Annotated in this window: 52 protein-coding genes; 33 read left to right on the top strand and 19 right to left on the bottom strand. The window is 71.5% G+C overall.

Annotated elements, in window-relative coordinates; all coding sequences use genetic code 11:
• Positions 1–83 precede the first annotated feature (83 nt).
• Entirely contained in the window at positions 84–2,546 is a 2,463-nt protein-coding gene (locus ACFV5H_RS26555; RefSeq protein ID WP_385056600.1) for an MMPL family transporter, read from the top strand.
• Here ACFV5H_RS26555 and ACFV5H_RS26550 read toward each other — a convergent pair.
• Genes ACFV5H_RS26550 through ACFV5H_RS26540 form a run of 3 tightly spaced genes read right to left on the bottom strand, consistent with a single transcriptional unit; the run spans position 2,539 to position 4,252 of the window.
• Positions 2,539–3,312 carry a TetR/AcrR family transcriptional regulator gene (locus ACFV5H_RS26550; RefSeq protein ID WP_073932624.1) on the bottom strand — a complete coding sequence of 258 codons (774 nt, stop codon included), beginning with the start codon at positions 3,310–3,312 and terminating at the stop codon, positions 2,539–2,541. The genes ACFV5H_RS26555 and ACFV5H_RS26550 overlap by 8 nt on opposite strands.
• Positions 3,313–3,344: 32 nt before the next feature.
• The gene (locus tag ACFV5H_RS26545) at positions 3,345–3,848 is read right to left on the bottom strand and encodes a thiol-disulfide oxidoreductase DCC family protein (protein WP_385197554.1); all 504 of its coding nucleotides are present in this window, start codon (positions 3,846–3,848) and stop codon (positions 3,345–3,347) included.
• Positions 3,845–4,252, bottom strand: a complete 408-nt coding sequence (locus ACFV5H_RS26540) for a hypothetical protein (RefSeq protein WP_385056567.1) — start codon at positions 4,250–4,252, stop codon at positions 3,845–3,847. Before ACFV5H_RS26540 ends, ACFV5H_RS26545 begins: the two co-directional genes overlap by 4 nt.
• 157 nt (positions 4,253–4,409) lie before the next feature.
• Here ACFV5H_RS26540 and ACFV5H_RS26535 point away from each other — a divergent pair, with 157 nt between their 5' ends.
• Both ACFV5H_RS26535 and ACFV5H_RS26530 read left to right on the top strand, forming a co-directional pair.
• Positions 4,410–4,658, top strand: coding sequence for a hypothetical protein (locus ACFV5H_RS26535; protein ID WP_385197587.1), 249 nt, complete (start codon positions 4,410–4,412; stop codon positions 4,656–4,658).
• Complete coding sequence (locus tag ACFV5H_RS26530; RefSeq protein ID WP_385197585.1) at positions 4,640–5,410, top strand: DUF4132 domain-containing protein; 771 nt, start codon at positions 4,640–4,642, stop codon at positions 5,408–5,410. The genes ACFV5H_RS26535 and ACFV5H_RS26530 overlap by 19 nt, the downstream gene beginning before the upstream one ends.
• On the opposite strand, the gene ACFV5H_RS26525 is transcribed toward ACFV5H_RS26530, so the two are convergent.
• The 6 genes from ACFV5H_RS26525 to ACFV5H_RS26500 all read right to left on the bottom strand — a co-directional run bounded on the left by ACFV5H_RS26525 (position 5,407) and on the right by ACFV5H_RS26500 (position 10,479).
• Positions 5,407–6,027 carry a Uma2 family endonuclease gene (locus tag ACFV5H_RS26525; RefSeq protein WP_385197553.1) on the bottom strand — a complete coding sequence of 207 codons (621 nt, stop codon included), beginning with the start codon at positions 6,025–6,027 and terminating at the stop codon, positions 5,407–5,409. The genes ACFV5H_RS26530 and ACFV5H_RS26525 overlap by 4 nt on opposite strands.
• 158 nt (positions 6,028–6,185) lie before the next feature.
• On the bottom strand, positions 6,186–6,965 hold the full coding sequence (locus tag ACFV5H_RS26520) for a succinate dehydrogenase iron-sulfur subunit (RefSeq protein WP_385056578.1): 780 nt from the start codon (positions 6,963–6,965) through the stop codon (positions 6,186–6,188).
• Positions 6,965–8,719 (bottom strand): succinate dehydrogenase flavoprotein subunit, encoded by a 1,755-nt coding sequence (sdhA, locus tag ACFV5H_RS26515; RefSeq protein WP_385056581.1) that lies wholly within the window; start codon positions 8,717–8,719, stop codon positions 6,965–6,967. Before sdhA ends, ACFV5H_RS26520 begins: the two co-directional genes overlap by 1 nt.
• 19 nt (positions 8,720–8,738) lie before the next feature.
• Positions 8,739–9,221, bottom strand: a complete 483-nt coding sequence (locus ACFV5H_RS26510) for a succinate dehydrogenase hydrophobic membrane anchor subunit (protein ID WP_385056583.1) — start codon at positions 9,219–9,221, stop codon at positions 8,739–8,741.
• A 5-nt stretch (positions 9,222–9,226) separates the two neighbouring features.
• Complete coding sequence (sdhC, locus tag ACFV5H_RS26505; protein ID WP_385056586.1) at positions 9,227–9,607, bottom strand: succinate dehydrogenase, cytochrome b556 subunit; 381 nt, start codon at positions 9,605–9,607, stop codon at positions 9,227–9,229.
• Positions 9,608–9,885: 278 nt separating this feature from the next.
• On the bottom strand, positions 9,886–10,479 hold the full coding sequence (locus tag ACFV5H_RS26500; protein WP_385197551.1) for a 2-oxo-4-hydroxy-4-carboxy-5-ureidoimidazoline decarboxylase: 594 nt from the start codon (positions 10,477–10,479) through the stop codon (positions 9,886–9,888).
• Between the two features lie 203 nt (positions 10,480–10,682).
• On the opposite strand from ACFV5H_RS26500, the gene ACFV5H_RS26495 reads away from it, so the two are divergent.
• The 4 genes from ACFV5H_RS26495 to ACFV5H_RS26480 all read left to right on the top strand — a co-directional run bounded on the left by ACFV5H_RS26495 (position 10,683) and on the right by ACFV5H_RS26480 (position 13,998).
• Positions 10,683–12,254, top strand: coding sequence for a glycoside hydrolase family 20 protein (locus ACFV5H_RS26495; RefSeq protein WP_385197583.1), 1,572 nt, complete (start codon positions 10,683–10,685; stop codon positions 12,252–12,254).
• Positions 12,255–12,359: 105 nt separating this feature from the next.
• Positions 12,360–12,866: a hypothetical protein gene (locus ACFV5H_RS26490; protein WP_385056591.1), complete on the top strand. Its 507-nt coding sequence runs from the start codon at positions 12,360–12,362 to the stop codon at positions 12,864–12,866.
• 105 nt (positions 12,867–12,971) lie between these two features.
• Complete coding sequence (locus ACFV5H_RS26485; RefSeq protein ID WP_385197549.1) at positions 12,972–13,529, top strand: hypothetical protein; 558 nt, start codon at positions 12,972–12,974, stop codon at positions 13,527–13,529.
• A gap of 73 nt (positions 13,530–13,602) precedes the next feature.
• Positions 13,603–13,998, top strand: a complete 396-nt coding sequence (locus tag ACFV5H_RS26480) for a hypothetical protein (protein WP_385056597.1) — start codon at positions 13,603–13,605, stop codon at positions 13,996–13,998.
• 75 nt (positions 13,999–14,073) lie between these two features.
• Here the strand turns inward: ACFV5H_RS26480 and ACFV5H_RS26475 are convergent, their stop codons facing one another.
• A complete protein-coding gene (locus tag ACFV5H_RS26475; protein WP_385197582.1) occupies positions 14,074–16,707 on the bottom strand; it encodes an FG-GAP-like repeat-containing protein in 2,634 nt (877 codons plus the stop codon).
• A gap of 359 nt (positions 16,708–17,066) precedes the next feature.
• Here ACFV5H_RS26475 and ACFV5H_RS26470 point away from each other — a divergent pair, with 359 nt between their 5' ends.
• The 5 genes from ACFV5H_RS26470 (at position 17,067) to ACFV5H_RS26450 (ending at position 21,752) form a co-directional block, all read left to right on the top strand.
• Positions 17,067–17,498 (top strand): hypothetical protein, encoded by a 432-nt coding sequence (locus tag ACFV5H_RS26470; protein WP_385058536.1) that lies wholly within the window; start codon positions 17,067–17,069, stop codon positions 17,496–17,498.
• A gap of 363 nt (positions 17,499–17,861) precedes the next feature.
• The gene (locus tag ACFV5H_RS26465) at positions 17,862–18,479 is read left to right on the top strand and encodes an RNA polymerase sigma factor (RefSeq protein ID WP_385197548.1); all 618 of its coding nucleotides are present in this window, start codon (positions 17,862–17,864) and stop codon (positions 18,477–18,479) included.
• A gap of 222 nt (positions 18,480–18,701) precedes the next feature.
• Positions 18,702–19,601 carry a hypothetical protein gene (locus tag ACFV5H_RS26460; protein WP_385197546.1) on the top strand — a complete coding sequence of 300 codons (900 nt, stop codon included), beginning with the start codon at positions 18,702–18,704 and terminating at the stop codon, positions 19,599–19,601.
• Between the two features lie 394 nt (positions 19,602–19,995).
• Positions 19,996–20,670 carry an RNA polymerase sigma factor gene (locus ACFV5H_RS26455; protein ID WP_385058532.1) on the top strand — a complete coding sequence of 225 codons (675 nt, stop codon included), beginning with the start codon at positions 19,996–19,998 and terminating at the stop codon, positions 20,668–20,670.
• Positions 20,670–21,752, top strand: coding sequence for a hypothetical protein (locus tag ACFV5H_RS26450; RefSeq protein ID WP_385197545.1), 1,083 nt, complete (start codon positions 20,670–20,672; stop codon positions 21,750–21,752). Before ACFV5H_RS26455 ends, ACFV5H_RS26450 begins: the two co-directional genes overlap by 1 nt.
• A gap of 198 nt (positions 21,753–21,950) precedes the next feature.
• Here ACFV5H_RS26450 and ACFV5H_RS26445 read toward each other — a convergent pair whose 3' ends face one another.
• Entirely contained in the window at positions 21,951–22,802 is an 852-nt protein-coding gene (locus ACFV5H_RS26445) for a L,D-transpeptidase family protein (RefSeq protein WP_385197543.1), read from the bottom strand.
• Between the two features lie 310 nt (positions 22,803–23,112).
• Here ACFV5H_RS26445 and ACFV5H_RS26440 point away from each other — a divergent pair, with 310 nt between their 5' ends.
• Both ACFV5H_RS26440 and leuE read left to right on the top strand, forming a co-directional pair.
• Complete coding sequence (locus tag ACFV5H_RS26440) at positions 23,113–24,711, top strand: methylmalonyl-CoA mutase (protein ID WP_385058527.1); 1,599 nt, start codon at positions 23,113–23,115, stop codon at positions 24,709–24,711.
• 64 nt (positions 24,712–24,775) lie between these two features.
• Positions 24,776–25,426: a leucine efflux protein LeuE gene (leuE, locus tag ACFV5H_RS26435; protein WP_385058525.1), complete on the top strand. Its 651-nt coding sequence runs from the start codon at positions 24,776–24,778 to the stop codon at positions 25,424–25,426.
• A 3-nt stretch (positions 25,427–25,429) separates the two neighbouring features.
• Here leuE and ACFV5H_RS26430 read toward each other — a convergent pair whose 3' ends face one another.
• Positions 25,430–26,833, bottom strand: coding sequence for an FAD-dependent oxidoreductase (locus ACFV5H_RS26430; protein WP_385197541.1), 1,404 nt, complete (start codon positions 26,831–26,833; stop codon positions 25,430–25,432).
• A gap of 72 nt (positions 26,834–26,905) precedes the next feature.
• On the opposite strand from ACFV5H_RS26430, the gene ACFV5H_RS26425 reads away from it, so the two are divergent.
• Complete coding sequence (locus ACFV5H_RS26425) at positions 26,906–27,556, top strand: TetR/AcrR family transcriptional regulator C-terminal domain-containing protein (protein WP_385058521.1); 651 nt, start codon at positions 26,906–26,908, stop codon at positions 27,554–27,556.
• Positions 27,557–27,850: 294 nt separating this feature from the next.
• Here the strand turns inward: ACFV5H_RS26425 and ACFV5H_RS26420 are convergent, their stop codons facing one another.
• Together ACFV5H_RS26420 and ACFV5H_RS26415 are read right to left on the bottom strand one after the other, a co-directional pair.
• Complete coding sequence (locus ACFV5H_RS26420; protein WP_385057283.1) at positions 27,851–28,798, bottom strand: class I SAM-dependent methyltransferase; 948 nt, start codon at positions 28,796–28,798, stop codon at positions 27,851–27,853.
• Positions 28,799–28,928: 130 nt separating this feature from the next.
• Entirely contained in the window at positions 28,929–31,601 is a 2,673-nt protein-coding gene (locus tag ACFV5H_RS26415) for a glycosyltransferase family 4 protein (protein ID WP_385197540.1), read from the bottom strand.
• A gap of 235 nt (positions 31,602–31,836) precedes the next feature.
• Between ACFV5H_RS26415 and ACFV5H_RS26410 the strand changes: the two genes are divergently transcribed.
• Positions 31,837–32,823 (top strand): glycosyltransferase family 2 protein, encoded by a 987-nt coding sequence (locus ACFV5H_RS26410; RefSeq protein WP_385057287.1) that lies wholly within the window; start codon positions 31,837–31,839, stop codon positions 32,821–32,823.
• Positions 32,820–34,163 (top strand): polysialyltransferase family glycosyltransferase, encoded by a 1,344-nt coding sequence (locus tag ACFV5H_RS26405; RefSeq protein WP_385197538.1) that lies wholly within the window; start codon positions 32,820–32,822, stop codon positions 34,161–34,163. Before ACFV5H_RS26410 ends, ACFV5H_RS26405 begins: the two co-directional genes overlap by 4 nt.
• 22 nt (positions 34,164–34,185) lie before the next feature.
• Here the strand turns inward: ACFV5H_RS26405 and ACFV5H_RS26400 are convergent, their stop codons facing one another.
• From ACFV5H_RS26400 to ACFV5H_RS26390, 3 genes are all read right to left on the bottom strand, one after another.
• A complete protein-coding gene (locus ACFV5H_RS26400; RefSeq protein ID WP_385197536.1) occupies positions 34,186–35,364 on the bottom strand; it encodes an acyltransferase family protein in 1,179 nt (392 codons plus the stop codon).
• Between the two features lie 203 nt (positions 35,365–35,567).
• A complete protein-coding gene (locus tag ACFV5H_RS26395) occupies positions 35,568–36,917 on the bottom strand; it encodes a polysialyltransferase family glycosyltransferase (protein WP_385197535.1) in 1,350 nt (449 codons plus the stop codon).
• Positions 36,917–37,897: a glycosyltransferase family 2 protein gene (locus tag ACFV5H_RS26390; protein ID WP_385197534.1), complete on the bottom strand. Its 981-nt coding sequence runs from the start codon at positions 37,895–37,897 to the stop codon at positions 36,917–36,919. Before ACFV5H_RS26390 ends, ACFV5H_RS26395 begins: the two co-directional genes overlap by 1 nt.
• A 198-nt stretch (positions 37,898–38,095) precedes the next feature.
• On the opposite strand from ACFV5H_RS26390, the gene ACFV5H_RS26385 reads away from it, so the two are divergent.
• The 15 genes from ACFV5H_RS26385 (at position 38,096) to ACFV5H_RS26315 (ending at position 54,369) form a co-directional block, all read left to right on the top strand.
• Positions 38,096–39,427 (top strand): DUF6716 putative glycosyltransferase, encoded by a 1,332-nt coding sequence (locus ACFV5H_RS26385; RefSeq protein WP_385197532.1) that lies wholly within the window; start codon positions 38,096–38,098, stop codon positions 39,425–39,427.
• Between the two features lie 32 nt (positions 39,428–39,459).
• Complete coding sequence (locus ACFV5H_RS26380; protein WP_385197531.1) at positions 39,460–40,683, top strand: cytidylyltransferase domain-containing protein; 1,224 nt, start codon at positions 39,460–39,462, stop codon at positions 40,681–40,683.
• 14 nt (positions 40,684–40,697) lie between these two features.
• Entirely contained in the window at positions 40,698–41,636 is a 939-nt protein-coding gene (locus ACFV5H_RS26375; protein WP_385057297.1) for an N-acetylneuraminate synthase family protein, read from the top strand.
• Between the two features lie 49 nt (positions 41,637–41,685).
• A complete protein-coding gene (locus tag ACFV5H_RS26370) occupies positions 41,686–42,750 on the top strand; it encodes a hypothetical protein (protein WP_385197529.1) in 1,065 nt (354 codons plus the stop codon).
• 82 nt (positions 42,751–42,832) lie between these two features.
• A complete protein-coding gene (locus ACFV5H_RS26365) occupies positions 42,833–43,072 on the top strand; it encodes a hypothetical protein (RefSeq protein WP_385197527.1) in 240 nt (79 codons plus the stop codon).
• Between the two features lie 9 nt (positions 43,073–43,081).
• Complete coding sequence (locus ACFV5H_RS26360; RefSeq protein ID WP_344557582.1) at positions 43,082–43,486, top strand: type II toxin-antitoxin system VapC family toxin; 405 nt, start codon at positions 43,082–43,084, stop codon at positions 43,484–43,486.
• Positions 43,487–43,787: 301 nt separating this feature from the next.
• Positions 43,788–45,017: a M20 family metallopeptidase gene (locus ACFV5H_RS26355; protein WP_385057302.1), complete on the top strand. Its 1,230-nt coding sequence runs from the start codon at positions 43,788–43,790 to the stop codon at positions 45,015–45,017.
• Positions 45,018–45,400: 383 nt separating this feature from the next.
• Positions 45,401–46,450: a BMP family protein gene (locus tag ACFV5H_RS26350; protein ID WP_385057304.1), complete on the top strand. Its 1,050-nt coding sequence runs from the start codon at positions 45,401–45,403 to the stop codon at positions 46,448–46,450.
• A gap of 260 nt (positions 46,451–46,710) precedes the next feature.
• Positions 46,711–47,760, top strand: coding sequence for a BMP family protein (locus tag ACFV5H_RS26345; protein WP_385197526.1), 1,050 nt, complete (start codon positions 46,711–46,713; stop codon positions 47,758–47,760).
• A 201-nt stretch (positions 47,761–47,961) separates the two neighbouring features.
• Positions 47,962–49,521: an ABC transporter ATP-binding protein gene (locus tag ACFV5H_RS26340; RefSeq protein ID WP_385057308.1), complete on the top strand. Its 1,560-nt coding sequence runs from the start codon at positions 47,962–47,964 to the stop codon at positions 49,519–49,521.
• Positions 49,521–50,645, top strand: a complete 1,125-nt coding sequence (locus tag ACFV5H_RS26335) for an ABC transporter permease (protein ID WP_385057310.1) — start codon at positions 49,521–49,523, stop codon at positions 50,643–50,645. Before ACFV5H_RS26340 ends, ACFV5H_RS26335 begins: the two co-directional genes overlap by 1 nt.
• Positions 50,642–51,916, top strand: a complete 1,275-nt coding sequence (locus ACFV5H_RS26330; protein ID WP_385057312.1) for an ABC transporter permease — start codon at positions 50,642–50,644, stop codon at positions 51,914–51,916. The genes ACFV5H_RS26335 and ACFV5H_RS26330 overlap by 4 nt, the downstream gene beginning before the upstream one ends.
• The gene (locus ACFV5H_RS26325) at positions 51,913–52,326 is read left to right on the top strand and encodes a cytidine deaminase (RefSeq protein WP_385057314.1); all 414 of its coding nucleotides are present in this window, start codon (positions 51,913–51,915) and stop codon (positions 52,324–52,326) included. Before ACFV5H_RS26330 ends, ACFV5H_RS26325 begins: the two co-directional genes overlap by 4 nt.
• Before the next feature lie 100 nt (positions 52,327–52,426).
• Positions 52,427–53,704 (top strand): thymidine phosphorylase, encoded by a 1,278-nt coding sequence (locus tag ACFV5H_RS26320; RefSeq protein WP_385197581.1) that lies wholly within the window; start codon positions 52,427–52,429, stop codon positions 53,702–53,704.
• 74 nt (positions 53,705–53,778) lie between these two features.
• The gene (locus ACFV5H_RS26315) at positions 53,779–54,369 is read left to right on the top strand and encodes a Uma2 family endonuclease (RefSeq protein ID WP_385197525.1); all 591 of its coding nucleotides are present in this window, start codon (positions 53,779–53,781) and stop codon (positions 54,367–54,369) included.
• Between the two features lies 1 nt (position 54,370).
• Here ACFV5H_RS26315 and ACFV5H_RS26310 read toward each other — a convergent pair whose 3' ends face one another.
• Entirely contained in the window at positions 54,371–55,291 is a 921-nt protein-coding gene (locus ACFV5H_RS26310; protein ID WP_385057318.1) for an AEC family transporter, read from the bottom strand.
• Positions 55,292–55,419: 128 nt separating this feature from the next.
• Between ACFV5H_RS26310 and ACFV5H_RS26305 the strand changes: the two genes are divergently transcribed.
• Positions 55,420–55,815: an STAS domain-containing protein gene (locus tag ACFV5H_RS26305; protein WP_385197523.1), complete on the top strand. Its 396-nt coding sequence runs from the start codon at positions 55,420–55,422 to the stop codon at positions 55,813–55,815.
• On the opposite strand, the gene ACFV5H_RS26300 is transcribed toward ACFV5H_RS26305, so the two are convergent.
• Positions 55,699–56,715: a sigma-70 family RNA polymerase sigma factor gene (locus ACFV5H_RS26300; RefSeq protein WP_385197579.1), complete on the bottom strand. Its 1,017-nt coding sequence runs from the start codon at positions 56,713–56,715 to the stop codon at positions 55,699–55,701. The genes ACFV5H_RS26305 and ACFV5H_RS26300 overlap by 117 nt on opposite strands.
• Between the last annotated feature and the right edge of the window lie 219 nt (positions 56,716–56,934).

The raw sequence follows: 56,934 nt of genomic DNA, 5'->3' as shown, positions 1-56,934 counted from the left end.
CCCCGCGCGGGTGCCGCCGTCGATTCTGCTGCCCAGGACCTGGGGGACCGACCGAGCGACGAAGGAGCGGAAACGTGGCGGTATTGGCACGCTGGTGCTATCGGCATCGGCTGGTGGTCCTGTTGGTGTGGGTGGGGGCGCTGCTCGGACTGGGGGTCTCGGCGAGCAGCGCGGGCACGAACTACGCGGAGGTCTTCTCGCTGCCGGACACCGACTCCAAGCGGGCGTACGACCTGATGGAGCGGGCGTTCCCGGAACGCGCCGGCGACACCGACACCGTGGTGTGGAAGGTCGACGAGGGATCCGTGCGGGACGACTCCGTACGGTCCCGGATCGAGCCGGCGCTGACGGAGATCGGGCGCATGGAGGGCGTCGGCGCCGTCACGAACCCCTACGGCGCCCAGGGCGCGGCGCAGATCAGCGAGGACGGGCGGATCGCCTACGCGCAGGTCACGTTCGCCGAGCAGGCGGACGCCGTGCCGAAGGAGCTGGTCCAGGACGTCGTCGACACCGCGCAGGACGCCGCGCGCGACGGGCTCCAGGTGGAGCTGGGCGGCCAGGCCATCACGCGCGTCCAGGAACCGCCGACGGGCACCGCCGAGCTGGTCGGCATCCTGGCCGCCGCGATCGTGCTGTTCGTGGCCTTCGGGTCGCTCTTCGCGATGCTGCTGCCGATCGTGGTCGCCGTCTTCGGCGTCGGCACCGGCATGTTCGGCACCCAGCTGCTCAGCCACGTCACCAACGTCCCCGAACTCGCCACGCTGCTGTCCACGCTGATCGGTCTCGGCGTCGGCATCGACTACGCCCTGTTCATCGTCACCCGGCACCGGCGCGGCATCCTGCGCGGCGCCGACCCGGAGGAGGCGGCGGTCACCGCCCTCAACACCTCCGGCCGCGCGGTGCTGTTCGCGGGCGGCACGGTGTGCATCGCGCTCGCCGGGATGCTGGTGACGAACCTGCGGTTCCTGGACGGCGTGGTCATCGGCACCACGCTCACCGTCGTGCTGAGCGTGCTCGCCGCCGTCACCCTGCTGCCCGCGCTGCTCGGCCTGCTCGGCCACCGGGTGCTCAGCCGCCGCCAGCGCCGCAGGCTCGCGGCGAAGGGTCCGGAGACCGAGACGGTGAGCGGTCTCGCCGCGCGCTGGTCCGCGGGCGTCCAGCGTCGCCCGCGGTCCGTGGCCGCCCTGGCCGTGGTCCTGATGGCGGCGCTCGCGATCCCGCTGCTGTCGCTGCGCCTGGGCACCGTGGACCAGGGCAACGACGACGCCTCCATGACCACCAGGAAGGCCTACGACCTGCTCGCCGAGGGCTTCGGACCCGGCTTCAACGGCCCGCTGCAGGTGGTCGTGGACGGCGAGGCGCCCGACGGCCTGGTGACGGTCCTGGAGCGCACCGAGGGCGTCGCCCAGGTCGCCGCCGTACCGCCCGCGAACGGCGTCACCGTCATCCAGGTCGTCCCCACCACCTCCCCGCAGGCCGAGGAGACGGACCGGCTCATCGACACCCTGCGCGACGACGTCATCCCGGACGCGGGCGTGGAGGCCCATGTCGGCGGGGTGACCGCGGTGTCCAAGGACTTCGCGACGGTGACCGGCGAGCGGCTGCCGCTGTTCATCGGCACGATCATCGGCCTCGGCTTCCTGCTCCTGCTGCTCGCGTTCCGTTCCCTGGTGGTGCCGCTGACGGCCGCCGTGATGAACCTGCTCGCGGCGGCGGCCTCCTTCGGTGTCCTGGTGGCGATCTTCCAGTGGGGCTACGGCCTGGACCTGCTCGGCCTCGGCCAGGAGGGCCCCATCGCGTCCTTCCTGCCGATCATCATGCTGTCGCTGCTGTTCGGGCTCTCCATGGACTACCAGGTGTTCCTGGTGAGCCGGATGCACGAGGAGTGGGTGCACACCCGGGACAACGCCCGCGCGGTGCGCGTCGGCCTCGCGGAGACCAGCCGCGTCATCAACTCCGCGGCCCTGATCATGGTCTGCGTCTTCCTCGCCTTCGTGCTCAGCGGCGACTACGGCGCCGCCATGGCGGGCGTGGGGCTGGCCGCCGCGGTCGCCCTGGACGCGTTCATCCTGCGCACGGCACTGGTGCCGGCCGTGATGCACCTGCTCGGGAAGTCCAACTGGTGGCTGCCGGCCGGGCTGGAGAAGCGGCTGCCGCACCTGGCGGTGGAGCCGAGGGAGGAGGCGACCGCGGCGCCCTCCGGCGTTCCGGACGGTTCCTCCTCGGTCGTCCACGGCTTCGTCCGCGCCGCCGACGGCGAACCCGTCGAGGGCGCGGCAGTGACCCTGCTGACCTCCGGGGGACGCCGGCTGGACCGTGTGGTCTCCCTCGCCGACGGCGCGTACATCGTCTCCGTACCGGCTCCGGGCACCTATCTGCTCACGGTCACGGCGGCCCCGTACACCCACCCGTCGCCCGACCACCACCCCTCGACGAGGCGCTACGCACCGCCCCTGCAGAGTTACGCGGGAGCCGTGACCGTGACCGACGGCCCGCTCGTGCACGACGTGGAACTCACGCCCGGTGAGGTGGACGCCGTCAACTGACGGTGCCGGGGCGCCCGTCGTCGGCGGGCGCCCCCTTCTCCCTCTTCGCCGGGTTCGGAAGCGCCTTCGTCATACCGGGCAGGAACTCCGTGAACAGCTCGTGCACCTCGCGCACCAGGGGCCGCAGCACCCGGAAGCGGGCCAGGGCGATGCCCCGCGCGGTGATCCGTGCACCGCGCTCGGCCAGCCGGTAGCTGCGTTCCCGGCCCTCGGTGCGGTCGAAGATCCAGTACAGGACGAGCCCCATCTGGGACAGCCACATCAACTCGGGCAGGATGTCCCGCAGCTCCTCCGGCACCTTGCTCTTCGTCCCGGCGAGCACCGCGCGGTGGACGCTGATCGCCTCCACGCGCGCGTGCTCCGACTCGGGGGAGAAGGGGCTGAGCGGGCTGTCCGGGTCGGCGGCGTTCTTGAAGAACTGCACCGCGAACTCGTGGTACGGCGTGGCGATGTCCAGCCACGCCTTCAGCACGCCCGCGAGCCGGGCCTCCAGGTCGGTCTCCCGGCGCAGGACCTCCCGGACGGCCACCTGGTGCTCGGCGGCGATCCGGTCGTAGAAGCCCTGGATCAGGTGTTCCTTGCCCTCGAAGTAGTAGTACGCGTTGCCGACGGAGACCCCCGCCTCCTTGGCGATGGCCCGCATGGTCGTCTTGTCGTACCCGCGCTCCTGGAACAGCCGCATGGCGGTCTCGAGGATCAGGGCGCGGGTCTGCTCGGACTTGCTGAGGGTGGCGCCGTCGTCGGGGCCGTCGTTCTTCGCGGGCACGGAAAGAGAGCCTAACGCCACGGACGGGCGTCCTACGGGGCGGTGCAGGTGCCCGCCCCGCAGCTCGGCGCGGTGTAGCTCCAGCCGTCGCGCGGATCGTACGTCCACCCGTCACCCCGGCGGTACACACCGCCGCCCCACCCGGCCGCCGTTCCGCGCCACTTGGCGGCGGCCAGCACCGCACCCTTGGCGAGCCGGGCGCCGGCCGGGGTGCTCAGCCGGTGGGCCAGCCGCCGGTGCCCCCGCAGCGCCCACAGGGTGACGACCCAGGCGGCGGCACCCCGGTACACCTGCCCGGCGTCACCGACCACGGTGATCTCCTCCAGGGTGGACCCGTGGTCGAGGCCGGGGAACCGGGCCCGCGCCGCCTCCGAGGCCGCCGGGACCAGCTCCAGGGGCACCAGTTGGGGCTGGCGCGCCAGCCAGTCCCGTACGAAGGCGCACAGGGAGCACTCGGCGTCGTACAGCACGGTGAGCCGGCGGACCGGGACGCGCGCGGCGCCCCGGTCCTCGCGGGTGGCCGTCACGCCGCTCACGCCCCGGCCCGAGGGGCCGCCCAGCCCTGCGGCGGCACCGGCGGGATCTGCTCCCGCTCCATCACCCCGCGCCGCCGGATCTTGTTGAGCACGTACACGTTGCCCAGGTGCATCACGCCCAGCACCAGCAGCACCACGCCGAGCTTGGTCGACAGGGCCTCGAAGATGCCGCGCGTGTCGGTGATCGTCTCGTCGTCGCTCAGGTACAGCGCGACGAACCCGAGGTTGACGAGGTAGAAGCCGACCACCAGGAGGTGGTTGACGGCGTCGGCGAGCTTCTCGTTGCCGTGCAGCACGTCGGAGAGGAAGATCCGCCCGTTGCTGCTGAGCGTACGAGCGACCCAGACGGTCAGCCCGATGCTGACCACCAGGTAGATGACGTAGGCGATGACCGTACGGTCCATGTCCCCCAGCCCTTCTTGAACGCGTTCAAAACGCTGACGGGAGAGACTGTAGACCCTTCTTTTGAACATGTTCAACTCGATTGCGGGTGGGCCTCGTCACGGCCGTCGCCCCGGCCCCGGACGGTGGTTGTCAGTGACGGCCCGTACTGTCGGCGCCATGGGAATGGTGACGTTCGTCGACGAGACGACGACGGGGGAGCGGCACACGGCGTGGGGCCTGGAGATCGCCGAGGAGCGGTTGACCGTGCGCGAGCCGATCAGGCGCCGGGTGTTCCAGGAGGTCACCGAGTACAACGCCCGTACGCCGGAGGTGTTCCAGGGGCTCGTACGGCCGACGGACGCGGAGCGCGTCGTCAACGGCTACGCGCTCAAGGAGCCCCGCCGCGCCTGGCCCTGCGCCGCCTGACGCGAGCGCTACCTCGACCACCCCTGGTCGGCACCCTGGCCCGCCGCCTGCTGTGGACGGTCGACGGCACACCGGCCGGCTACGCGGACGGCGCCCTGCGCACCCTCACGGACACCCCCGTGACCGGGGGCGCCGAGGCCGCCCTGTGGCACCCGGTCGGCCGGGAACCCGCCGGGATCGTCGCCTGGCGGGGCCGGCTGGAGCGGCACGGCGTCACCCAGCCGTTCAAGCAGACCCACCGCGAGGGACAGGAACCCGTCGACCCGGTCTCTTTGGAGGACGTCCCGCCCTTGGCCCTCTCCGAAGTGCTGCGCGACGTCGACCTGTTCGTCGGCGTGTCCAGCGTCGGCAACGACCCCACCTGGCAGGACGGCGGTCCCGGCGGCCGCTTCGGGGCGTACTGGGCGTCGTACGGCTTCGGCGGGCTGAACCAGGGTGCGGAGACCCGGCGCGCCCTGCTGGAGCGGCTGGTCCCCAGGCCGGCGACAGCCGACCGGTGCACCGTCGAGGGCCGCTTCCTGCACGTGAGGGGCGAACGCCACACCTGCAAGATCCACCTGGGCTCGGGCAACATCCTCATGACCCCGAACGACCAGTACCTGTGCATCGTCCACAAGTCCGACCCGGCCGCCCCGCAGACGGGTTACCTCCCCTACGAGGGGGACCGGATGCCGGCGGTGATCCTCAGCAAGGCGATGCTGCCGGCCGACGACACGGCCATCACGGACCCGACGATCCTGAGCCGGCTCTAGCTCTGATCAGGGGTCCGCTTCGCGCGGCCGGCCTCGAGGATCTCGGCCACGTCCAGGGTGACCTTGGCGCCGATGGAGTCGGGGAGGGTGACCAGTTGGCCGGGGGAGTGGAAGCGGTGGGTGGCGTACTCGCTCTCGACCGGATCGGTCAGGACGTGGATGCGCTGGTGCTTGCGGTCGACGACCACGTAGACGGGGACCTTCGCCTCGGCGTAGGCGGCGACCTTGGTCTTCAGGTCGGTCTTCCAGTTGCTGGAGGTGACTTCGAGGACGAGTCGGAAGCAGGCCGGGTCGTGCGAATTGTTCTCGATGAGATGGTCGTCCACGTCGGCATCCACGACCACCAGGTCCGGAATCGCGTAGTCCTCGGTGTCAGTGGGCAGCCAGAGGCCGATGCCCTGATGCACTTCGGTCTCTCCGTCGTCAAGACCTGCCGCGATGAACGGGCGCATGATCTTGTTCAGGACACGAGAGTGCGGGACGTCCGGTGGCGGGGTCACCTGGATCTGGCCTCCGATGATCTCGACGCGGTAGCCCGGGTTGCGGTCCATGAGACGGTTCGCCTCTGCGATCAGCGGACGCTCGTCGTGGGGCCGCTCGACGGATGCTGCGGACATCACGTGCCTCCTAGGGGCTGGTGTCGAGACCATCATCGTAGGGCGGAGGACGCCCTCACGTCCGTCTCGGCCGCGTCCACCCAAACGTGTGGCATATGCCAGAGGGCCCCGTCTCCAGCGGAGACGGGGCCCTCACGGACCTGAACGAACGACGTGCCTCAGTAGCGACGCGTGATCAGCGCACGCTTCACCTCGGCGATCGCCTTCGTGACCTCGATGCCGCGCGGGCAGGCGTCCGTGCAGTTGAAGGTCGTGCGGCAGCGCCAGACGCCGTCCTTGTCGTTGAGGATCTCCAGGCGCTGCTCGCCGGCCTCGTCACGCGAGTCGAAGATGAAGCGGTGCGCGTTGACGATGGCCGCCGGGCCGAAGTACTGCCCGTCGTTCCAGAACACCGGGCACGAGGACGTGCAGGCGGCGCACAGGATGCACTTCGTCGTGTCGTCGAAGCGCTCGCGGTCCTCGGCGGTCTGCAGCCGCTCGCGCGTCGGCTCGTTGGTGTCCTTCGTGATCAGGAAGGGCATCACGTCCCGGTACGCCTGGAAGAACGGCTCCATGTCCACGACCAGGTCCTTGAGGACCGTCAGGCCCTTGATGGCCTCGACCGTGATCGGCTTCTCGGGGTTGATGTCCTTGATCAGCGTCTTGCACGCCAGGCGGTTCTTGCCGTTGATCCGCATGGCGTCGGAGCCGCAGATGCCGTGGGCGCAGGAACGGCGGAAGGTCAGCGTGCCGTCCAGATCCCACTTGATCTTGTGCAGCGCGTCGAGGACACGCTCCTTGGGGTCGATCTCCAGCTGGAAGTCTTCCCAGACCGCCTCGGCCGAGACCTCCGGGTTGAACCGGCGGATCCGCATCGTGACGGTGATGTACGGGGAGTCGGCGAAACCGGGCTCGGGGGAACCGGCCGCGTCCGCCTTGTCCAGAACAGGGGTAGCCATCAGTACTTACGCTCCATCGGCTGGTAGCGGGTCTGGACGACCGGCTTGTAGTCCAGACGGACGGTCTCGGTGCCGTCGGCGCCGACCTCGCGGTACGCCATCGTGTGACGCATGAAGTTGACGTCGTCGCGGTTCGGGAAGTCCTCGCGGTAGTGACCGCCGCGGGACTCCTTGCGGGCCAGCGCGGAGACGGCCATGACCTCGGCCAGGTCGAGCAGGTTGCCCAGCTCGATGGCCTCCAGCAGGTCGGTGTTGAACCGCTTGCCCTTGTCCTGGATGGCGACGTTCTTGTAGCGCTCGCGCAGCTCGGCGATCTTCTCGACCGCCGTCTTGATCGTCTGCTCGGTGCGGAACACCATGACGTTGGCGTCCATGGTCTCCTGCAGCTCACGGCGGATGGTGGCCACCCGCTCGTTGCCGGTGGAGGTCCGCAGCCGCTCGATCTGCTCGACGACCAGGGACTCCGGGTTCTCCGGCAGCTCGACGAAGTCGGCCTTCTGGGAGTACTCCGCCGCCGCGATACCGGCCCGCTTGCCGAACACGTTGATGTCCAGCAGCGAGTTGGTGCCCAGACGGTTGGCGCCGTGCACCGACACGCAGGCGACCTCGCCGGCCGCGTACAGGCCCGGCACGACGGTGGTGTTGTCCGACAGCACCTCGCCCTGGACGTTGGTCGGGATGCCGCCCATGGCGTAGTGCGCGGTCGGCTGGATCGGGATCGGGTCCGTGTACGGCTCGATGCCGAGGTACGTCCGCGCGAACTCCGTGATGTCGGGCAGCTTGGCGTCGAGCTGCTCCGGCGGGAGGTGCGTGAGGTCCAGGTAGACGTGGTCGCCCTCGGGACCGCAGCCGCGGCCCTCGCGGATCTCCGTGTAGATGGAGCGCGAGACGACGTCACGGGACGCGAGGTCCTTCATGACCGGCGCGTACTTCTCCATGAAGCGCTCGCCGTCCTTGTTGCGGAGGATGCCGCCCTCACCGCGGGCGCCCTCCGTCAGCAGGATGCCCATGCGCCAGATGCCGGTCGGGTGGAACTGGAAGAACTCCATGTCCTCCAGCGGCAGCCCGCGCCGGTACACGGCCGCCTGACCGTCACCGGTCAGCGTGTGCGCGTTCGACGTCACCTTGAAGAACTTGCCGGTGCCGCCGGAGGCGTAGATCACGGACTTCGCCTGGAAGACGTGGATCTCACCGGTCGCCAGCTCGTACGCGACCACACCGGCCGACTTCTTGACGCCGTCGACCTCGGTGATGAGCTGGTCCAGGACGTAGAACTCGTTGAAGAACTCCACGCCCTCCTTGACGCAGTTCTGGTACAGCGTCTGGAGGATCATGTGGCCGGTGCGGTCGGCCGCGTAGCAGGACCGGCGGACCGGGGCCTCGCCGTGGTTGCGGCTGTGACCGCCGAAGCGGCGCTGGTCGATGGTGCCGTTCGGGGTCCGGTTGAACGGCAGGCCCATCTTCTCCAGGTCGAGGACCGAGTCGATGGCCTCCTTCGCCAGGATCTCGGCGGCGTCCTGGTCGACCAGGTAGTCACCGCCCTTGACCGTGTCGAAGGTGTGCCACTCCCAGTTGTCCTCCTCCACGTTGGCCAGCGCGGCGGCCATGCCGCCCTGCGCGGCGCCCGTGTGGGAGCGGGTGGGGTAGAGCTTCGTCAGGACGGCCGTGCGGCTGCGCTTCGTCGACTCGATGGCCGCGCGCATGCCCGCGCCGCCGGCGCCGACGATGACGGTGTCGTACTTGTGTACCTTCATGAGTTTCGCAGCCCCGTGCCTAGCGGATGTTCGGGTCGAAGGTGAAGATCACCAGCGTGCCCAGCAGGATGGTGAACACCGTGGCGGTGTAGAGCAGGCCCTTGAGCCACAGCCGGGTGTTCGGCCGCTCCGCGTAGTCGTTGATGACCGTACGCAGGCCGTTGGCGCCGTGCAGCATCGCCAGCCACAGCATCAGCAGGTCCCAGACCTGCCAGAACGGCGAGGCCCAGCGGCCGGCCACGAAGGCGAAGCCGATCTTGGAGACGCCGCCGTCGAGGACCAGCTGGATCAGCAGGTGGCCGATGACGAGGACGACCAGGACGACGCCGGACAGGCGCATGAACAGCCAGGCGGCCAGCTCGAAGTTGCCCCGGGTGGACTTCGGGGTCTTCTTCGTCCGCTTGCGCGGGGGCTCGATGACCGGCGCCGGGTTGTCGACGGAGTAGAGCGAGGCGCCCTCGACGGGGCCGATGCCCGAGGCGGTGGTGTCAGTCGTGGACATGGGCGTCAGCTCCCGAACAGTTCACGAGCGGCGTGGCCGAGGACGGGGTAGATCGCCCCGAGCATCAGCACGACCCAGATGGCGACGACGGTCCAGAGCATCTGCTTCTGGTAGCGGGCGCCCTTGGCCCAGAAGTCGACGGCGATGACACGCAGGCCGTTGAGCGCGTGGAACAGGATGGCGGCGACGAGGCCGTACTCCAGCAGCGCGACGATCGGCGTCTTGTACGTGGCCACGACCTCGTCGTAGGCCTCGGGGGACACCCGTACGAGAGAGGTGTCCAGCACGTGAACGAACAGGAAGAAGAAGATGAGGACGCCGGTGACTCGGTGAGCCACCCAGGACCACATTCCTTCCCGGCCGCGGTACAGCGTTCCAGCCGGCACGGAAGTTTCCTCCGGGAGCGGGGTTCGGGGCCGCGCCGGCTTTCCTTGTCGGTCGGGCCCGGCCGGGTACGGTCCACCGGCCCCCAGCATGTTAGCGACGCGAGCCCGTGGTGTTTGCAGGGGGCCTGCCGGTGTGATCAAACTGGCACGCTTACGGGCTATCGGGGTGGCATCCGGGGTGGACTGTCCGGTTGTGTGCCGGGTGCGGCGCCGGCGTGGCTGGTCGCGCCCACGCGGCGGAGCCGCAGGTCATTGCAGCCCCGCGCCCCTGAGGGTGCTCATCTGAGCGTGTTCACCAGTCTGCCCCGTGCCAGGCGGCGGAGTTCGTCCGCCGCCACGGAGCGTTCCTCGTCCGGATCGTTCGCCAATCGTGACCGGATGTCCTCCAGGACCCGGTCCAGGGTCTCCTCCTCGGGGACGTCGTCCAGGCAGATGACGAAGACGTGGCCGAACTTGGTCTCGTACGCCGTGTGGGCCGCGGTCAGGGCCGTGTGGGCGGCGGAGTACGTGTCGTCGGGGAGGGTGGGGCGGGGTTCCGCGGCCAGGGCCTCCGCCAGTTCTTCGGAGGAGAGGTCGTACGTCGCCTCGTCGGAGGCCGCCAGGAGGGACGGCAGGTCGGGGTAGGGGCGGTGGCCGGAGAGGCGCAGGGCCCAGCGCAGGCTGCGCAGACAGGCCAGGAGGGCGCGCTCGGCGTCCTCGGCCGGAGCGGTGTTGAACCGCTCCAGCGCGGGCGGGATGCCGGGCGCGCCGCGGGACTGTCCGGGTATGGCGACTCGGCCGGGGAGGTCTGGGAGACGGTGCGCAGGCAGCGTGGGTCCTCGTGGGCGTCGCGTGTGTGTCGGTGGAAGATGCTGTGAGAGTTGTGACGTCACGTTATCGAGTGAGTCCGAGACGTGTCCGATCGGTACCCCGAATTCACCCGGACGGCAGAGTTTGAGGGCGGCTCGTCGACGCCCTTCACCCGTTCGGGTCGTACGTTGGTTGAGTGAGTCAGTACGGGCAGCACGGGCAGCACCGGCACCCCGGGCGGCACCGGCGACGGGTGCCGATCACGGCCGTCGCCGCGGGCGCGCTGGTGGCCGCGTCCGGCGTGGGCCTCGGTCTCTGGGCGGCCTCGGACGGCGACGGCTCGCCCGCGGGCTCGACGGCGGCGTCCTCCGCCGGTTCCGACGAGGCCGCCGGGACGACGCCGGACGGGAGCCCGAGCCCGAGTCGCACCTACCCCTTGTCCGAGGCGCCGCGCACCATACCCGCCGTACGCGACCACACCGCGGAGCGCGGTCCCGGCTGGCGTCCCGCGAAGGACCACCGGGTGGTCGTGGACGACCCCGCGCTGGCCGACGAGGGGCGCCTGATAGCCGGCGAGCTGGGACTGGCGTACGCGGGGGAGCAGGACGACCGGCGGGCCGGGGACCTGCGGCTGGAGCTGAACCGGGACGGGGGCGCGAACCCGGAGTCGTACACGATGACCGTGCGGGGCGGGAGCGTGACGGTGAGCGCCCCCGGCGAGCCGGGCGTGTTCTACGGCACCCGCACGCTCAAGCAGGAGATCAAGGGGGCCGGGACCGCCCCCGAGGGCGTGGTGCGCGACGAGCCCGCCAAGCAGCGGCGCGGGCTGATGCTGGACATCGCGCGCAAGCATTACGACGCCGGCTGGATCGAGGACCGGATCCGCGAGCTGGGCGATCTGAAGTTCAACGAGATCGGCCTGCACTTCTCCGACGACCAGGGCTTCCGCATCGAGTCCGACTCGCACCCGGAGATCGTCTCGGCGGACCACCTCACCAAGGCGCAGGCCAAGAGGATCGTCGACCTCGCGGAGAGCCGTCACATCACCGTCGTCCCCGAGATCGACTCGCCCGGACACCTCGGCGCGGTCATCGCCGCCCATCCGGACCTGCAACTGCGTGACGCGAACGGCAGCGCGGTGCGCGGCGCGATCGACATCTCCGAGGCCGGGTCCGCAGAGATCGTCGACGACCTGCTGAACGAGTACGCCGGGCTCTTCCCGGGCGGGCAGTGGCACCTGGGCGGCGACGAGTACCAGGCACTGGTGGTCTCCGACCCGGAGGCGTCGTTCCCGGGCCTCGCCGCCGCCGCGCGGGAGAAGTACGGCTCCGGCGCGACCGTGGAGGACCTGACCACCGGCTGGCTCAACGACCGGGCCGCCACCGTCCGCGCCCACGACCGCACGCCCCGCGCGTGGAACGACGGCTTCTTCCGGGGCGGCTCGGTGCGGGCGGCCGAGGACATCCAGGTCGCCTACTGGACCGGCAAGGAGATCGGCGCCCGGCAGCCGGCGGAGTACCTGAGCGAGGGCCGCAAGGTCATCAACTACAACGACGAGTTCCTCTACTACGTGCTCGGGGAGCCCCTGACCTTCGTCTATCCGACGGGGGAGCGGATCTACGAGCAGTGGACGCCGCTGGTGCTGCGCGGCACCACCGCCGTCCCGGAGCGGTACGACGACCAGATCCTCGGCGGGTCCTTCGCCGTCTGGGGCGACATCCCCGGGGCCCAGACCCAGGACCAGGTCGCGGACGGGATCCGGCTGCCGCTGGTGGCGACCGTCCAGAAGCTCTGGGACCCGGACGAGCCGGAGCTGTCGTGGGCGGAGTTCCGGGACCTGGCGGGCGAGCTGGACTGACGGCTCCCCGTCCCGGGGCGGATTGCCGCATACGGCTGCGAATCCCCGTACGACTGTGGTGGTGTTCTGACGAACCGACCGCGACACCGGGGGGAACACCAGCACATGGGCTACTGGGGGTATTTCGTCGTGGGCCGCGGGGAGCGGCCGCTCGCCGAGCTGGACACGCTGGCCGGTACGGCCGGGGGCATGACCCTGCACACCTCGGCGTCCGACGGCTGGCAGGTGTGGGAGTACCCGGGCGGCCAGGGCGACATCGGGAACATGAACGACCTGGCCCGGGAGACCGGCGCGCCCGCGCTGTTCGGATACGTCATGGACAGCGACTGCGTGGTGGTGGAGGCGGCGGCACCGGAGAGCGGGGCGTGGACGACCTGTCTGGCGCGGGCCAACATGGCCGGCCACCTGGAGGGGCAGCAGGAGGGACTCACGCTGGAGGACTACTTCCTGGAGCCCTCCGACGCCGCCGAACGGGCCGTCTTCTGGGCCGAGGAGGCGGGGCGCACCGCCTCCGCCGAGGACCTGGCCGAGGTACTGACCGCCGACCCCGGCCCGATGGCCGAAAACCTCTTCTTCCGTCTGCTCGACCGGCTCGGCGTGGTGCCCCTGTGACATTCCGGGACCGTCGCACGCAGTAAGGGGAAATGCGGGCTCCGTGAGGGATGGGGCACGTGAGGGCCTCTCCGGGGCCCGCGAACATTCCTTGAGGAGGCGTGGATGAGCCTGGTGGAACTGATCGCACAGGCCGACGAGCGCGGGCTGGCCGTGAGCGGATTGGCTTGTTTGGATCGGTGCGTGCCGCTGCTGGGCGGCGGCGACGAGGTGCTGCGGCCGCTGTGGGCGAGCCTTGCGGAGGCCGCGCCGGCCGGTGACTGGGCACAGCGGCTGGAGCAGGCCCGCGGCACGCTGGACGCGGCGGCCGGCGGCGCGGACGAGGCAGTGACGCTCGCGCACCGGATGCTCGCCGGCGCCCCCGCCGAGCGGTCCGCCGCCGGGCTGCGGGAGTGGGCCGACGACTGCTCCGTCGCCGCGCTGCGGATCCACCGGCTGCTGGACGGCGCCGACGACGACTCCGGCCTCGCCGACGCCCGCCGTGACGGCCGCCCCGACGGCCTGTCACCGCTGCTCGCCGCCGAACTGCGCCGCCAGCTCACGGTCCTGGAACTCCTCGCCGCCCACGGTCCGGGGGGCCTGCGCGGAGCCCTGGAGGTCTCGACTGAGGGGCGCCGGGTACTGCGTGCCGTGGTGTCCCGCCGCAGCCGCAGGGACGGCTGAACCCCCGCCCGCACATCAGGGTGACGAAACGCTTCTCCCGGGCGCTTACCAGGATGTGACGACTGCGACGACTGTGACCACACAGCAGGAGACCAGGCCCTCGGCCGCGACCAAGCCGGTCCGCTGGGCGGCGGACGCGGTGGCGGCGATGCGCGAAGGCGCACGGCTGCGCCTCGACTACTCGGCGCGCAGTCTGTGGAGCGTCGACCGGATGATCGAGGACATACGTCAGGAGGCGGCCCCGTTCGCCGCCGTGGAACTGGTGCTGCGCGGATTCGGCGCCTACGCGGGCGAGGTGATCGCCCGCCAGACCGGCGGCGAGTGGTGGTCCTCCGGCGGCGACCACTGGGTCCGCACCCCCGACGGCCACCTCTGGGACCCCATCGACGAGGCCCGCCGCTGCTACACGGGCGACGGCTCCCTCCGCCTGCTGTGCCGCGACGCGTCGGGCGGTACGGCACGTACCTGACGGCCGTGCCGCCCGGTACGACGACGGCCGGGGCCCCGCATGGCGCGCGGGACCCCGGCCGTCGTCGTACCCGTGTCACGGTGCCAGCGTCTGCCCGATCCGCACGTCCGCCGCCAGGCCGAGGGTGCCCTTGCCGAAGACGTACGAGTCGCCGTAGCCGAGGCCGGAGCTGTTGCTCGGCACGTACAGCAGCGCGCCGTCCGACGTGTCCTCACCCTCGGCGCCGACCGTCAGGTCCGCGCGGCCGTAGCCGGACAGGTCCGCCAGGGACACCGCGGAACCGAACCGGTCACCGGACTCCGTGGCGCCGGGGACCTCGGAGGTGTCCTGGGAGAAGCCGATCGCGCCGGTGCCGGTGAGGCCGGAGGAGCCGCCGCGGAACAGGATCGCCTGGCCGGTGTCCTTGCGGTTGGCGCCGCTGCGGGTGAAGTCCTCGCCGGGTGCGCCGGCCAGGACGTCCGCGTAGCCGTCGCGGTTGAAGTCGCCGGCCGAGACGGAGGTGCCCAGCGCGTCACCGGACTCGTTGCCGCCGGGGACGCCGGAGGTGTCCTGGTGGAGGGTCCTCATGCCGGTGGTGGTGAACCCGGACGACGTGCCGAGGACCATGGTGATCCGTCCGCCCGGCGTCGTACCGCCGGACTCGGCGGCCACCGGCTGGCCGATGACGATGTCGTCGTGGCCGTCGCCGTTGAAGTCGCCCACGGCGATGGAGCGCCCGCCCTTGACGGAGATGACGCCCGCCTTGGTCAGGCCGGACGCGGAGCCCGCGAAGCGGACGACACGGCTGACGCCGCCGGTGTCGCGGTAGTTGAGGGCGATGTCCGCGTAGCCGTCCCGGTTGAAGTCGCCGCTCGCGGCGTCCAGGTAGGAGACGGCGCCCGTGGCGCCGGTGAGCGTGCCGTACGTGGTGGCGCCGTCGGTGTGCCGGGCGTTCCAGTTGCCGCCCCGGCCGGTGCCGGCCGCGAACACGTCCGCCTTTCCGTCACCGTCGAAGTCGCCGACGGCGACCGTGGTGCCGAGCTTCGCTCCGGTCTGCGTGACGCCCGAGGTGTAGTACGAGAAACCGGTGTCCAGGTCCGGGCCGTACATCACCGCGACGCCGCCGCGGTCGGTGTGGCCGCTGGTGTCGTCCTCCCCGGGGACGCCGATCGCGAGGTCGGCGTACCCGTCGCCGTTGACGTCGCCCCAGGCGGTGGAGGTGCCGAAGCCGTCACCGGACTCGTTGGAGCCGGGGACGCCGGCGCTGTTCTGGGTGATCGTCTTCTTGGCGGCGGTGACCGGGCCGTTCAGCCCGCCGGGGATCACGGTCACGCTGCCGCCGCCCGAGGCCTTCGGGGTGCCGGCGACCAGGTCGGCGAGGCCGTCCCGGTTGTGGTCCGAGGTGGCCAGGGCGTGCGAGATGCCCGGGGTCTTGGCGAGCGCGGCGATGAGGGACAGCTTCGGGTACAGGTTCGCGCCGGGGCAGGCCGTGTTGTTGGTGTCCCGGTGGCCGAAGACCCGCGGCAGGGTGACCGACTCACCCTTGTCGATCTTGTTGCCGGTGACTCCGGCCTCCGTGCCGGAGGTCAGCGTGACCTTGCCGGTCGGGTCGATGCCGTACATGCCGAACTTCCAGGCGACGACCCGCGCGATCGAGTCCAGCGCGGCCCGGCTCGGGCGGGCGCTCTCGAAGTTGCCCATGTACGAGATGCCGAGCGTGTCGGTGTTGAAGCCGACGTCGTGCGCGCCGACCACCGGCAGGTCCATGCCGCCGCTGCGGCCCTCGAAGATCTGCCCGCAGCGGTCGACGACGAAGTTGTAGCCGATGTCGTAGTAGCCGCGGGCGAAGTGCTCCTGCTGGATGGAGCGCATCCGGGCCCGCGAGTCGGCGCAGGAGACGCTGTTGTCGCTGTCGACGCCGGTGTGGTGGATGACGGCGGCCTTGATCTCGGTGCCGTAGCTCGGCGTGCCGTCGTAGTCCGTGGACGCGCCCCACTCGGCCTGCGTGATGACCGGCGGCTTCACGACCGTCGACGGGCGGGGCTGGGGGACGGTGGGCGTCGGCTCGGGGGACGCGGTGTCCGTGGCCGCCGTCTCCGACGGGGTGCCGGTCGGCTCCGCGGACGTCGTGTCCGTGGGGGTGACCGTCTCCGTGGCGGCCGGCTCCGACGGCGTCCCGGTGGTCTGCGTCGGCGTCGGCTCCGTGGTCACCGGCGCCGTGGTCTCCGCCGTGAACGCGGCCGGCTCCATGCTCGCGACCGTCGGCGCGCCCTCGGGGTCCGTGCCCGGGTCGAGGAGCTTGACGTCCATACCGGCCGGCTGGCCGCCCACCTGGGTGCCGTCGCCGTTCACCACGCGCACCTCGACGCCGTCGGCGTCGTCGGTCCACAGCGACGCCGTGCCGCCGCGGGTCGCCGCCCGCTCGCCCTCCGCGCCGTCGGCCTGGCTCGGCTCGTCCTCCAGCTCCTGCCAGCCGGACCACTTGCCGGTCTCCAGGTCCCGGGTGCGCACCTCGGGCGTGCCCTTGGCGTCCGCCTCCGGGTTGTCCCAGGTCACCAGCACCGCGCTGAAGCGCTCCGTGCCCTGCCGGTCGAGACCCCGGCGGCCCGCTCCCCGGTTCTCCAGCTCCAGCGTGTGGATGCTCGGCTCGCGGGCCTCCTCACGCGGGTCGGCCGGCGCGGACGACGGATCGGCCACCGCGTACGTGACGACACCCGCGCCACTGAGCACGACGGCTCCGACGGTCAGCCAGGCCCGCCGTTTCAGGCTGAGCGGCTTGTACGCATGGGTCCTGCGTGGACTCAACTACCCCACCCCTAGAGAAAGCACATGGACACCACCTGTCCCACAGGTGGCACTCATCCAGCGCCGAACGCGGGCCAAACGTCACACGTGGCGTCACCGGACGCGTATACCCCCCAGAGGCCTCGCGGACGTACGGGAAGCCGAAAGGTTGTATGCGCCCTGTGAGTTCACTGTGTGGCGATCGCCACGTCCATGACACGTGATGATCACGGCCCGACGGCCGCTTGGTTCTCAGGGGAATTCGAACGAGTGCCCCGGTGAAGCGAGTTGAGGGGCGGTGTCGTATGGAGGCGGCGGACGAGTGGATACCGGGTGCGGGACGGATGCGGCCGTACGCGGCGGCCTTCGTCGCCCGCGCGACCGCCCGCGGCCGGCTTCCGCTGGACTACTCCGTGGCCAGCCTGCGCCTGGTCGACGCCCTGGTCGACGGGCTCCGCAAGGGCGGGGCGGACCGCGAGCGGGCGCACGACACGCTGTTCGGCCTCGGCGCCTACGTCGGAGAGGTGCTCGTGCGCCGCGCGGGCGGGGTGTGGGTGGACCTCGACGAGCGGCAGCGCGCGTACTTCGGGCAGCCGGTCGGGGTCCGGATGCCCGACGGCCGGATCTGGAATCCGGTCGGCAAGGTGCACAACCGGTTCGAGGCGGGCGGCCCGCAGGAATCGCTGGGGACCTTCTACCTGGTGCTGCACGGGCGGGCCCGGAGGACCGCCGCCTGACCGTCGGCACAGGAAAAATCGTCAGTCACGAGGCCGGCCACCGCGGCGGACACGGCCACGGGACCTGCCCGGGCCCGGACGCCCGGCCCCGCGACGATGCGGCAGATCAAGGGGCTGAAGGGCTGTGTCGCCAACGCCCGGCCGTACGGCCGGGAGGGCACCTGTCCGGGCGGCCCCGCCGTTCCTCGACGGCGGGACCGGGGGCGGACCGGCGCGCTCGCGTGTGCCGCACGAGGCGTGTGACGAGCTGTGACACTTTCGTGGCGCCGGACGCTGATGACCGTGGGGGTGTGGGCGCTGCCGGACGTGCTCACGCCAAGCGATAGTGGTGCGCTACGCGCTCGGTACGGACGAGGACGGTTCTTGGGCCACGGAGGGGAACCCCGCCGCGCACAGGCGTACGACGGGGAACTGGGCGCGGCCGTCGCGCGGGCCCAGAAGGGCGACGAGGCCGCCTTCGCCGTGGCCTACCGGCTCGTACAGCCCGGTCTGCTCGCCTATGTGCGCGGGCTCGTCGGGGACGACGCCGAGGACGTGATGTCGGACGCCTGGCTGGAGATAGCCCGCGACCTGGGGAGGTTCAAGGGCGACGGGGCCGGGTTCCGGGGCTGGACCGCGACCATAGCCCGGCACCGGGCGCTGGACCACCTGCGCCGGCAGCGGGTACGGCCCCGGCCCGCCACGCTGGAACAGGACGTCCTGGACCTGCCCGGACCGCACAGCACCTACGACCAGGCCATGGAGGCCATGTCCACCGAGTACGCCCTCGAACTGGTCGGCGGGCTGCCGCGCGACCAGGCCGAGGCCGTGCTGCTGCGGGTGGTCGTCGGCCTCGACGGCCCCGCCGCCGCCCGCGTCCTCGGCAAGCGGCCGGGCGCGGTACGGACGGCCGCGTACCGGGGGCTGAAACGGCTGGCGAAGCAGCTCGGCGTCGAGAGTGTGACGGATGAGGCCTCGCGGACGCTGGGTGAGTCGACATGAACGTCGGCCGGGACGGCGGACACGGCGGGCGGCGCGACGGCGTCCGGCCCGGGCCGGCCGCACCCGGCGGCCCACGACGGCCCCCGAGGGCCACCGGCTGAACAGGCCGGACATGCGGAACGTATCCGTCGGTCCGGGCGGTACCGCTTGTGCGGCCGGTCCGCACGGGCGTGGCGGGCCGGGCACGGTTATCAAGCGGAACGAGCAGGAACGGGAACGGGCATGGGTGAACGGCAGAACGACGGCGGGCCGGCCGGCCGTCGGCGTGTGCACCCTGAGAGGGGCGCGCCGCCCGGGTCCGGCGGTCCGGATTCCGTCACGGGCGGGCGCCGGGTCGTCGACGCCGCCGACCTGGAGGCGCTGCTCGCCGCCGCGCTGATCCGCCGCGGCGTGGACGCCGGGGCCGAGCAGCGGGCCGTCGCCGCGTTCCTGGCCGCCCGGGAGTCGGGGGCGCACGGTACGCGCACCCGGCGCCGGGACGACTGGCGGACCCGCCGGACCCGGTTCGGCCGCCACTCGCTGAAGGCCACGCTCTCCGTGCTGGTCGCCGGTCTCACCCTGAGCGGGGTCGCGGTCGCCGGCATCGGCGCGGCGGGCTCGTCCACGGACGGCCCGGCGGAGGACGGCAAGGGCACCCACGCCCCGTCGCCCGGCACCACCGGCCCGTCCACCGGCGGCGCGGCCGACCCGGGCGCCGACCCGGGCGCCGGCCGTGACCGGACGGTCCCGGACCCGGACCGTCCGGGGACCGCCCGGGACACCGAGGCCCACTGCCGCGCCTACGAGCAGGTGCGGGGGAGTGGCAAGGCGCTGGACTCGGCGGCCTGGAAACGGCTGACACAGGCGGCCGGCGGCGCGGCGAACGTCGACGCCTACTGCGCCGGGCAGTTGTCGGGGACCGGGGCCGGGACGCCGTCCGTCAACACCGGGGCGCCGGAGAAGAATGACAACAATTCGGCCGACCGGTCCGGAAACAGCTCCTCGGGCAACGCGAGCGACAACGCCACGCGCGGCGCGGACAACGGCTCGGGCAACGGCTCCGGAACTGCGGGCAACGGCTCGGGCGGCAGTGCGGGCACCAGCACGGGGAAGCCCGGGAACTCGGACGCCAAGCGCCCGTGACGCACCCCAGGTGACCCCTGGGACCAGGGAAAACACAGAATCCGCGCACCTCGGCGCGCTCGCGCCGCTGCCGCCGGGGCAACGGCCGGAGCCGCCACCCCCCACAGGAGAGGCCCCGGCCGTCGCGCGGCACGGGCCGCGCGGCGACCCGTACTTCCTACAGCGCCATGAGTGCGTTTTCTGTCACACCCCCGTGTCACGGGTTAGTTGCATCTTGGACGGACATGGACGGGCAGAGGATTCAGGCCGTAACGTGCCTTTCGCGCCAGGCCGCGCCGGACACATGACCACGAACCGCCGCGGCCGGAAATCGCAACCATCAATTGAGTAACCACGACGGCGAGAACCCGGTCCGCGAAAGCGGCGCCGGTTTAGGCGCAAAGAGGGTGCGCGTGTGCTGGGGGACGACGCGGAGCTGACCGCCGCGGTGCGTGCGGCACAGGACGGGGACGAGACCGCGTTCCGGACTGTGTACCGCGTCGTGCACCCGCGGCTGCTGGGATACGTACGGACATTGGTCGGCGAGTCCGACGCCGAGGACGTGACGTCCGAGGCGTGGCTGCAGATCGCCCGTGACCTGGAGCGCTTCACCGGCGACGCGGACCGGTTCCGCGGCTGGGCCGCCCGTATCGCCCGCAACCGCGCGCTGGACCACATACGTATGCGCGGACGCCGCCCCGCGATCGGCGGCGACGAGACCGAGCTCACCGGGCGGGCCGCCGAGTCCGACACCGCCGGCGAGGCCATCGAGGCACTGGCCACCGACGGCGCGTTCTCCCTCATATCCCGGCTGCCGCAGGACCAGGCCGAGGCCGTCGTGCTGCGCGTGGTCGTGGGTCTCGACGCCAAGTCCGCCGCCGAGACACTGGGCAAACGACCGGGGGCCGTACGGACGGCCGCGCACCGGGGTCTGAGACGTCTGGCCGAGCTGCTCGGCGGCGATCCGGAGGCCCGACCGGAGTCCGCAGGGGTGCTCGACGCCCTTCCTCCCCAGAGAGAGCCCCGCCGTCGTACGGTGACGTCCGCGAGTGTGACGCAGATGCGAACGCGGACACAGAAGGACATGTGATGGCCGATGAGCAGCACAGGTGGCTGGACCGCGGGACCGCGGAGCGCTTACTGAGCGGAGAGCCCCTGGAAACTGCCGATCCCGCCGCCCGTGACCAGGCCGGACGGCTCGTCGCAACCCTGCGCGCGCTCTCCGCGCCACCCCCGTCGGACGACGGGGAGCTTCCCGGAGAGGCGGCCGCCCTGGCCGCCTTCCGCAAGGTGCGCGAGGAACGGGAGGGGCGGTCCGAGGCGGCCCGCGGTGAGGTCCGGCCGGCCGGAACGCGGCCCTGCGACATCGGAGCGATCCGTATCGGCGTCCCGCGCGGTGATCGTTCCGGAACCGCGGACGGATCCCGGCGGGGGCGTCCCCTGAGCCTGGGGCTGGCCGCCGCGCTGGTCGCCGGCATGGCCGGCGGGGTCGCGGTCCTGGCCGGAACCGGAGTCCTCTCCCCGCCCGACGGCTCCCGGTCCGACCCGGCCGCCTCCGTCACGGCCACCGGCACGCATCCCGGACGCCCCCTGGCGTCCCCTCCGCCGGAGGGTGCCGCACCGGGCGGAGTCACGCCCGAGGGCCGGCGTCCCGGGAACGCCGCCGGTACGGCCGAGGACGGTGTGGGTGCCGCCGGGGACGCCGACGGGTCCCGTGCGCCGGGGAAGCCCGGTGCGGACACCGGTGACGGCGCGGTCCGTTCCGGACGCGGCGGGAAGCAGATCGCCGCGGCCTGTCGCGCGTGGCGCGACGGCGAGGCGCTGAACGGCGAGCACGAGCACCTCCTCGAGGACGCGGCGGGCGGCTCCTCCCGCGTCGGCACGTACTGCGAGGACGTGCTGTCCGCGTCGGACGCCTCCGGTGCGTCCGGTACGAGCGGTGCCGACGGGGGAGTCCACAGCGGGAACGGGAACGGGAACGGGAACGGAAACGGCCACGGGAAGGCCAACGGTCAGAGCAATGGCCAGGGCCAGGGACAAGGTCAGGGCAACGGTGCCGGCAACGGCAACGGCGGCAACACCGCCAAGAAGGGCGACAACGGCAACAGCGGCAACAACGGCAACGGTGGAAACAACGGCAACGGTGGAAACAGCGGCAAGAAGAACCCGTGACACCGCCCCTGACCTGCCTTTTTGTTGACCGCTGAACTTTCCTCCCCGGCAGGTGTGACACTTTCGGCCCTCGTGACGCAGTAATGAGTGAGCCGACTGGTCATCGGCTGTCGCACGGAGCCGGGGTTCCCCCCGTACCCACGGCTCGTGCACCCCGGCGCGGGCGGGACACGTTCCCCCGGTCCCGCCCGCGCCCTTTCACCAGTGCACGACGACCTTGTCGCCGTTCCGCACCTGCCCGTACAGCTGTGCGATCGCCGCCTCGTCCCGTACGTTGACGCAGCCGTGCGAGGCGCCGGCGTATCCCCGCGCGGCGAAGTCGGCCGAGAAGTGCACGGCCTGGCCGCCGCTGAAGAACATGGCGTACGGCATGGGCGAGTCGTAGAGCGTGGACACATGGTGCCGGGACTTCCAGTAGACGTGGAAGACACCCTCACGGGTCGGCGTGTACTCGGAACCGAAGCGCACCGGCATCGTCGACACCGTCCGCCCGTCGATCATCCAGCGCAGGGTGCGGCTGGTCTTGCTGATGCACAGCACCCGGCCGGTCCGGCAGCGCGCGTCGGGCGCGTCGGCCGGCTGGCCGCCCATCAGATACAGCTCCCACCTGCCCGGCTCGTGCGTCATGCCGAGCAGCCGCTGCCAGGTGACGGAGTCGGTCACCCCGGTCCCCGGCAGTCCGCGCTTGCCCTGGAAGCCCCGGACCGCCTCCGCCGTCAGGTCGTCGTACGTCCCCGTCGGCCCGTGGAAGATCCAGGCGACCTGCCGCAGCCGGGCCTGGAGTTCGCGTATGTCGCGCCCGGAGTCACCGGGGGACCACAGCACGCGCGGTGCCGGGGAGGACTTCTCGCCGTCGCCGTCGCCGTCGCCGTCCGGAGTCCGTGACGGTGACGACGGCGTGGACGGCGTCCGGCCCGGCGCCTCTGTCCGCACCGGCGACCTGTGCTCCCCGTCCGCCCCGGCGGGCCGCACCGTGCAGCCGGCCGCACCGCCCGCCAGCGCGGCCAGGGCCGTCAGCGCCGCGACGGCCGCGATTCCCTTCCTCCCCATGCCCGTAGTACTACGCACACCGGCCCCCCGTCGTCTCACCGGCCGCGCCCGGCCGTCATCCGAGATGTTCCCCGGACATGACCGCCGGCGAACAAGGGGGCATGGTGGTGAGTGACCGGAAGACGACCGCCGAGGTGGTGCTGTGAGCGGGGTCCCACCGAGGCTGTGAGGAAGGTCCCAGCGTGCGCCCCTCCACCGGGCCGTACGCGCACCGCTACAGTCCGTCGAAGGGTCGGCCTGTGCTGACGAGCAACTGACGGGTACCGGGCGAGCGAATCGAGCAACGCTGCTCAGCGGGAGGCATCACACCATGGCGCGCGAGTCGGGCAGTGCCCGGTCCACCGAGAGTGGTCTGCCCATCGAACCGGTCTACGGGCCGGAGGCTCTCGAGGGCTGGGACCCGGCCGGGAAGCTGGGCGAGCCGGGTACGTACCCCTTCACCCGGGGCGTGTACCCGACGATGTACACGGGCCGGCCCTGGACGATGCGCCAGTACGCCGGTTTCGGCACGGCGACGGAGTCCAACGCCCGCTACAAGCAGCTCATCGCCAACGGCACGATGGGCCTGTCGGTCGCCTTCGACCTGCCCACCCAGATGGGCCACGACTCCGACGCCCCGATCGCGCACGGCGAGGTCGGCAAGGTGGGCGTCGCCATCGACTCGGTGGACGACATGCGGGTGCTGTTCGGCGGCATCCCGCTGGACAAGGTCTCCACGTCGATGACGATCAACGCCCCCGCCGCCCTTCTCCTGCTCCTCTACCAACTGGTCGCCGAGGAGCAGGGCGTGGCGGCCGACAGGCTCACCGGCACGATCCAGAACGACGTGCTGAAGGAGTACATCGCGCGGGGCACGTACATCTTCCCGCCGAAGCCCTCGCTCCGTCTGATCGCCGACATCTTCAAGTACTGCAGGGCCGAGATCCCGAAGTGGAACACGATCTCGATCTCCGGCTACCACATGGCCGAGGCGGGCGCCTCTCCCGCGCAGGAGATCGCGTTCACCCTCGCGGACGGCATCGAGTACGTCCGCACGGCGGTCGCGGCCGGCATGGACGTGGACGACTTCGCCCCGCGCCTGTCCTTCTTCTTCGTGGCCCGTACGACGATCCTGGAGGAGGTCGCCAAGTTCCGCGCGGCCCGCAGGATCTGGGCGCGGGTGATGAAGGAGGAGTTCGGCGCGAAGAACCCCAAGTCCCTGATGCTGCGCTTCCACACGCAGACGGCGGGCGTGCAGCTCACGGCCCAGCAGCCCGAGGTGAACCTGGTCCGCGTCGCCGTCCAGGGCCTGGGCGCGGTGCTCGGCGGCACGCAGTCGCTGCACACCAACTCCTTCGACGAGGCGATCGCGCTCCCGACGGACAAGAGCGCCCGCCTCGCCCTCCGTACGCAGCAGGTCCTCGCCTACGAGACGGACGTGACGGCGACCGTCGACCCGTTCGCCGGTTCCTACGTCGTCGAGAAGATGACCGACGACGTCGAGGCGGCGGCGCTGGAGCTGATGCAGAAGGTCGAGGACCTCGGCGGCGCGGTCAACGCCATCGAGCACGGCTTCCAGAAGAACGAGATCGAGCGCAGCGCCTACCGCATCGCCCAGGAGACCGACTCCGGCGAGCGCGTCGTGGTCGGCGTCAACCGCTTCCAGCTCGACGCGGAGGAGCCGTACGAGCCGCTCCGCGTCGATCCGGCCATCGAGGCCCAGCAGGCCGAACGCCTGGCGAAACTCCGCGCGGAGCGCGACCAGCAGGCGGTCGACTCGGCGCTGGCGGCCCTGAAGAAGGCGGCGGAGGGCGAGGACAACGTCCTGTACCCGATGAAGGACGCGCTGAAGGCACGGGCGACGGTGGGCGAGGTGTGCAACGCGCTGCGGGAGGTCTGGGGGACCTACGTGCCGAGCGACGCGTTCTGAACGCCCGTTCTCGCCGGCTGAGACCCCTCGGAGGAGTGTCGTACCCCCGTGCGACACTCCTCCCATGTTCGGCGTCATCGATCTCCCCACCTACCTGGCAGGACTGGTCCTCATCGTCCTGCTGCCCGGCCCCAACTCCCTCTACGTCCTCTCCGTCGCCGCCCGGCGCGGTGTGCGCTCCGGGTACACGGCCGCCGCCGGCGTCTGGTGCGGGGACACCGTGCTGATGACGCTCTCGGCCGCCGGGGTCGCCTCGCTGCTCCAGGCCAACGCCGTGCTGTTCGGGATCGTGAAGTACGCGGGCGCCGGATATCTGACCTGGCTGGCCGTCGGGATGCTGCGGGCCGCGTGGGGGATGTGGCGGACGCGGCGGGACGAGGACGTGACCGAGGCCCCCGTCGCCGCCGTGCCCGGCGAGCGTCCGTTCCGCCGGGCCCTGGTCGTCAGTCTCCTCAACCCCAAGGCGATCCTGTTCTTCATCGCCTTCTTCGTGCAGTTCGTCGACCCCGGCTACGCCTACCCGGCGCTCTCCTTCGTCGTCCTCGGCGCCTTCGCCCAGATCGCCAGCGTGCTCTACCTCAGCGCGCTGATATTCGGCGGCACGAAGCTCGCCGCGGCCTTCCGCCGTCGCCGTCGCCTGTCGGCGGGGGCGACCTCGGCGGCCGGTGCCCTGTTCCTGGGCTTCGCGGCGAAGCTGTCGCTGGCGAGCGTGTAGGGGTCAGCGCCCGCCGAACCGGGCCAGGTACTCCGGGAGCCCGGCCGGTGTGTCCCCGGCCCAGCCCACATAGCCGTCCGGACGGACGAGGAACAGTCCCGCCCCGTAGGTCCCGTGCGCCGGGCCGTGCACCAGTCGTACGGCGGCGGGCGGCTCGGGGGCGTCCGTGCCCAGCGCCAGCAGCGTCCAGTGCGGCCCCCGGAACGCGTCGAAGAGGCGTACGCCGCTCACCTCGGCGTCCGGGGCCCGGTCGCCCGCGCGCACCGGGCCGGGTGCCGTCCGGGTCTCCGCGGTGAGCGTCGACGCGGGGTAGCCGAGGTCCAGTTGCCGGGTGGCCCCGCCCCGCCGCGTCTCACCCCGGTGGATGCTGGTGGACAGACCCAGCATCTGCGCGGCGATCGGGCGCCGCTCCTCCTCGTACGTGTCCAGCAGCGCCGCCTCCGCCCCGTCGCCCAGGACCGCGCCCAGCTTCCAGCCCAGGTTGTAGGCGTCCTGGACGCTGGTGTTGAGGCCCTGGCCGCCGGCCGGGGAGTGCACGTGCGCCGCGTCGCCCGCGAGGAAGACCCGGTCCACCCGGAACCGGTCGGCGAGTGCGGCCCGCGGGCGGAAGTCCGAGGCCCAGCGGACCTCCGTGACGTCCTCGGCGGCGAGATGCGAGCGGGCGGCGACGACCTGTCGTACGCCCTCCAGGGAGAGGTCCACCTCCGTGCCCTCCGCGAACCGGGCGACCAGCTGGAAGTCCTCCGTCCCGGCCAGCGGGCAGATCGCCAGGAGGTCCTCGGGTCCCTCGCCCTGGGGGAAGAAGTGCCAGTTGTCCCGGTCCAGGCCGGTGATCCGCACGTCCGCCACCAGTGTGGGGAACGGATCCACCTCCTCCCCGGTCATGCCGACGCCCATCGCCCGGCGCACCACGGAACGGCCCCCGTCCGCCGCGACGAGATACCGGGCGCGCACCGGCCCGCCGGAGGCGAAGTGCGCGATCACGCCCTCCGGGTCCTGGACCACGCCGGTGACCTCCCGGCCGAAGGCGACCTTGCCGCCGAGCTCCTCCAGGCGCTCCAGCAGGATCCGCTGGGTGAGCCACTGCGGGACCATCCAGGGCTCGTTGTACGGCGCGTCCTCGCTCGGCTCGGCCGGTTCGAACATGTGGTGTTCGCCGAGCCGTTCGCCGTTCCGCCAGATCATGCCGACCGGGTAGCCGCCGCCCACCGCGTGGATCGCGTCCAGCACGCCCAGGTCGTCGAAGACCTCCATGGTGCGCGGCTGGAACCCCTTGCCGCGCGAGCCGGGGAACAGCTCGTCCGCCCGCTCCACGACCAGCGCGGGGATCCCGCGCCGGGCCAGGTCGATGCCGAGGGTGAGGCCGGTCGGTCCGGCGCCCACGATCAGCACATGGGTGTCGCTCATGATCAAGTCTCCTTAACGCTGTTAAGTGGCCTGCCCTGTGAGCGTGTCCCTAACGGTGTTAAGTTGTCAAGCGTGAGTTCGGAACGACGCGCCCCCCTGGACCGCCGACGGGTCGCCGACACGGCGCTGAAACTGCTGAACGAGGTCGGCCTGGACGGCCTGACGCTGCGAGTGATCGCCAGAGAGCTGGACGTCAAGGCGCCCGCCCTCTACTGGCACTTCAAGGACAAACAGGCGCTGCTCGACGAGATGGCGACGGAGATGATGCGACAGATGACCGCCGACCTGACCGCTCTGGCGGCCGGCGACTGGCGGCAGGCGCTCCGCCTGATGATGGGCGGTCTGCGCGAGCACCTGCTCCGCTACCGCGACGGGGCCAAGGTCTACGCGGGCACCCGCTTCACCGACATGTCGTACGCCGAGCCGATGGAGGCCGGCCTGCGGGTGCTCACCGACGCGGGGTTCACCCCGGCCGCCGCCGCCCGCGCCTGGTTCACGGCGTACAGCTACACCATCGGATACGTCATCGAGGAGCAGGCGATGGGACCCGACCCCGCCACCGGGTCCGACGGCTACGACCTGGACGCCCGCGGGGAGCGCCTGGCCGCCCAGCCGCTCGCCGCACAGGCCGGGTACGAGATGTTCCAGGACCACCGGGCCGGTTTCGAGGCGGGGCTCGGCGCGGTCGTCGAAGGCATCGCACTCACCCTCCGGGGGCGCTGACGCCGCCCGGACCCGTCACCACCGGGGTCCGCCGCGCGCCCCGCGCGGTACCGGAGCACCCCGGTGACGGCCCGCCGTGCGCCTGCGTCCGAAGGCCGTGAGCTCCCGGGCGGGCGTCTCCGCCGACGCGGTGCGGGCGTCCGCCACGCCGACGCATGCCGGCGGCTTCCGTGCCGGCGGCTCCGGCCCGACGGGTCCGTTTCCTCGGCCCCTGGACCGGATCCCGCACGTCGGCGCGGACGGCGGCGCGGCCCGGCACGGGGCGGAGGAGCCGTGGCCGTGCCGGGCCGTCGCTCAGGAGGCCCGCAGGTAGGCCGAGTGGGCGGCCTTGCCCAGGAACGTGAAGCGGGTCCCGCCCTTCAGGTGGGCGTCCAGGGCCTCCTTGACGCCCTGCCAGTTGGGGTCGCCGTAGTCGTCCAGGACGACGACCGCGCCGGGCGCGGCGATCTGCTCGGCCCACTCCAGGTCCTGGGCGACGCCCTTGGCCGAGTGGTCGCCGTCGATGACGATCACGCCGTAGCGCCGGTCCGAGACGGCCGCCCGGGTCTCGGGGTCCTCGGAGAAGCCCCGCTGGATCCGTGCCGCCGTACCCGCCGGGCCGGCGAGGGCGAGGTTGGTGCGTACGGCGTGCTCGTCGACCGGTGACCCGCTGGGGTCCGGGCGCTGGGCGGTGCCGGGCTGGAGCTGTACGCCGGCGAAGGGGTCGACGATGGTCAGGCTCGGGCTGCGGCCGTCGCGTTCCATCATGCGGACCAGCCCGGCGGAGAACAGCCCGTACAGCGTGCCGATCTCCAGGATGTCGTCGTTCGGCGGACCGAGCAGCGGGACCGTCCCGAGCTTGCCGCAAATGTTCATGGTGCCGCCCGCGATCCGGCCCACGCCCAGCGACTCCAGGGAGACGAGCAGCCGGAAGGCGGTGGCGACGTTGCGCACGGCCGCGTCACGGTCACCGGACAGGGCCGTGACCTCGGCGTGCAACTGCTGCAGGGGGCCCTGGGACACGATGCGGGAGATGCCCCGCCCGCGGGGACCGAGGAGCAGCTCGAAGGTGAGCTGGCGGTGCCGGAGCAACTCGACGTCGCGTGCGAGCTGCTCGGTCTTCGAGAGGTCCGGCGCCTGCCGGTCGGCCGTGCGCCGGACCTCGGAGCGGACCCGCCGCTCGATGCGCTGGTCGATGACGTCGGCGACCGGGCGCAGCAGACGCCGGGAGACCGAACTGCGGAGGAGTGAGCGGCTGTTCATGGACCCAAGACCTCAATCCGTCATGGAGTTGATGCAGTACCGGGAACACGGGGGAATGCCGGTCGGAGGCTGACGTCTGCGGGGGAGCGGCCGGCCCGGACCGGTGCTGTCCCGGGCCGGCCGCCCCGGCTCAGTCCCCCTTGCGCAGTCGCGCCGAGTGGTGGGTCACCTGCGCCCGGACCGATTCCTTGCGGGCCAGCTGCCGGATGGCCCGTCCGCGCGGGCCGAGCAGGGCCGCCACGCGGGAGATCTCCGACCACACCCTGCCCCGGTCGCCACCGACGACGGCCGCGGCGGCCAGCAGCCGGCACGCCTCCTTGGCCTGGCCCCGGGCGGCGCGCAGCTCGGCCATGCCGATCAGCACGTCCACCGGCTGCCGGCGGCGCAGGATCTCGGTCCCCACGCGCAGGGCGTCCTCGACGTTGCCCGCGCCGACGTGACGCTTGAAGTCCTCGTTGAGGTGCCGGAGCTGCTGCGGGATCACCGCCCGCGGGTTCTCGGGACCGTCGCCGTCCGCCGTCTCCTCGCTCTCCTCGCTCTCCGCGGACGAGGCGGACAGCGGGTACCGCGCGGGCCCGGGTCCGGGCAGCCCCAGCGCGGTCGTCATCCGCGCGGTGAACGCGGGGATGTCGAACAGCTCCTCGACCTCCCGGTAGTCGTCCTCCGAGACCTGCTCGGCGAGCACCGACCGCAGGGCGTCGAACGCGGCCTGCGGGGTGTACTCGGCGAACGACCGGTAGCCCGGGACCCCGTCGAGCACCTCGCGGGACCCCACCCGCCCGTAGGTGATCACCCGCAGCCGCTGCTGGACCGCCTCGACCACCGACAGCGGCATCGGGTCGTCGACGGAGGAGAGGAAGAAGACGTCCGACGCGGCGAGTTCCTCCCGTACCCGGGTCCGCGACAGCGCCCCCATCCAGGTCACCCGGTCGGAGACCAGGGTCGAGGAGGCGATCCGCGGGGTGCGGTGGCCGATCCACGCGAACCGCCACGGCAGCCCCTTGGCGTGGGCGAGTTCCGCGACCCGCGAGAAGAGGTCCAGGCCCTTGCGGTCCTGCATCGAGCCGACCATCACGATCCGCGGCTGCCCGCCCGGCGTGGGCCGGGCCCGGACCCGGTGGCTGTCCTGCGGGACGGTGTTGTAGACGACGACGGGGGCGGCCACCCCGAGCCCGCGGAACATGTCGGCCTGGGCCGAGGACACGCACAGCACGCGCACCCGGGGCAGGAGCCGGAGCATCTCCTTGTGGCGCAGGGTGTGGTGCTCCGCCTCGTAGGCCATGACGTGCTCGGTCTCGTGGGCGTAGAGGAAGACCTTCCGGCCGGCGGACACCAGTTCGTCGACCAGTTCGTTGCCGAGGGCGGAGCGCCACAGCGGGGCGAGGCTGTTGACGAGCACGACATCGGTGTCCCCGAGCGCGTCGAGGACGTCCTCGGTACGGCAGTAGGCGCTCAGGTCGAGGTAGCGGACGTCCACGGGCGACTGGGCGAGCAGGGCCTGCGTGTAGGTCAGGACGGGGATCGCCACGCCGGTGGTGTAACCGAAGCCGAGGCCGACGACGGCCATCGAGCGGGGGGGTGTCTGCTGGTCCCGTACGGCCTGCAGGGCGCGCTCGGCGCGGGTTCCGGCGGGGGAGAGGGACGTTTCGCCGGGCCCGGGGGCGGTGCGCGGTGCGCGTACCTCCGCCTCCTCGACCACCGTCAGGATCCGCTCGGCCACGTCGTCGTGGAAGGAGAGGAAGTGGGTCAGCGGCTCGCCGGTGTTGTTGCCGGCGAACTTGCCCGTACGGTGCAACTGGCCCGCGACGTCCGCGAGTTCCCCGACGCTGCCGACGTTGCGCAGCAGCGCGTGGTTGACGGCGGGGAAGACGATGTTCAGCGGCGGCGGGCTGAACAGCACCAGCGGGACGCCGGCCCGCAGGGTCTGCAGATAGGTCGTGGAGAAGAAGGTGACGGCCAGGTCGAAGGCTTCCAGTCCGGCCGCGTCCACGAGCGTCGACTCGTCCAGGACGGTGATCCCCGGCAGGGTGCCCAGCCAGTCCAGGTGCCCGGAGAGGGTCGAGGGGTGCGGTTTGACGGATACCTCGCCGAACTCGGCGAGCGCCTCGCAGGCCGTCCGGAGGTACTCGCGGTGCTGGTTGGCCGGCAGTTTGCGCTGGTCGCCCAGGGGCTGGTCGAGGAAGACGATCCGCAGGGGTTCCCGGGAGGGGCGTGCCGTGGGCGGCGCGGGCTGGTGGGCGGCGCGCACCAGGTCCGGGTCGTCGCTGTGCCCGAGCGCGCCGGTGATGTGGACGACCGGGTCCGCGTCCGGTGTGCGGTACAGCAGGTGGTGGGCGGTGGCCGGGCCCCACACGCACACGGCGGCGGGGCCGGAGGAGCCGTAGTACCAGTTCTGGTCGCGCAGGCCGGGGCCGAGCTTCTTGTAGTGGAAGTCGAGGTGGCCGTCCTGGACGAGGACCACCGGCAGCGTCCCGGTGAGGGCGTCGGCGACCCTGCTGCCGCGCTGTGACCGGTCGTTGAAGAGGATCAGCCGGTCGACGGACTCGCTCCGCGCGAACTCGGAGATCCGGGGGCCCGTCTCCTCGAGGAACTGCGCGTGCGTGAGGGCCTCCCCCTCCCGGAACAGATTGCGGACCCGCCGGTCGCCGAGCCGGGAGGCCTCCTCGTCGATCCATCGCCCCACGTCCCCGTCGAGGTCGGCGGTGACCGGCAGGAAGGTGTGCTCCCCGGCGCCCGGGGCGCCCAGGATCCGCGAGGTCAGACCGACACCGTTGCGGTTTTCGACGAAGACAGCGATACGCATAGACAACCAGCCCAGTCCACAGGGTCCGTGACACATGGAGATGTGATTATGTGATGAAAAACCTGAAGGGGATCATTGCACGAGGAGTGACGACCAGTGGGTTAAGGGAAAACAAATGCAAGGTGAAGCCGAGCAATTAACTCCTCGTTCACCTCATGGACGCGAAAGTGTCGCCATCCGGGTTCGGGCGTCTCCTAGGTTCACGGGAACCCCGTTGAGAGAACTCAGGTGCAGCGTGACCAAGAGTCCCCCGAAACTGTCCGTGATCGTCCCCTGTTTCAACATCGAGGCGTACCTCCCGTCCACCGTGACCAGCCTCGTCAACAACGCCCGGGACGATTTCGAGTTCGTGTTCGTCGAGGACCGGTCGACCCGGGACGAGACCTACGAGGCGCTGCTGGAACTGACCGGCCGCCTGCCGAACAGCAGGGTCGTACGGCACGAGCACAACGGCGGACTGGCCACCGCGCGCAACACCGGCATCGACCTCGCGGAGGGCCGCTACCTCACCTTCCTCGACGGTGACGACTGGCTGGCCCCGGGCTACCTGAGCAGCCTGGTGGACGCCATCGAACGCCTCGACGTCGACTTCGTGCGCACCGACCACGTCCAGGTCACCGGCATCGAACGGACCGTCCGACGGGCACCGGAGGGCCGCCGTCACACCCCGCTCGACCCGCGGACCTCCATCCTCCCCGTCGACGCCACGACCATGGTCGACTATCCGTACGCCTGGGCGGGCGTCTACCACCGGCGCCTGCTCGACCGCGGGCTGCTGCGCTTCCACGACGGGCTGCGCACCGCCGAGGACCGCCCCTGGATCTGGGGCCTGCACCGCGAGGCCGACTCCTACGCCGTGGCCAGTCTGCGCGGCGTCTTCTACCGCCGGGGCGTGACGACCTCACTGACCCAGATCGGCGACGCGCGCCAGCTCGACTTCTTCCGCTCCTTCGACCTGGTCCTCGCCGAACTCGCCGGCGACCGGGACGAAAGCCGGCTGCGCGCCAAGGCGCTGCGCGACTACTGCGTCGTCATCGCCCACCAACTGCTTGACCGCGCACGCTTCGAGCGTGACGTGGCCACCAGACTGAAGCGGCTCGGCGCCGAGGCGCTGGGCCGGATGACGGAGACGGAACTGAACGACGCCCTGATCGGCATGGGCGCCGAACGCGTGCACCTGCTGCGCCGGCTGCGCGGGGGCATGAAGGGAGTCGCGGCATGATCCAGATCTTCTTCTCGGCCACGCAGTACGCGGCCGCGACCGTCACCGCCGCGATCCGCGCCGGCCTGTTCGGCCCGCGCGAACACCGCCGCATCCTCGTGGTCAGCAACACCGCCGCCGTCCCCGAGGTCGGCACCCCGCTGGACCGGATGGCCGGCTTCGAGACGCTCCGCCCGGAGTTCGACGAGGTGCGCTCCTGGAACGAGTTCATCGCCCCGCACCACCCGGCCGGCTGGTCGCCCCGCGACCAGGACGTCCAGCTGTGGGAGAAGGCCGTACGCCTCGCCTGGGACCTGGGCGACGAGCCGGTCGAGATCGCCTGCGAGTCCATCCAGGCCAACCCCTCCCGCGCGGTCGCGGAGATCTTCGCGGACAGCCCCGTCCACGTCTACGCGGACGGCCTGATGAGCTACGGCCCCACCCGCAACCGCCTCCCGCACGAACTGAGCAGCCGCATCGCCCGGGTCCTCCACCTCGACCTGGTGCCCGGACTGCGGCCGATGCTGCTGTCCGAGTACGGAGTGGAACCCGAGGCCGTGCCAGGCGAGGCCATGGTCGAGGTGCTGGCCGGGATCGGCGAGGCCGGCGCGGACCTCCTCGCCCGGCGCCTCACCGCGGACGACCGCCCCACCGCCGTACTCATCGGCCAGTACCTCTCCGCCATCGACCTGATCACCCAGGACGAGGAGGAACGGCTGCACGTCCGGATGCTGCGGGCCGCCGCCCGCGCCGGACACGAACACGTGCTGTTCAAACCGCACCCCAGCGCACCCGCCGTGTACAGCACGTCGCTGGAGACGGCCGCCGCCGAACTGGGCGTACGGCTGACCGCGCTGACCGAGCCCGTGCTCGCCGAGACCGTCTTCGCGTACCTGAGGCCGAAGATCGTCATCGGCTGCTTCTCCACGGCGCTGATGACGGCCGCCGCCTTCTACGGCATCCCCGTCGCGCGCGTCGGCACGGAGCTGCTGCTGGAACGGATCACTCCGTACGAGAACAGCAACCGCGTCCCGCTCACCATCATCGACGCGGCCCTGCCCGACGCGGAGCACGCGGAGCTCGGCCGGCCGCTCGAACTGGACGCGCTCGCCGGGGAACTGGCGCCGCTGGTGCGGACCGTCGGGTACTGCATGCAGTCCCGCAAGTACCACGGGTCGCGGGAGGAGGCGGTGGCGTGGCTCGCCGCCCACCTCGCCACGCACCGGAAGTACTTCCAGCGCCGCCGTCTCACCAGCCTGCGCCTGCCGGGCGGCAGCCCGGTCCGCGCGGAGGCGCTGCGCCGCCATCCGGCCGTGCGCCGCGCGGTACGGCGGATGCGGTCGGCCGCACGGCAGAAGTGACGGGGCCCGGGGGCGGGGCGGCCTACGCCGCCCCGCCCTTCCCGAGGCCGTCGGGCCGCACGGCCAGCGCCCGCTTCAGCCGGGGCCCGAACGGCTTCTCCACGTACCGGTGCATCAGCCAGGCGATGCCCAGCAGCCCCAGCACCGAGACGGCGAACGTCAGGTACGGGCCCATCCCGAAGTAGCGGTACAGCACCCGGATGAAGAACCAGCCCAGGTGTTCGTGGATCAGGTAGAAGGGGTACGTCAGCGCCCCGGCCACCGTCAGCCAGCGCCAGTTCGCCCAGCGGGTCCAGCCCAGCGCCACGGCCGCGACGGCGGCGAAGGCGAGGAGCACGATCGCCTGGATGACGTACGGGTCGCGATGGAAGTCGCCCTCCGCGCCGGGATGCCACAGCGCCGTGACCGAGTAGCGCTGGCCGAGCAGGAAACTGAAGCCCACGATGCCCCACAGCAGCAGGCTGCCGCCGAAACGGTGGATCAGGTACAGGGCGAGGCCGCCGATGAAGTACGGCGCGTGGTCCCGCATCACCAGTTCGTCGGTCAGCGGGTGGTCGGCCACCCGCGCGAAGACGCCGGCCAGCGTCCACAGACAGCAGAACACCATGACCCTGCGGTAGGTCACGCCCCGCCAGACCACCAGCAGCGCGAACAGCGCGTAGAAGCGCACCTCGACCCAGAGCGTCCAGCACACGCCCAGCACCCGGGGCACCCCCATCGGCTGCTGCAGCATGGTCAGATTGACCAGGATCTCGTTCGGCCGCAGCGGGTGGACGACGACCGGCAGCAGGCACCCGGCCGCGGTGATCAGGACGATCGCCACCCAGTACGCCGGATACAGGCGGGCCACCCGGGAACGGAAGAAGTCGCCCGGACCGCGGCCCCAGCTGCTCATGCAGATCACGAAGCCGCTGATGAGGAAGAAGAACTGCACTCCGAGGGAGCCGTACGTCGCCACCTGCGACAGCGTCGGGAACTTCCGGCCGGGGGACTGGTCCCAGGACGCGGCGACCTCACCGTTCTTGCCCGCGAAGTGGTACAGGCAGACCATCAGCGCGGCCAGCAGCCGCAGGCCGTCCAGGGCACGGAGACGGTCGCCCCCCGGCCGGCGGGGAGACGTGCCGGGGTCCCCCGGGCGCGTGGACGGTGGCGGCTCCTGCGCCGTGATCGTCGGGACCAGAACCCGGTCGGCCGCTTTCATCGTGAGGCCCTTCTCGGCAGGGTGGGGTGGTGCTCCGGTCGTCGACCACCGGGACGCTGTGCCCCCTGTCGGACGAAAGGGAGCCCGGCGCCGACGCCCGGAGATCCGGCAGATTTTTTCCGGTGAATGTCCGGCCGGGCAGGTGCCGTCCCCGCCCCGGAGGGGAGGGGACGGCACCTGCGGAAGGCCTGGCCGCCGAACGGTCAGCGCCCGGTCAGCGCACGGGCGCGTCGGGCGAGGCGCCGGACGGTCGCGTTGCGCGGGAGGAAAGACAACTGGGCCGGGACCCCGCCCGGCAGCGCGAGCGAGGTCAGGCGGCGGCGCTTGAAGTAGCGCCACGTACGGGTGTCGAGGTGCCGGGAGAGATACTGCTCGGCATCCGCCCGCAGCTCCGGATGGATCCTGGGCTGCATCGTGTGGCCCACGGCCCTGAGCAGGGCGGCCAGGTCCGCCGACCCCTCCGGCGCGGGCGTCCGCCGGTCGGCCACCGCCGCCGCGTCCTCCAGGTCGGGCAACAGGGCGTCCGCGATGGTCAGCGGTACACGATCGCCGTTCTGGTAGGGCGCGAGCCGGGCCAGCAGCGTGTCGGTGCCCACCCGCGCGACCGGAAGGCCGTACAGACCGGCCGCGGTGAACAGCGCGGTCGGGAAACAGCCGACGACGAGGGCGGGACGCACCCGCTGGAACACCGCCTCGGCCAGGACGGGACCCTCCGGCACGGTCAGCCGGGCACCGAGCCGCTCGGCCTCCTCCGACAGCCGGCCCGGCCGGCGCGCGGGCGCCGCCGGATGCGGTACGAAGAGCAGCCGGCGGTGGCCCAGCGCCACCGCGCCGCGCACCATGCGCAGGTACAGCTCCTCCTCCTGGTGGCCGGTGAGGAGACCGGGCGCGGACAGGTACTGGCCCAGCAGCAGCGCCGGCCGCTCGGCCCCGTCCGCCACGTCGGCGAGAGCGTCCTCGTCCTGGGCGAGTTCGCCCAGGACCTTCGTCAGCGCCTCGGCCGGGACCTCCTCGGACGGCACGCCGAACTCCGTGAGCAGCAGCGGAGCGAGCCCCGGTACGAGACCGGGGTGCAGCAGCCGGTCGACGCGGGTGCCCACCAACGGGTCGATCTTGCCGGGGGTGGGGCCGTAGCCCATGAGGCCGTCCGCGTAGACGTCGACGGGGGCGTCCGTGAACAGCCGGCACACGGCGAGCGCCGGGTCCGCGTGGACGGACTGCACCACCAGCCGGATCCCGTCGTCGCCGAGCCCCCACAGCAGCCGTACGTACCGCTCCCACATCGGGACGTCGTCGGCACGGGGGCTCCAGCCGCCGGGATGGAAGGGAGCGATGGTCCCGTTCCAGGACAGCACCTCGTCGAAACGCTCCCGGATCCGGGCGAAGCCCGGCATGGCGTCGAGGGCGGGGGCGGTCTCGGGGACGGCCGCGTCGTTGCCGACCAGCAGCAGGCGCCGGTCGGCGGGCTCGAAGAGCCCGGCGTCCAGGGCGGCCGCCAGCGTGGCGGCTCCGTACAGGGTCGACGCGCAGAAGATCTGCGTGGTGCGGGACATCAGACGGCCACCGCCCGGCCGGACGCCGGCCGCCGGCGCAGCCGCCTGAGCGGGGTCGCCCGCCGGGTGTTCATGGAGTCCAGGACCTCCGTGAGGACGGCCTGCGGCAGGCGTTTGAGGGCGGCGGACGTCAGGGAACGCAGTTTCCTCGCCACGGCGGGTTCGAACCTCTCGATCGATCCGAGGTGATGGGCCATGACGGCGCAGTACGTGCGCACGGCCTTCGGTAGCAGGGTGCCGGCGTCCGGGTCCGCGGCCGTCTCGGCGATCACCTGGTCGAACGCCCGCAGGAAGTCCAGTTGCCGCACGTCCCCGATCTGGGTGAGCGACGAGGCGACGCCCCGGCGGTAGTGGACGCCCAGCAGCCCGACGACGGCGAAGGACTCCGCCTCACGGTGCAGCTTCCAGATCCACGGCCGGTCCTCCGCGGTGCGCAGCCCGTCCGTGAAGTGCAGCAGCCCCCGGTCCACCAGCCGGCGGTGGTAGACACCGGCCCACGCGTAGGCGTAGTCGACGCAGGTCGTCCGGTCGGCGGGCAGGATCGCCTCCCGCGGGGCCATCACCACTCCCCGGCGGCCGTGCGGGACGCGGTGGATGCTGCGGGCCCGCCCCGTGCACTGGACGTGGTCGGTCCGCAGGAAGTCGCAGTCCAACCGCTCGGCCGCGGCCACGAGTTGCGGGTAGTAGCCGGGCGCGAGCCAGTCGTCGCCGTCGAGGAACGTCAGGAACCGGCCGCGCGCCCGGTCGATCCCGGTGTTGCGCGCGGTGGCCAGCCCGCCGTTGTGCTCGTGCCTGACGTACACCGCACCCGGCAGCTCACGCGCCGCGCGCGCGAGGATCTCCGGGGTCTCGTCCCGCGAACAGTCGTCCACGAGTATGAACTCGAAGTCGTCGCGCGCGTTCGCACGCAGACTCCTCAGAGTGTCCGGGGCGTATTGCTGCACGTTGTAGAACGGCACGATGACGGAGAGCTTCAGCACGCGGGCGACGTTAGGCGGCGGCCCGGCATTCGGTCCGACCGCCCACTGGATACCGGATGAACTGCGTGTGGCGAATTCGTGAACCACGGTTCCCCTCGGCCGGACAAGGGCTCGAATCGCCATTCGGCGGTGTGCTGTTAACCGTTTGTTGTGTTCGGGTTGGGCGGTTCCTAGGAATCGATTCCTAGCGTCTTCGACGTGCCAGCAAGTGCAACGAAGCCTCTCAGGGTCGCGGTCCTCGCGGATTCCGACACCCGGTGGAAATGGGGCGCGCTCACCGCGAACCGCGTCGCGCCGCGGGACGTCCGCCTCGACGGATTCCTGCTGCGGGGCCGCGCCACCCCCACCGCCCGCCAGCTCGGCGAGGTCGGCGTCCCCGCGGACTCGCTCCGCGAGGTCACCGCCGTCGAGTTCCTGCGCGCGATGCGCGAGGAGTCGTACGACCTCCTCGTGCTCGCCCTGGTCGGCGGCGGGGTGCAGGCGATGCTGCACGGACTCAAGCGCGCCTGGGAGGACCGGCCGCGGCGGCCCGTCGTCGTCACCGGATACGTCGGTGTCGTCTACGAGAAGCTCGCCGACGGCCTGCTGCTGCGCCACGGCGCCGACCTGGTGCTCGCCAACTCCCGCCAGGACGCGGACCGTTTCCGAGCCGTGTACGAAGGGGTGGGCGCCGACGCCTCCTCGGTGACCGAGGTCGCGCTGCCGTTCCTCGGCGGGACCGCGTACGAGGGCGAACACGACCCCTCTGCGGAGCAAGGGCGCAGGCCCTACACGGTCGTCTTCGCCGCCCAGCCCTCCGTCCCGGACAGCCGCAGGGACCGTACGTACCTGCTGGACCGGCTGGTGCGGCACGCCCGCCGGCACCCCGAGCGCGAGGTGCTGCTGAAGCTGCGCTCCAAGCCCGGCGAACACACCACGCACATCGAGGAACTGCCCTACCAGAAGCTCGCCCAGCGGCAGGACCTGCCACCCAACTTCCGCCTCGTGTACGGGCACATGGGCGAGGTCCTCGACCGGACCGACCTCCTCGTCACGGTCAGCTCCACGGCCGCCCTGGAGTCGCTGCACCGCCGCATCCCCACCGTGGTCCTCACCGACCTCGGCATCCGGGAAGCCCTCGGCAACCACCACTTCGTCGGCTCCGGCTGCCTCGCCTCCTGGGACCAGCTCGACGCCGGACACCGCCCGGAGCCCGACGCGGAGTGGGTGGCACGGCAGGGGGTCGCGGTGGGCGGCTCGTACGGGACGGCCTTCGACGCGGCCCGCGAACGCATCGCCGGGCTGCTCGGCCGGCCCGCCGGACTGCCGCCCCTCACCCCGTACTACACGCCCGTCACCGCGCCCGGCTATCTGCCCGGCATCCTCGCCCGCCACCACCTCGGCCCGGACGGCACCCCGCTGCCCGGCGCGCCCGCCGCCGACAGGGAGCCCGGACCGGTCCGGCAGATCGTGCGCCGGGCGGCGCGCGGCGCCTACCGGCACGGAGTGCAGCGCGTGGCCCCGGTGATCCGCCGGATGGGCGAACTGTGACCGGCCCGACCCCTGCTCAAGGAGCTGATCCCATGTCCAACCCGCCGACGGTGCGCCGGGTGCTCGCCGTGATCCCCGCGCGCGGCGGCTCCAAGGGCGTACCCGCGAAGAACCTCGCCCCCGTCGGCGGCGTCCCCCTGGTGGCGCGCGCCGTGCGCGAGTGCCGCGCCTCCCGGTACGTCACGGACGTCGTCGTCTCCACCGACGACCAGGCCATCGCGGCCGCCGCCCGGCAGGCCGGCGCCGAGGTCGTGCTGCGGCCCGCCGCCATCGCCGGCGACACCGCCACCTCCGAGGCCGCCGTCCTGCACACCATGGACACCCACGAGGCCCTGCACGGCGCCCCCGTGGACGTCGTCCTGCTCGTGCAGTGCACCAGCCCCTTCCTGCTCCGCGAGGACATCGACGGGGTGGCCGGCGCGGTCGTCGACCAGGGCGCCGACACGGCGGTGACGGTCGCCCCGTTCCACGGCTTCGTCTGGCGCGACGCGGCGGACGGGACGACGACCGCCGCCGGAGGCCACGGCGTCAACCACGACAAGTCCTTCCGCCCCCGCCGCCAGGACCGCCCCCAGGACCTCCTGGAGACCGGCGCCGCCTACGCCATGGGCGCGGCCGGCTTCCGCGAGCACAAGCACCGCTTCTTCGGCCGCACCGAACTCGTCCGCACCGACCCGGCCCGCGTGCTGGAGATAGACGACCCGCACGACCTCGCCCGGGCCCGCGCCCTCGCCCCGCTCTTCGACGCGGAGCGGCCCGGTGCACTCCCGACCGCCGACGACATCGACGCGGTCGTCCTCGACTTCGACGGCACCCAGACCGACGACCGGGTGCTGATCGACTCCGACGGACGGGAGTTCGTCTCCGTGCACCGCGGGGACGGACTCGGCATCGCGGCCCTGCGCCGCAGCGGCCTGAAGCTGCTCATCCTGTCCACGGAACAGAACCCGGTCGTCGCCGCCCGCGCACGCAAGCTCAAGCTCTCCGTGCTGCACGGCATCGACCGCAAGGACCTCGCACTGAAGCAGTGGTGCGAGGAGCAGGGCATCGCGCCGGAGCGCGTGCTCTACGTCGGCAACGACGTCAATGACCTCCCGTGCTTCGCCCTCGTCGGCTGGCCCGTGGCGGTCGCGAGCGCCCACGACGTCGTACGCGGCGCCGCACGCGCGGTCACCACCCTCCCCGGCGGTGACGGCGCGATCCGAGAGATCGCCGGCTGGATCCTCGGTCCCTCTCTCGATTCCCTCCCCAAGTAAGGAAACGCCAGGCCATGAGCACCAACTCCCGCATCCGCACCTTCGGTACCCGCGAGGCCGGCCCCGGCCGCCCCGTGTACGTCACCGGTGAGATCGGCATCAACCACAACGGTGACATCGAGAACGCCTTCAAGCTGATCGACGCCGCCGCCGAGGCCGGCTGCGACGCGGTCAAGTTCCAGAAGCGCACCCCCGAGATCTGCACCCCGCGCGACCAGTGGGACATCGAGCGCGACACCCCCTGGGGCCGGATGACGTACATCGACTACCGCCACCGCGTGGAGTTCGGCGAGGACGAGTACCGCCAGATCGACGCCTACTGCAAGAAGAAGGGCATCGACTGGTTCGCCTCCCCGTGGGACACCGAGGCCGTCGCCTTCCTGGAGAAGTTCGACGTCCCCGCCCACAAGGTGGCCTCCGCCTCCCTCACCGACGACGAGCTGCTGCGCGCCCTGCGCGCCACCGGCCGTACGGTGATCCTCTCCACCGGCATGTCCACCCCGAAGCAGATCCGCCACGCGGTCGAGGTCCTGGGCAGCGACAACATCCTCATGTGCCACGCCACGTCGACGTACCCGGCGCAGGCCGAGGAGCTCAACCTCCGCGTCATCAACACCCTCCAGCAGGAGTACCCGAACGTCCCGATCGGCTACTCCGGCCACGAGACCGGTCTGCAGACCACCCTCGCCGCCGTCGCCCTCGGCGCCGTCTTCGTCGAGCGCCACATCACCCTCGACCGCGCCATGTGGGGCTCCGACCAGGCCGCCTCCGTCGAGCCGCAGGGCCTGACCCGCCTGGTCCGCGACATCCGCACCATCGAGGCCTCCCTCGGTGACGGCGTCAAGAAGGTCTACGACTCCGAGCTCGGCCCGATGAAGAAGCTGCGCCGCGTCACCGGCGTGGTCGCCGAGGCGGAGATCGCCACCGCCGCCGGCGAGCCCCTCGCCGTCTGAGCAACCGAACCCACCCATCCCTTACGACGACGGGAACGGTCGTACGTCGATGAGCCCCCGCGCCGGCCGGCCCGGCCCCCACACTCTCGCCTTCGTCGAGAGCCCGGTACAACTGCTCAACGTGCTGGAGTGGGCGCACGCGCATGCGCCCGGCGTGGGGCTCACCCTCGTGGTGCTGTCCCCGGTCGACCCCATGACCCGCGGCCAGCTGCGCCGCATGGCGGAGCTGGCCCGCGAGGAGGGACACGAGGTCCGCTGGGAGGAGGCGCGGGGCGGAGCGGGCGCACCGTTCCAGACGGTCGGCGGTCTGACCGCCCCGCTCCGCCGGGCCACCCGTGTCGTCCTCGGCGACCCCTTCTCCCGCTACGTCCAGCTGCTGCTGACGATCACCCGCGCCCGTGAGGTCGTCGTCGTCGACGACGGCACCGCGACCATGGAGTTCGTCGGCCAGCTGGCCCGGGGCGAACGCCTGGTGCGCTGGCACCGCAAGGGCGGCCGGCCCGGCCCCCGCGAACTCGTCCTCGCCCCCGTGTCCGCCGCCGCCAGGCGCCGGCTCACCCCCGGCGAGAAGCGCACGGTGGAGGTCTTCACCTCCATGCCCATGGAGGACACCCCGCCCGGCGTCACCGTCAGCTCCCACACCTTCACCTGGACCCGGGACCGCTTCGGCCCGCCCCGCGTCACCCGGGGCGCCGACATGGTCGGCACGTCCCTGGTGGAGACCGGCGTGGTGGACGCCGACGCCTACCTGGAGGCCGTACGCTCCCTGGTCGCCACGCACGGCGCCAAACGCTACTTCGCCCACCGCCGCGAGAGCACGGAGAAACTCCACCGGCTCGCCGTCGAGACGGGACTGGAGATCGTCCGCCCCGAGCTCCCGCTGGAGATCGTCGCCCGGCGCGGCCCCGTCGGCGCCACCGTCCTCAGCTTCCCCTCCACGGTCGTCCACACCCTCCCGCTGGCCCTCGCCGGCACCGGCGTCCGCGTCGTGGTGTGCGACATAGACCCCGCCTGGCTGACCAAGCACGCCTCCCCCCGAGCCCAGGGCTTCCTGGCCAACGTCACCGACACGGCCAGGTCCGCCCACCACCTGCGGACGGTGCCGGCGGTCTGAGTTCCCGGCGCCGGAAGGGGGCAGGTGTTCGGGTGCCCGCTCGTGTCGGCGAAACCTGATGTCACCAGGTGAGAGCGCCCGTATGCTGGCCGTGGAGCCGGTTCTCGCCCCGCTGGAGGTCCTGATGAGCACGCCCGCACCCGAAGGCCTCGGCTATCCACAACCGAGGCCACGCGTGTCGGTCGAGGAGCTGCTGGCGGCGAAGAACACACAGCCGATCCGTTCCCTGGACGACCTCGCCGCCGACACCTTCGAGTCGGACGAGGAGCTGGAAGAGTTCCTCGCCTTCACCTACGCCGAGCGTCGGCGCGACGCCGCCTGAGCCTGCCGCATGCAACCCGTCGTCCTCGACACCGACGTCGCCTCCCTGCTGCACAAGCGCAAGCTGACCGGACCACTGGCGACCCGCCTGATCGGCCGCAAACCGCTGATCACCTTCGTGACCTACGGTGAACTCACGAAGTGGATGGAGATCCGTCACTGGGGCACCCGAAGCCGCCAGGAACTCGCCGACTGGCTCGCCGACGTCCCTGTCCTTCCGGGTGACGAAGCCGTCGCCACCACCTGGGGGCGACTGTCCGCCGCCGGGATACAGCGTGGCCGACCCCGTCCCACCAACGACATGTGGATCGCCGCCAGCGCCCTCACCTACGACCTGCCGCTGGCCACCCTCAACCTCAAGGACTACGAGGACTTCCGCCTTCACCACGGCCTTCGCGTGCTCGGCGCCGAATAGCAGCCGAACAGCAGCCGTCGCCTGCCGGCATCCGCCGAATGAACCCGCCCGCGTGCCTTCGGCCGATCGTGGTAACCGTGAGGAGTGGACGGGTGCCGGAACCATGTCCCGGATTGTGATCGACCTCATGGACCGGCAGGCCAACGGCCTATACCCTCGCAAAAAGGCGGTGAGTGTACCCACCTCAATACACGGCTATGCGTAGGGCAGCCGGATTTTCTCCCCCCAACGGGCTGATTTTTCTTGATCGGGGGTCAGTGGACGGCTCCGGCGCCCTACTCTTCAAAGGGTGAAACCACTGATGTCACTGGAGTCCGAGATCGATCTCCCCGGAGGAGCGGTGCTCCCCGGCGCGCTGCCCGAGGCCCTGCGCGCCGAACTCGTGGCCTTCCGGCGCGACCTGCACATGCACCCGGAACTCGGTCACCAGGAGTTCCGCACCACCGCGGCGATCAAGGAACGCCTCGAGCGGGCCGGTCTGAAGCCGCGCGTCCTCTCCGGCGGCACCGGCGTGATCTGTGACATCGGCACCGACGACGAGGCCGGCACGGACTCGGCGATGCTCGCCCTGCGCGCCGACATCGACGGCCTGCCCATCCCCGACATGAAGGCCGACTGCCCCTATCGCTCCACCGTGCCCGACCGGGCCCACGCCTGCGGCCACGACGTGCACACCACCGTCGTGCTCGGCACCGGCCTGGTCCTCGCCGAACTGCACCGCCAGGGCCTGCTGCCCCGTCCCGTGCGGCTGATCTTCCAGCCCGCCGAGGAGGTGCTGCCCGGCGGCGCCGCCGAGGTCGTCGAGGACGGCGGACTCGACGGCGTCGGCCGGATCCTCGCCGTGCACTGCGACCCCCGCGTCGACGCCGGGAAGATCGGACTGCGCGAGGGCGCCATCACCTCCGCCTGCGACCGGCTGGAGATCGCCCTCGACGGCCCCGGCGGCCACACAGCCCGCCCGCACCTGACCACCGACCTGGTCACCGCCGCCGCGCGGGTCGTCACCGACGTGCCCGCGCTGGTCGGCCGGCGGGTCGACAGCCGCAGCGGACTCGCCGTGACCTGGGGCCGGGTCGAGTCGGGCCACGCGCCCAACGTCATCCCGCAGCACGCCGAGCTGTCCGGCACCGTGCGCTGCCTGGACCTGGAGACCTGGCGGCAGGCCCCCGACATCGTGGTCGCCGCCATCGACGAGGTGGCCAACCTGCACCGTGCCAAGTCGGAGATCACCTACGTGCGCGGCGTCCCGCCGGTCGTCAACGAGGCCGGCGCCACCGAGCTGCTGCGCGACGCGATGATCGCCCGGCGCGGAGCCGACTCCGTCGAGGGCACCGAACAGAGCCTCGGCGGCGAGGACTTCTCCTGGTACCTGGAGCGCGTCCCCGGCGCCATGGCCCGCCTCGGCGTCCGCCCCCCGGGCGAGCGCACCGTGCGCGACCTGCACCAGGGCGACTTCGACGTGGACGAACACGCCATCACCGTAGGAGTGGAACTCTTCACCGGCGCGGCCCTCCTGGACGCCCTGCGCTGAAGACAGCCCCTCCGGCGTCTGAGGAGCGGGGTCTGGGGCGGAGCCCCAGGTTCGGGACGGGAAGGGGCGGCGGGGGCGAAAACCCCCCCCCCGGGCCCCCACCCCCCCCAACCGGTCCCCACCACCACCTCTCCCACCCGCTCCGCTTGCGCGCCCCCCGCACCAGAGGCAGCGTGGGCCGCGTACACCCGCGCTCCCCGCACCGATCGCCCGCTTCGACCCCGTACGGCCTCGTACGGCCCCCTGGTTCACAAGGACGTAACCGGCCACCGGCACGAATGGATAACGGCCCCGCTCAACCCCGTTCCCAGGAGTGTCTACGCGCGTTAATGTGCGCCGAACCGAGCGCCCACTGCGGGGCTTTGGAGAATGGGGAACTTCAGATGCGTCGGATATCCAAACTGACCCGCGTCGCGGTGGGGGTCGCCTCGCTCGCACTGGCCGCCACCGCCTGCGGCGGCACCAGCAGTGACAACGGCGACAGCGGCGGCTCCAAGGAAGACCTCGGCCTCGCCATCGCCTACGACATCGGCGGCAAGGGCGACCAGTCCTTCAACGACGCGGCCTTCGCCGGCCTGACCAAGGCCAAGGACGAGTTCGGCTACAAGACCGCCGACGTGGAGCCCACCGAGGGCGAGACCGACGCGGACAAGGAGCAGCGCCTGGCCTCGCTGGCCCGCCAGGGCTACAACCCGGTCATCGGCGTCGGCTTCGCCTACGGCCCCGCGATGAAGGCCGTCGCCGAGAAGTACCCGAAGACCACCTTCGGCATCGTCGACTCCGTCGTCGAGGGCGACAACGTCGCCTCCCTCGTCTTCGCCGAGGAGCAGGCCTCCTACCTCGCCGGCGTCGCCGCCGCCAAGGCCACCAAGACCGGCATCGTCGGCTTCGTGGGCGGTGTGGACATCCCCCTGATCCACAAGTTCCAGGCCGGTTACGAGCAGGGCGTGAAGGCGACCGACCCCAAGGTCAAGGTGATCCCGCAGTACCTGACGCAGACCGCGGAGGAGGGCGGCTTCTCCAGCCCCGACAAGGGCAAGGCCGCCGCCGAGGGCCAGATCGAGAAGAAGGCCGACGTCATCTACCAGGCGGCCGGTCTCTCCGGCCAGGGCGTCATCGAGGCCGCCGCCAAGGCGAAGGTCTGGGCGATCGGTGTCGACTCCGACCAGTACAAGCAGGAAGCCCTCGCCGCTCACAAGGACTACATCCTCACCTCCGCCCTCAAGGACGTCGGCGGCGCGGTGTACGCCCTGGCCGAGTCCGTCAAGGACGGCAAGCCGCTGACCGGCACCCAGGTCTTCGACCTCAAGGTGAACGGCGTCGGCCTGTCCGAGAGCAACCCGAAGATGGCCGAGATCCCCGGCCTGACGGACGCCGTGACCAAGGCCAAGGAAGGCATCATCGACGGCTCCATCCAGGTCGAGACGGAGTAGCCGGACCCGGTGCACACGCACGGAGAGGGCCGGCCCACCGGGTGCCGGCCCTCTCCGTCGTTCCCGTGTCCGCTCACCCACCGCCACCCTCCGTTCGCGCCCGGCAACGCCCTGCCCATCGCTCGACGCCGTATTGGCCACGGCCGCATAACAAGGTGGACAGAAGGGGTTTTCAGGCAGGTCTACGCGCGTTAATCTGCGGCAAAGCCAGCGCCGCAGCTGAACACGTCCCGGCGCTTGTACGACTAGGAGCACCACACATGCGCCGGATTTCCCGGATCACGGTCGCAGGCGCAGCGACCGCCTCCCTGGCCCTCGCCCTCTCCGCCTGCGGCGGCACCTCCACCTCTTCGAGCTCCTCGGACTCGAAGGGCGACAAGGGCCTCGCCATCGCGTACGACGTCGGCGGCAAGGGCGACCAGTCCTTCAACGACGCCGCGTACGCGGGTCTGGAGCAGGCGAAGAAGGAGTTCGGCTACGAGACGGCCGACGTCGAGCCCACCGACGGCGAGACCGACGCCGACAAGGAGCAGCGCCTGGTCTCGCTGGCGAAGCAGGGCTACGACCCGGTCGTCGGTGTCGGCTACGCGTACGCCGCCGCCGTGAAGGGTGCCGCGGAGAAGTTCCCGGACACCACCTTCGGCATCGTCGACGACGCCACGATCGAGGCGAAGAACGTCGCCGACCTGGTCTTCTCCGAGGAGCAGGCCTCCTACCTCGCCGGTGTCGCCGCCGCCAAGACCACCAAGACCGACACGGTCGGCTTCGTGGGCGGTGTGAACATCCCGCTGATCCACAAGTTCCGCGCGGGCTTCGAGCAGGGCGTCAAGGACACCGACCCCAAGGTCAAGGTCATCTCGCAGTTCCTGACGCAGACCGCGGAGGAGGGCGGCTTCTCCAGCCCCGACAAGGGCAAGAGCGCCGCCGAGGGCCAGATCGAGAAGAAGGCCGACGTCGTCTACGCGGCCGCCGGCCTGTCCGGCCAGGGTGTCATCGAGGCCGCCGCCGCCAACAAGGTGTGGGCGATCGGTGTCGACTCCGACCAGTACAAGCAGGAAGCCCTCGCCAAGTACAAGGACTCGATCCTGACCTCGGCGATGAAGGACGTCGCCAAGGCCGTGTACAACCTGGCGAAGTCGGTCGAGGACGGTACGCCCACGACCGGTATCGTCAAGGGCGATCTGAAGACGGGTGAGGTGAGCCTGTCGAACTCCAACCCGAAGTTCGCGGACGACGCCGAGCTCCAGGAAGCCATCGAGACGGCCAAGGAGAAGATCATCAGCGGCGAGATCAAGGTCAAGTCGAGCTGAGGCAAGTCACCCCTGAACCACCCGGGGTCGCGTCCGCTCGACGGGGTACGAGGAGCCAGGCTCCTCGTACCCCGTCGGTCGAGTGCGCCACCCCTTTGCATGCCGTAGGGGCGCTACGCGCGTAGACGGCCCCCGTCCCCAGGAGAGTGCGTCATCAACGCGTCCAGCAGCCCTCCGGCCGGAGCGGCGGTCAACGATTCGGTGACCGCCGTCGAACTCGCCGGCATCACCAAGCGCTTCCCCGGCGTCGTCGCCAACCACGACATCCACCTCACGGTCCGCAAGGGCACCGTCCACGCCCTCGTCGGCGAGAACGGCGCCGGCAAGTCGACCCTGATGAAGATCCTCTACGGCATGCAGAAGCCGGACGAGGGCACCATCGCGATCCACGGCGAACAGGTCAGCTTCTCCTCGCCCGCCGACGCCATCGTCCGCGGCATCGGCATGGTGCACCAGCACTTCATGCTCGCCGACAACCTCACCGTCCTCGAGAACGTCGTCCTCGGCAGCGAGAAGCTCCACGGCATCGGCGGCAGGGCCCGCCGCAAGATCAAGGAGCTCTCCGACCGCTACGGCCTCGGTGTCCGCCCCGACGTCCTGGTCGAGGAGCTCGGCGTCGCCGCCCGCCAGCGCGTGGAGATCCTCAAGGTCCTCTACCGCGGCGCCACCACCCTGATCCTCGACGAGCCCACCGCCGTCCTCGTGCCGCAGGAGGTCGACGCCCTCTTCGACAACCTGCGCGAGCTGAAGGCCGAGGGCCTGTCGGTCATCTTCATCTCCCACAAGCTGGGCGAGGTGCTCTCGGTCGCGGACGACATCACCGTCATCCGCCGCGGTACGACGGTCGGCACGGCCGTCCCCGCCGAGACGACCCCGCGCCAGCTCGCCGAGCTGATGGTCGGCAGCGAGCTGCCCACCCCCGAGACGGCCGAGTCCACGGTCACCGACCGCCCCGTCATCACCGTCGACAAGCTGCGCCTGGCGGCCCCCGGCGGCAAGGCCCTGCTCGACGACATCAGCTTCACCATCCACGCGGGCGAGGTCCTCGGCATCGCCGGCGTGGAGGGCAACGGCCAGACCGAACTGGTCGACGCCCTCATCGGCCTGAAGCACGCCGACGCCGGTGTCATCCGGCTGGCCGACGAGGAGATCACCTCCTGGGCCACCCGCAAGCGCCGCGAACAGGGCATCGGCTACATCCCCGAGGACCGCCACCGCCACGGCCTGCTCCTGGAGGCCCCCCTCTGGGAGAACCGCATCCTCGGCCACGTCACCGAGAAGCCCAACGCCAAGGGCGTCTGGCTCGACCCGAAGGCCGCCCAGGAGGACACCCGCCGGATCGTCACCGAGTACGACGTCCGCACCCCCGGCATCGACGTCACCGCCGCCTCCCTGTCCGGCGGCAACCAGCAGAAGCTGATCGTCGGCCGCGAGATGAGCCACAAGCCGCGCTTCCTGATCGCCTCCCACCCCACCCGCGGTGTGGACGTCGGCGCGCAGGCCGCCATCTGGGACCACATCCGCGAGGCCCGCCGTGAGGGCCTGGCCGTCCTGCTGATCTCCGCCGACCTGGACGAGCTCATCGGCCTGTCCGACACCCTCCGGGTGATCTACGACGGCAAGCTGGTCGCGGACGCCGACCCGGCCACCATCACCCCGGAGGAACTCGGCACCGCCATGACCGGCGCCGCCGAGGGCCACCTGGAGCACGAAGAGACCCCGGCCGACGGCGGCCAGGGTGCGGAAGACGAGGCCCGCTGATGAAGAAGTTCGACAAGGAGCGCGTACTCCTCGCGGTGGCCGGGCCGGTCATCGCGCTCGCCGTGGCCTTCGTGCTCAGCGCGATCGTCCTGATCGCCTCGGGCAAGAACCCGGTCGAACCGTTCGCCCTGATGTTCGAGCAGGCCGGTTTCTCCGACATCCAGGTCCTGATCATCAATCAGGCCTCGATGTACTACATCGCCGCCCTCGCGGTCGCCATCGGCTTCCGCATGAACCTGTTCAACATCGGTGTCGACGGCCAGTACCAGCTCGGCGCCATGATGGCCGCCGTCGTCGGCGCCCACGCCGCCCTCCCGGCGTTCCTCCAGGTCCCGCTGCTGCTGCTGACCGCCGTGCTCACCGGCGCCTTCTGGGCCGGCATCGCCGGTGTCCTCAAGGTCACCCGCGGCGTCAGCGAGGTCGTCGCCACGATCATGCTCAACGCGATCGCCACCTCGCTCATCGTCTACATGTGGAAGCCGGACGTCTTCGGCGTCAAGATCGGCAACAACAGCACCACCGGCGAGATGCACGAGTCCGGCTGGATCCCCGGCATCGACATGGGCGCGGCCGGCGAGATCTACGGCCTGGTGGTCCTCGCCGTCCTGCTCGGCATCGGCTACTGGGTCACCCTCAACCGCACCCGCTTCGGCTTCGACCTGCGCGCCTCCGGCGCCTCCGAGTCCGCCGCCTCCGCCAGCGGCGTCGACCCCAAGCGCATGGTCCTCACCGCCATGCTGCTCTCCGGCGCCATCGCCGGCCTCGCGGGCCTGCCGATCCTCCTCGGCGACTCCCACACCTACAACCTCAACTTCCCCACCGGCATCGGCTTCCTCGGCATCGGCATCGCCCTGCTCGGCCGCAACAGCCCGGTCGGCATCGCCTTCGCCGCCCTGCTGTGGGCCTGGCTCGACAAGGCCTCGCCCGAGCTGGACTTCCACGGCTACGACAAGGAGATCGCGGTCATCATGCAGGGCCTGATCGTCCTCTCGGTCGTCGTCTCCTACGAGGCCGTCCGCGAGTGGGGCCTGCGCCGCCAGCAGCGCCGGGTCGGCGCGGAGCTCGCCGCCGGTCACGTCCTGGGCGCCGACAACAACACCACGAAGGAGGTGGCCGGCCGATGACCGCTCCGACCACAGCGACCGACGTCAACCAGCCGTCGCTGGAGCACGCACCGCCGACCGGCCGCCGCATGTCGTGGCCCGTACTGCTCCTGGTCATCGCCGGAGCCCTGGCGCTGGTCTCGATCGTCCGCATCGTCACCGGTGCGGACGGCATCACCAACGTCAGCCAGATGTCCACCGCCCTCCAGCTCGCGGTCCCGATCGGCCTCGCCGGTCTCGGCGGCCTCTGGGCCGAGCGCGCGGGCGTCGTCAACATCGGCCTCGAGGGCATGCTGATCCTCGGCACCTGGTTCGGCGCCTGGGCCGGATTCCAGTGGGGCCCGTGGACCGGCGTCCTCGTCGGCATCATCGGCGGCGCGCTCGGCGGCCTGCTGCACGCGATCGTCACCGTCACCTTCAACGTCAACCACATCGTCTCCGGTGTGGCCATCAACATCCTCGCCCTCGGCGCCACCCGCTACCTCGCCCCGCTCGCCTTCGAGGGCCACCAGGGCGGCTCCGCCAAGCAGTCCCCGGCGGTCGAATCCCTCGGCCACTTCACCGTGCCGGGACTGTCCGACGCGCTGAGCGACCTCAACGACAAGGGCTGGTTCTTCGTCTCCGACGTCGCCGGCCTGCTCGGCGGACTCGTCACCGACGTCTCCTGGCTGACCCTGATCGCCGTCGCGCTCATCCCCGCCACCTGGTGGATCCTGTGGCGCACGGCCTTCGGTCTGCGCCTGCGCTCCTGCGGCGAGAACCCGATCGCCGCCGAGTCCCTCGGCGTCAACGTCTACAAGTACAAGTACCTCGCCGTGATCATCTCCGGCGGCCTGGCCGGCCTCGGCGGCGTCTTCCTCTCCATCGTGGCCAACCCCTTCTACCTGGAGGGCCAGACCAGCGGCCGCGGCTACATCGGCCTCGCCGCGATGATCTTCGGCAACTGGATGCCCGGCGGTCTCGCCATCGGCGCCGGCCTCTTCGGCTACACCGACAGCCTCAACCTGCGCGGCGGCTCCGCCAACGTGCACGCCCTGCTGCTGCTCGGCGCGCTGCTGCTGGTCATCGGCGCGATCTGGCTGGCCGTCCGCAAGAAGTACGTCAACGCGGTGATCACCCTGATCATCGGCGCCCTCGTCTGGACCTGGTACGCCACCACCAACGAGGTCCCCAACCAGGTCGTCTCCGCCACGCCGTACGTCATCACCCTCGTCGTCCTCGCCCTCTCCGCCCAGCGGCTGCGCATGCCCAAGGCGGACGGCATGCCGTACCGGAAGGGACAGGGCAAGTGACCTCCTCCGGGTCCACCGCGGCCGACACCGACTGGGAGGCGCTGCGCGCCGTGGCACGGGACGCCATGTCCCACGCCTACGCCCCCTACTCGGGCTACCCGGTCGGCGTGGCGGCCCTGGTCGACGACGGACGCACGGTGTCCGGCTGCAACGTCGAGAACGCCTCGTACGGACTCGGCCTGTGCGCCGAGTGCGGACTGGTCTCGGAGCTCCAGCGCACCGGGGGCGGCCGGCTCACCCACTTCACCTGCGTGGACGGCGACGGCGAGATCCTCGTCCCGTGCGGCCGCTGCCGCCAGCTGCTGTACGAGTTCGGCGGCCCCGGTCTGCTCCTGGAGACCCCGGCGGGCATCCTGCCGCTCTCGGAGATGCTGCCCCAGGCCTTCGGCCCTCAGCACCTCACCAAGTAATTCCCGTACGGCCCCTCCGAGCGGCTGTCGACACCCGTCGATACCGTCGACCGGAGGGGCCGCACCCTTCGCACCTCCGGAAGGAACGCCAGCCATGGCCATGGACGCCATCTCCGTCATCCGCACCAAGCGGGACCGCGGCGAACTCAGCGACGAGCAGATCGACTGGGTGATCGACGCGTACACCCGCGGGGAGGTGGCCGACGAGCAGATGTCGGCCCTCGCCATGGCGATCCTCCTCAACGGCATGAACCGCGGCGAGATCGCCCGCTGGACGGCCGCGATGATCGCCTCCGGCGAGCGCATGGACTTCTCGTCCCTGTCCCGCCCCACCGCCGACAAGCACTCCACCGGCGGCGTCGGCGACAAGATCACACTCCCGCTGGCCCCGCTCGTCGCGGCCTGCGGCGCGGCCGTCCCCCAGCTCTCCGGCCGCGGCCTCGGCCACACCGGCGGCACGCTCGACAAGCTGGAGTCGATCCCCGGCTGGCGCGCGCTGCTCTCCAACGAGGAGATGCTGTCGGTGCTGGACGGCACCGGCGCCGTGATCTGCGCGGCGGGCGACGGACTGGCCCCGGCGGACAAGAAGCTGTACGCCCTCCGGGACGTCACGGGCACGGTCGAGGCGATCCCGCTCATCGCCTCCTCGATCATGTCGAAGAAGATCGCGGAGGGCACCGGCTCCCTGGTCCTGGACGTGAAGGTCGGCACCGGCGCCTTCATGAAGACGATCGACGACGCCCGCGAACTGGCCCGCACCATGGTGGGCCTGGGCACCGACTCCGGCGTGAGGACGGTCGCCCTCCTCACCGACATGTCCACCCCGCTCGGCCTGACCGCCGGCAACGCCCTCGAGGTCCGCGAGTCGGTCGAGGTCCTGGCGGGCGGCGGCCCCTCCGACGTCGTCGAGCTGACCCTCGCTCTGGCCCGCGAGATGCTGGACGCGGCGGGCCTGCGCGACGCCGACCCGGCGAAGGCCCTCGCCGACGGCTCCGCCATGGATGTCTGGCGCCGCATGATCACGGCCCAGGGCGGCGACCCGGACGCGGAACTGCCGGTCGCCCGGGAACAGCACGTCGTCAAGGCCCCGTCCTCCGGTGTCCTGACCCGCCTCGACGCCTACGGCATCGGCGTCGCCGCCTGGCGCCTCGGCGCGGGCCGTGCCCGCAAGGAGGACCCGGTCCAGGCGGGTGCGGGCGTCGAACTCCACGCCAAGCCCGGCGACACCGTGACGGAGGGCCAGCCCCTCCTGACCCTCCACACGGACACCCCGGACCGCTTCGACTACGCGCTCCGGTCGATCGAGGGCTCCTACGACATCGAGGCCCCCGGCACGGACTTCTCCGCCACGCCGGTCGTGCTGGAACGTATCGCCTGACCTGGAGTTTCCTCCTTCGGATGAACGGGATCGGTGGACCCCCACCGGTCCCGTTCGGCATGTTGGATGACCTCATGGACGTACTGGACGGCGACTACATCAATGCTGACAACGAGTGGGACGAACTGCTCTGGCTCTGGCAGCGGACGGAGGCCCCCAAGGGCTGCCGGGTGGAGCTCGTCGAAGGGCTCGTCACCGTGGCACCTCTCGTCAGGGTTCGTCACCAGGTCATCGCCGCTCGGGTGCACCGACGGCTCTGCGAGACGGTCCCCGAGTCCTGGGGAGTTCATCAGGGCTGCCCCGTCGCCGTGCCGTCCCGGCTCGGGATCTACCTGCCGGACATCACAGTCGTACCGGAGGGAGCGCACCACAGGCGCGACGACGGCTTCCTGCCCGCGATGGTGACCGCGCTCGTAGTGGAGATCACCTCGAAGGCCACCGCGCGCACCGACCGGGCGGCGAAGACCGAGGGGTACGCTGCCGCAGGCGTGCCGCTCCACCTGCTGATCGACGGCCTGGCGGCGGGCGGACCGAGGTGCACGCTCTACGGTGTGCCGGAGATGGGCGCCTACCGCGTGCTGAGCACGGCGAAGTTCGGCGAGCCGATCAAGCTCCCCGCCCCCTTCGACCTCGTCATCGACACCGGCGAGTTCCCGGAGACCTGACTCACCCCAGCAGCGCCGCCACCACCACGAGAACCGGCACCGACAGCACCGTCGAGACCAGGATCGCCTCCCGGGCCAGCTTCTCGCCCACCCGGTAGCTGCTCGCGTACGTGAAGAGGTTCTGGGCGGCGGGAAGGGCCGAGGTCACCACCACGTCCAGCAGGTGCGCCCCGCGCAGCCCGAAGACGCCGACCGCCAGGGCCCAGGCGGCCAGGGGCTGGCCCACCGCCTTCAGCGCCACGGCGAGCAGGACGGCACCGCGGTCACCGCCCCGCAGGGGCAGGGTGCTGCCGCGCAGCGAGATGCCGAAGGCGAGCAGTACGGCGGGGACCGCCATGTTGCCGATCAGGGTCACCGGGTCCCAGACCGGCCCCGGTATCTCGACCCCGGCCGCCGACACCGCCACCCCCGCCAGCGACCCCACCGCGATCGGATTGCGCAACGGGGTCAGCAGCCGCCGCCACAGCGGCTGCTTCTCGCCCGCCGTCGACAGGTCGAGGATCGTCAGCGCGACCGGCGTGACCCCGACCAGCTGGAACAGCAGCACCGGCGCCACGAGCGAGGCGTCGCCCAGCACGTACACCGCGATCGGGATGCCCAGGTTGCCGGAGTTGACGTAGCTGGAGCACAGGGCGCCGATGGTGGTGCGGCCCACCCCCCAGCCCCGTACGACACCCACCGCGACGAAGACGCCCGCCACCGCCGCCGTGCTCAGCGCGGTGACCAGGAGGCGGCTGGAGAAGACCACCGACAGATCGGCTTGCGCGAGCGTGGTGAACAGCAGCGCCGGGGACGCCACATGGAACGCCAGCTTCGTCAGGACCTCGCGGCCCTGTGCGCCGAGATGCCCCCGGCGGCCGATGACATAGCCGACGCCGATGACGACGGCGATCACCAGGAACCCGCTCAGCACCCCCTGCACGGCGGCTCCTCGCGGACGCGAAGGGCAACGGACACCGCGGGCGGGGATGATCTATGGCACATACAGCCAACCCTCCGTGGAGGGCCGCTTCCAGGTCAATGTGATCCTCACGGCGCCGTACGCTCGCGATGAGTTACGCGCCGCCGCCCGGTCTACCGGTCGTGGACGCCATGACACCGCCCGTACTCGTGCTCGACGGCCCTCTCGCCCCGGACGAGGTGAGCGGGCCCTGCGACGCGCTGCGGGCGCTGATGGACGGCGGCGGTGGCGGCTCGGGCCGGGTGGTGGTGTGCGATGTCGCCGGGCTGGGGCCGGCCGGTCTCGCCGCCGTGAACCTGCTCGCGCGGCTCCAGCTCACCGCCCGCCGCGCCGGGGGCCGGATACGGCTGCGCGACCCCTCCCCGGCGCTATGCGCGCTGCTCGACCTGGTCGGCCTCCGCTTCGAGACGGAGGGGCAGGTCGAACAGCGGGAACCACCGCTCGGTGTCGAGGAAGCAGTGGAACCCGGTGATCCGGCCGTCTGAGATCTCCAGCACCTGGACCGCCCACGGTGTGAAGCCGCCGGCCTCCGGGTCCGGCTTGTACTGCGCGAACCCCGGCAGCCCGTTGACCTCCACCGGTATCAGCCGCGACCCCGAGCAGGCGGCGCCCAGCGTCGTCATGAAGCCCGTGATGTCCTCGGTGCCGGTCAGCCACAGGTCGAACGGCGGCATCGTCATGACGGCGTCCTCGTGCAGCAGCGCGGTCAGCGCCGACATGTCGTACCCCTCGAACGCCGCGACATAGCGATCGAGCAGCTTCCGCTGCTCCTCGTCCAGCGGGTCGGAGACCGACGCGTCGGCGCCCGGCTGCTGCCGTTCGGCGAGCGTCGCCCGGGCCCGCTGGAGCGCGCTGTTGACCGACGCGACCGACGTGCCCAGCAGCTCGGCGACCTCGCTCGCCTTCCAGGCCAGCACCTCGCGCAGGATCAGCACCGCCCGCTGCTTGGCCGGCAGCTGCTGCAGCGCGGCCATGAAGGCGAGCCGCACCGACTCCTTGGCGACCGCCGCCTCCGCCGGGTCGGCGGGCGTGGGCAGCACCCGGGAGTCGGGCATCGGCTCCAGCCACGTGCTGTCCGGGCGGGGGGAGAGCGCCGCCCGCGCCAGCGGGGTGGACTCGGTCAGATCCATCGGCCTCGCCCGCTTGTTGCCCGCCGTCAGCATGTCCAGGCAGACGTTGGTCGCGATGCGGTACAGCCACGAGCGCAGGCTGGAGCGGCCCTCGAACTTCTCGAAGCTGCGCCAGGCGCGGATCATCGTGTCCTGCACCGCGTCCTCCGCCTCGAAGGAGGAGCCCAGCATCCGGTAGCAGTACCCGGTCAGTTCGACCCGGTACGCCTCCAGCCCGGCGTCCAGGTCGGTCGTCGTCGCGGCGCCGTTCGTCATCGTCCACCCACCCCATGTGGTGTCGTCGTGGTCCACCACTTCGGAAGCTACCGCAGCCCACTGACAACGGCCCGCCGTGCGGATGAACGTGCAGGTCAGGGGGGTCGACGTAGGAGTGGTTCGCCCTCGCCGCCCCTACCCGTCCCATCCCGGGGGCGCTCCCCCCTCGAAACCTCCGCTCCTCAAACGCCGGAGGGGCTGATTTCAGCCCCTCCGGCG

Origin of the sequence: Streptomyces sp. NPDC059787 (genome assembly GCF_042732315.1) — a bacterium.
Lineage (GTDB): Bacteria > Actinomycetota > Actinomycetes > Streptomycetales > Streptomycetaceae > Streptomyces > Streptomyces atrovirens.
Note: the sequence above shows the minus strand (reverse complement) of the source record. Positions and strands in the feature narration are given on the sequence as shown.

Bases quoted from the DNA above. Each gene is read 5' to 3' on its own strand.
- ACFV5H_RS26525 (WP_385197553.1), bottom strand. From the start codon at position 6,027: ATGTCCGCAGCATCCGTCGAGCGGCCCCACGACGAGCGTCCGCTGATC.
- ACFV5H_RS26345 (WP_385197526.1), top strand. From the start codon at position 46,711: ATGCGCCGGATTTCCCGGATCACGGTCGCAGGCGCAGCGACCGCCTCC.
- ACFV5H_RS26485 (WP_385197549.1), top strand. From the start codon at position 12,972: ATGAGCCTGGTGGAACTGATCGCACAGGCCGACGAGCGCGGGCTGGCC.
- leuE (WP_385058525.1), top strand. From the start codon at position 24,776: ATGTTCGGCGTCATCGATCTCCCCACCTACCTGGCAGGACTGGTCCTC.
- ACFV5H_RS26350 (WP_385057304.1), top strand. From the start codon at position 45,401: ATGCGTCGGATATCCAAACTGACCCGCGTCGCGGTGGGGGTCGCCTCG.
- ACFV5H_RS26355 (WP_385057302.1), top strand. From the start codon at position 43,788: ATGTCACTGGAGTCCGAGATCGATCTCCCCGGAGGAGCGGTGCTCCCC.
- ACFV5H_RS26490 (WP_385056591.1), top strand. From the start codon at position 12,360: ATGGGCTACTGGGGGTATTTCGTCGTGGGCCGCGGGGAGCGGCCGCTC.
- ACFV5H_RS26430 (WP_385197541.1), bottom strand. From the start codon at position 26,833: ATGAGCGACACCCATGTGCTGATCGTGGGCGCCGGACCGACCGGCCTC.
- ACFV5H_RS26470 (WP_385058536.1), top strand. From the start codon at position 17,067: ATGGAGGCGGCGGACGAGTGGATACCGGGTGCGGGACGGATGCGGCCG.
- ACFV5H_RS26395 (WP_385197535.1), bottom strand. From the start codon at position 36,917: ATGTCCCGCACCACGCAGATCTTCTGCGCGTCGACCCTGTACGGAGCC.
- ACFV5H_RS26400 (WP_385197536.1), bottom strand. From the start codon at position 35,364: ATGAAAGCGGCCGACCGGGTTCTGGTCCCGACGATCACGGCGCAGGAG.
- ACFV5H_RS26440 (WP_385058527.1), top strand. From the start codon at position 23,113: ATGGCGCGCGAGTCGGGCAGTGCCCGGTCCACCGAGAGTGGTCTGCCC.
- ACFV5H_RS26315 (WP_385197525.1), top strand. From the start codon at position 53,779: ATGGACGTACTGGACGGCGACTACATCAATGCTGACAACGAGTGGGAC.
- ACFV5H_RS26330 (WP_385057312.1), top strand. From the start codon at position 50,642: ATGACCGCTCCGACCACAGCGACCGACGTCAACCAGCCGTCGCTGGAG.
- ACFV5H_RS26535 (WP_385197587.1), top strand. From the start codon at position 4,410: ATGGGAATGGTGACGTTCGTCGACGAGACGACGACGGGGGAGCGGCAC.
- ACFV5H_RS26460 (WP_385197546.1), top strand. From the start codon at position 18,702: ATGGGTGAACGGCAGAACGACGGCGGGCCGGCCGGCCGTCGGCGTGTG.
- ACFV5H_RS26360 (WP_344557582.1), top strand. From the start codon at position 43,082: ATGCAACCCGTCGTCCTCGACACCGACGTCGCCTCCCTGCTGCACAAG.
- sdhA (WP_385056581.1), bottom strand. From the start codon at position 8,719: ATGAAGGTACACAAGTACGACACCGTCATCGTCGGCGCCGGCGGCGCG.
- ACFV5H_RS26510 (WP_385056583.1), bottom strand. From the start codon at position 9,221: ATGTCCACGACTGACACCACCGCCTCGGGCATCGGCCCCGTCGAGGGC.
- ACFV5H_RS26370 (WP_385197529.1), top strand. From the start codon at position 41,686: ATGAGCCCCCGCGCCGGCCGGCCCGGCCCCCACACTCTCGCCTTCGTC.
- ACFV5H_RS26320 (WP_385197581.1), top strand. From the start codon at position 52,427: ATGGACGCCATCTCCGTCATCCGCACCAAGCGGGACCGCGGCGAACTC.
- ACFV5H_RS26450 (WP_385197545.1), top strand. From the start codon at position 20,670: ATGGCCGATGAGCAGCACAGGTGGCTGGACCGCGGGACCGCGGAGCGC.
- ACFV5H_RS26305 (WP_385197523.1), top strand. From the start codon at position 55,420: ATGAGTTACGCGCCGCCGCCCGGTCTACCGGTCGTGGACGCCATGACA.
- ACFV5H_RS26365 (WP_385197527.1), top strand. From the start codon at position 42,833: ATGCTGGCCGTGGAGCCGGTTCTCGCCCCGCTGGAGGTCCTGATGAGC.
- ACFV5H_RS26415 (WP_385197540.1), bottom strand. From the start codon at position 31,601: ATGCGTATCGCTGTCTTCGTCGAAAACCGCAACGGTGTCGGTCTGACC.
- ACFV5H_RS26335 (WP_385057310.1), top strand. From the start codon at position 49,521: ATGAAGAAGTTCGACAAGGAGCGCGTACTCCTCGCGGTGGCCGGGCCG.
- ACFV5H_RS26380 (WP_385197531.1), top strand. From the start codon at position 39,460: ATGTCCAACCCGCCGACGGTGCGCCGGGTGCTCGCCGTGATCCCCGCG.
- ACFV5H_RS26405 (WP_385197538.1), top strand. From the start codon at position 32,820: ATGATCCAGATCTTCTTCTCGGCCACGCAGTACGCGGCCGCGACCGTC.
- ACFV5H_RS26300 (WP_385197579.1), bottom strand. From the start codon at position 56,715: ATGACGAACGGCGCCGCGACGACGACCGACCTGGACGCCGGGCTGGAG.
- ACFV5H_RS26520 (WP_385056578.1), bottom strand. From the start codon at position 6,965: ATGGCTACCCCTGTTCTGGACAAGGCGGACGCGGCCGGTTCCCCCGAG.
- ACFV5H_RS26445 (WP_385197543.1), bottom strand. From the start codon at position 22,802: ATGGGGAGGAAGGGAATCGCGGCCGTCGCGGCGCTGACGGCCCTGGCC.
- ACFV5H_RS26420 (WP_385057283.1), bottom strand. From the start codon at position 28,798: ATGAACAGCCGCTCACTCCTCCGCAGTTCGGTCTCCCGGCGTCTGCTG.
- ACFV5H_RS26540 (WP_385056567.1), bottom strand. From the start codon at position 4,252: ATGGACCGTACGGTCATCGCCTACGTCATCTACCTGGTGGTCAGCATC.
- ACFV5H_RS26375 (WP_385057297.1), top strand. From the start codon at position 40,698: ATGAGCACCAACTCCCGCATCCGCACCTTCGGTACCCGCGAGGCCGGC.